52 protein-coding genes, 1 pseudogene and 1 riboswitch (1 of these 54 running past the window's edge) are annotated in these 57671 nt (G+C 42.5%); of the genes and pseudogenes, 35 read left to right on the top strand and 18 right to left on the bottom strand.

Annotated elements, in window-relative coordinates; translation table 11 throughout:
* The 5 genes from ACFX4H_RS18840 to ACFX4H_RS18860 all read left to right on the top strand — a co-directional run.
* Positions 1 to 1074 carry the 3' portion of a hydantoinase/oxoprolinase family protein gene (locus ACFX4H_RS18840; RefSeq protein ID WP_377436014.1) on the top strand. 972 nt of this gene lie to the left of the window's left edge, so the window shows 1074 of its 2046 coding nt (coding positions 973–2046); its start codon lies off the left edge, out of view; the stop codon is at positions 1072 to 1074.
* Positions 1074 to 2801, top strand: coding sequence for a hydantoinase B/oxoprolinase family protein (locus tag ACFX4H_RS18845; RefSeq protein ID WP_377436015.1), 1728 nt, complete (start codon positions 1074 to 1076; stop codon positions 2799 to 2801). Before ACFX4H_RS18840 ends, ACFX4H_RS18845 begins: the two co-directional genes overlap by 1 nt.
* A 15-nt stretch (positions 2802 to 2816) precedes the next feature.
* Positions 2817 to 3581 carry an IclR family transcriptional regulator gene (locus tag ACFX4H_RS18850; RefSeq protein ID WP_133351357.1) on the top strand — a complete coding sequence of 255 codons (765 nt, stop codon included), beginning with the start codon at positions 2817 to 2819 and terminating at the stop codon, positions 3579 to 3581.
* A gap of 12 nt (positions 3582 to 3593) precedes the next feature.
* Positions 3594 to 5180, top strand: coding sequence for an OPT/YSL family transporter (locus ACFX4H_RS18855; RefSeq protein WP_377436016.1), 1587 nt, complete (start codon positions 3594 to 3596; stop codon positions 5178 to 5180).
* Positions 5181 to 5537: 357 nt separating this feature from the next.
* On the top strand, positions 5538 to 9356 hold the full coding sequence (locus ACFX4H_RS18860; RefSeq protein ID WP_377436017.1) for a bifunctional 2',3'-cyclic-nucleotide 2'-phosphodiesterase/3'-nucleotidase: 3819 nt from the start codon (positions 5538 to 5540) through the stop codon (positions 9354 to 9356).
* Positions 9357 to 9536: 180 nt separating this feature from the next.
* Here the strand turns inward: ACFX4H_RS18860 and ACFX4H_RS18865 are convergent, their stop codons facing one another.
* Positions 9537 to 9959, bottom strand: a complete 423-nt coding sequence (locus ACFX4H_RS18865; RefSeq protein ID WP_377436018.1) for a TspO/MBR family protein — start codon at positions 9957 to 9959, stop codon at positions 9537 to 9539.
* Between the two features lie 134 nt (positions 9960 to 10093).
* Here ACFX4H_RS18865 and ACFX4H_RS18870 point away from each other — a divergent pair, with 134 nt between their 5' ends.
* Entirely contained in the window at positions 10094 to 10957 is an 864-nt protein-coding gene (locus tag ACFX4H_RS18870) for a DUF4349 domain-containing protein (RefSeq protein WP_377436019.1), read from the top strand.
* A gap of 45 nt (positions 10958 to 11002) precedes the next feature.
* On the opposite strand, the gene ACFX4H_RS18875 is transcribed toward ACFX4H_RS18870, so the two are convergent.
* The 7 genes and pseudogenes from ACFX4H_RS18875 to ACFX4H_RS18905 all read right to left on the bottom strand — a co-directional run bounded on the left by ACFX4H_RS18875 (position 11003) and on the right by ACFX4H_RS18905 (position 15856).
* Complete coding sequence (locus ACFX4H_RS18875) at positions 11003 to 12370, bottom strand: amino acid permease (protein WP_057278004.1); 1368 nt, start codon at positions 12368 to 12370, stop codon at positions 11003 to 11005.
* A gap of 317 nt (positions 12371 to 12687) precedes the next feature.
* A pseudogene (locus ACFX4H_RS18880) lies at positions 12688 to 13158 on the bottom strand (endonuclease I family protein); the annotation flags it as partial.
* Between the two features lie 144 nt (positions 13159 to 13302).
* Positions 13303 to 13650 (bottom strand): phage holin family protein, encoded by a 348-nt coding sequence (locus ACFX4H_RS18885; protein WP_048685276.1) that lies wholly within the window; start codon positions 13648 to 13650, stop codon positions 13303 to 13305.
* Between the two features lie 131 nt (positions 13651 to 13781).
* Positions 13782 to 13949 carry a hypothetical protein gene (locus ACFX4H_RS18890; protein WP_377436020.1) on the bottom strand — a complete coding sequence of 56 codons (168 nt, stop codon included), beginning with the start codon at positions 13947 to 13949 and terminating at the stop codon, positions 13782 to 13784.
* Between the two features lie 52 nt (positions 13950 to 14001).
* On the bottom strand, positions 14002 to 14166 hold the full coding sequence (locus tag ACFX4H_RS18895; RefSeq protein ID WP_377436021.1) for a hypothetical protein: 165 nt from the start codon (positions 14164 to 14166) through the stop codon (positions 14002 to 14004).
* A 52-nt stretch (positions 14167 to 14218) separates the two neighbouring features.
* Complete coding sequence (locus ACFX4H_RS18900; protein ID WP_377436022.1) at positions 14219 to 14368, bottom strand: hypothetical protein; 150 nt, start codon at positions 14366 to 14368, stop codon at positions 14219 to 14221.
* 597 nt (positions 14369 to 14965) lie between these two features.
* Entirely contained in the window at positions 14966 to 15856 is an 891-nt protein-coding gene (locus ACFX4H_RS18905; protein ID WP_034310372.1) for a TetR/AcrR family transcriptional regulator, read from the bottom strand.
* A gap of 613 nt (positions 15857 to 16469) precedes the next feature.
* On the opposite strand from ACFX4H_RS18905, the gene katA reads away from it, so the two are divergent.
* The 3 genes from katA (at position 16470) to ACFX4H_RS18920 (ending at position 20022) form a co-directional block, all read left to right on the top strand.
* Positions 16470 to 17924, top strand: coding sequence for a catalase KatA (katA, locus tag ACFX4H_RS18910; protein WP_249599060.1), 1455 nt, complete (start codon positions 16470 to 16472; stop codon positions 17922 to 17924).
* A 198-nt stretch (positions 17925 to 18122) separates the two neighbouring features.
* A complete protein-coding gene (locus ACFX4H_RS18915) occupies positions 18123 to 18590 on the top strand; it encodes a glycosyltransferase family protein (RefSeq protein WP_249599061.1) in 468 nt (155 codons plus the stop codon).
* 238 nt (positions 18591 to 18828) lie between these two features.
* Positions 18829 to 20022, top strand: coding sequence for a M14 family metallopeptidase (locus ACFX4H_RS18920; RefSeq protein ID WP_063589807.1), 1194 nt, complete (start codon positions 18829 to 18831; stop codon positions 20020 to 20022).
* 440 nt (positions 20023 to 20462) lie between these two features.
* Here ACFX4H_RS18920 and ACFX4H_RS18925 read toward each other — a convergent pair whose 3' ends face one another.
* Complete coding sequence (locus tag ACFX4H_RS18925) at positions 20463 to 20789, bottom strand: hypothetical protein (RefSeq protein WP_241636476.1); 327 nt, start codon at positions 20787 to 20789, stop codon at positions 20463 to 20465.
* Positions 20790 to 21065: 276 nt separating this feature from the next.
* On the opposite strand from ACFX4H_RS18925, the gene purT reads away from it, so the two are divergent.
* The 9 genes from purT (at position 21066) to rpsN (ending at position 29636) form a co-directional block, all read left to right on the top strand.
* A complete protein-coding gene (gene purT / locus ACFX4H_RS18930; protein ID WP_377436023.1) occupies positions 21066 to 22226 on the top strand; it encodes a phosphoribosylglycinamide formyltransferase 2 in 1161 nt (386 codons plus the stop codon).
* Between the two features lie 904 nt (positions 22227 to 23130).
* Complete coding sequence (locus ACFX4H_RS18935) at positions 23131 to 24498, top strand: alkaline phosphatase (protein ID WP_095395309.1); 1368 nt, start codon at positions 23131 to 23133, stop codon at positions 24496 to 24498.
* 20 nt (positions 24499 to 24518) lie between these two features.
* Positions 24519 to 25166 (top strand): DUF4352 domain-containing protein, encoded by a 648-nt coding sequence (locus ACFX4H_RS18940; RefSeq protein ID WP_034310384.1) that lies wholly within the window; start codon positions 24519 to 24521, stop codon positions 25164 to 25166.
* Positions 25167 to 25269: 103 nt separating this feature from the next.
* Positions 25270 to 25422 (top strand): YpzG family protein, encoded by a 153-nt coding sequence (locus ACFX4H_RS18945; RefSeq protein ID WP_072272311.1) that lies wholly within the window; start codon positions 25270 to 25272, stop codon positions 25420 to 25422.
* A gap of 194 nt (positions 25423 to 25616) precedes the next feature.
* On the top strand, positions 25617 to 25997 hold the full coding sequence (locus ACFX4H_RS18950; protein ID WP_170946990.1) for a nucleotide excision repair endonuclease: 381 nt from the start codon (positions 25617 to 25619) through the stop codon (positions 25995 to 25997).
* 733 nt (positions 25998 to 26730) lie between these two features.
* Positions 26731 to 27918 carry a GTP-binding protein gene (locus ACFX4H_RS18955; RefSeq protein WP_249599083.1) on the top strand — a complete coding sequence of 396 codons (1188 nt, stop codon included), beginning with the start codon at positions 26731 to 26733 and terminating at the stop codon, positions 27916 to 27918.
* A gap of 22 nt (positions 27919 to 27940) precedes the next feature.
* Positions 27941 to 28090, top strand: a complete 150-nt coding sequence (rpmG, locus tag ACFX4H_RS18960) for a 50S ribosomal protein L33 (RefSeq protein WP_377436024.1) — start codon at positions 27941 to 27943, stop codon at positions 28088 to 28090.
* Between the two features lie 66 nt (positions 28091 to 28156).
* The gene (locus ACFX4H_RS18965) at positions 28157 to 29326 is read left to right on the top strand and encodes an FAD/NAD(P)-binding protein (RefSeq protein WP_034310391.1); all 1170 of its coding nucleotides are present in this window, start codon (positions 28157 to 28159) and stop codon (positions 29324 to 29326) included.
* 40 nt (positions 29327 to 29366) lie between these two features.
* A complete protein-coding gene (rpsN, locus tag ACFX4H_RS18970) occupies positions 29367 to 29636 on the top strand; it encodes a 30S ribosomal protein S14 (RefSeq protein ID WP_034310392.1) in 270 nt (89 codons plus the stop codon).
* A gap of 77 nt (positions 29637 to 29713) precedes the next feature.
* On the opposite strand, the gene ACFX4H_RS18975 is transcribed toward rpsN, so the two are convergent.
* Both ACFX4H_RS18975 and ACFX4H_RS18980 read right to left on the bottom strand, forming a co-directional pair.
* On the bottom strand, positions 29714 to 31357 hold the full coding sequence (locus tag ACFX4H_RS18975; protein WP_082201233.1) for an alkaline phosphatase: 1644 nt from the start codon (positions 31355 to 31357) through the stop codon (positions 29714 to 29716).
* Between the two features lie 176 nt (positions 31358 to 31533).
* Complete coding sequence (locus ACFX4H_RS18980; RefSeq protein ID WP_048683234.1) at positions 31534 to 31938, bottom strand: VOC family protein; 405 nt, start codon at positions 31936 to 31938, stop codon at positions 31534 to 31536.
* 304 nt (positions 31939 to 32242) lie between these two features.
* Between ACFX4H_RS18980 and ACFX4H_RS18985 the strand changes: the two genes are divergently transcribed.
* From ACFX4H_RS18985 to ACFX4H_RS18995, 3 genes are all read left to right on the top strand, one after another.
* Complete coding sequence (locus ACFX4H_RS18985) at positions 32243 to 32512, top strand: DUF1292 domain-containing protein (RefSeq protein WP_034310405.1); 270 nt, start codon at positions 32243 to 32245, stop codon at positions 32510 to 32512.
* A 222-nt stretch (positions 32513 to 32734) separates the two neighbouring features.
* Positions 32735 to 33163: a cell wall hydrolase gene (locus ACFX4H_RS18990; protein ID WP_034310408.1), complete on the top strand. Its 429-nt coding sequence runs from the start codon at positions 32735 to 32737 to the stop codon at positions 33161 to 33163.
* Positions 33164 to 33309: 146 nt separating this feature from the next.
* Entirely contained in the window at positions 33310 to 34776 is a 1467-nt protein-coding gene (locus ACFX4H_RS18995; RefSeq protein ID WP_377436025.1) for a PAS domain-containing sensor histidine kinase, read from the top strand.
* Positions 34777 to 34813: 37 nt separating this feature from the next.
* Here the strand turns inward: ACFX4H_RS18995 and ACFX4H_RS19000 are convergent, their stop codons facing one another.
* The gene (locus ACFX4H_RS19000; RefSeq protein ID WP_377436026.1) at positions 34814 to 35806 is read right to left on the bottom strand and encodes an NADPH:quinone oxidoreductase family protein; all 993 of its coding nucleotides are present in this window, start codon (positions 35804 to 35806) and stop codon (positions 34814 to 34816) included.
* 167 nt (positions 35807 to 35973) lie between these two features.
* On the opposite strand from ACFX4H_RS19000, the gene ACFX4H_RS19005 reads away from it, so the two are divergent.
* A complete protein-coding gene (locus tag ACFX4H_RS19005) occupies positions 35974 to 36414 on the top strand; it encodes a peptidylprolyl isomerase (RefSeq protein WP_034310415.1) in 441 nt (146 codons plus the stop codon).
* A 77-nt stretch (positions 36415 to 36491) separates the two neighbouring features.
* Here ACFX4H_RS19005 and ACFX4H_RS19010 read toward each other — a convergent pair whose 3' ends face one another.
* Together ACFX4H_RS19010 and ACFX4H_RS19015 are read right to left on the bottom strand one after the other, a co-directional pair.
* Positions 36492 to 37430, bottom strand: a complete 939-nt coding sequence (locus ACFX4H_RS19010) for an oxidoreductase (RefSeq protein WP_241636469.1) — start codon at positions 37428 to 37430, stop codon at positions 36492 to 36494.
* A gap of 107 nt (positions 37431 to 37537) precedes the next feature.
* The gene (locus tag ACFX4H_RS19015; protein ID WP_034310419.1) at positions 37538 to 38308 is read right to left on the bottom strand and encodes a sulfite exporter TauE/SafE family protein; all 771 of its coding nucleotides are present in this window, start codon (positions 38306 to 38308) and stop codon (positions 37538 to 37540) included.
* 214 nt (positions 38309 to 38522) lie between these two features.
* Between ACFX4H_RS19015 and ACFX4H_RS19020 the strand changes: the two genes are divergently transcribed.
* Positions 38523 to 39305 carry a TrmB family transcriptional regulator gene (locus ACFX4H_RS19020; protein WP_034310422.1) on the top strand — a complete coding sequence of 261 codons (783 nt, stop codon included), beginning with the start codon at positions 38523 to 38525 and terminating at the stop codon, positions 39303 to 39305.
* Positions 39306 to 39588: 283 nt separating this feature from the next.
* Here the strand turns inward: ACFX4H_RS19020 and ACFX4H_RS19025 are convergent, their stop codons facing one another.
* Positions 39589 to 39942, bottom strand: coding sequence for a hypothetical protein (locus tag ACFX4H_RS19025; protein ID WP_063589812.1), 354 nt, complete (start codon positions 39940 to 39942; stop codon positions 39589 to 39591).
* A 165-nt stretch (positions 39943 to 40107) separates the two neighbouring features.
* Between ACFX4H_RS19025 and nagZ the strand changes: the two genes are divergently transcribed.
* Together nagZ and ACFX4H_RS19035 are read left to right on the top strand one after the other, a co-directional pair.
* The gene (nagZ, locus tag ACFX4H_RS19030; RefSeq protein ID WP_377436027.1) at positions 40108 to 41343 is read left to right on the top strand and encodes a beta-N-acetylhexosaminidase; all 1236 of its coding nucleotides are present in this window, start codon (positions 40108 to 40110) and stop codon (positions 41341 to 41343) included.
* A 90-nt stretch (positions 41344 to 41433) separates the two neighbouring features.
* Positions 41434 to 41622: a hypothetical protein gene (locus tag ACFX4H_RS19035; protein WP_034310424.1), complete on the top strand. Its 189-nt coding sequence runs from the start codon at positions 41434 to 41436 to the stop codon at positions 41620 to 41622.
* 148 nt (positions 41623 to 41770) lie between these two features.
* Here ACFX4H_RS19035 and ACFX4H_RS19040 read toward each other — a convergent pair whose 3' ends face one another.
* Both ACFX4H_RS19040 and ACFX4H_RS19045 read right to left on the bottom strand, forming a co-directional pair.
* Positions 41771 to 42172, bottom strand: coding sequence for an SET domain-containing protein (locus ACFX4H_RS19040; RefSeq protein WP_034310428.1), 402 nt, complete (start codon positions 42170 to 42172; stop codon positions 41771 to 41773).
* 266 nt (positions 42173 to 42438) lie between these two features.
* Positions 42439 to 44064, bottom strand: coding sequence for a M4 family metallopeptidase (locus ACFX4H_RS19045; protein WP_063589813.1), 1626 nt, complete (start codon positions 44062 to 44064; stop codon positions 42439 to 42441).
* A 442-nt stretch (positions 44065 to 44506) separates the two neighbouring features.
* Here ACFX4H_RS19045 and ACFX4H_RS19050 point away from each other — a divergent pair, with 442 nt between their 5' ends.
* The 3 genes from ACFX4H_RS19050 (at position 44507) to ACFX4H_RS19060 (ending at position 48120) form a co-directional block, all read left to right on the top strand.
* A complete protein-coding gene (locus ACFX4H_RS19050) occupies positions 44507 to 45988 on the top strand; it encodes an amino acid permease (protein WP_377436028.1) in 1482 nt (493 codons plus the stop codon).
* A gap of 241 nt (positions 45989 to 46229) precedes the next feature.
* Positions 46230 to 47330, top strand: coding sequence for a CaiB/BaiF CoA transferase family protein (locus tag ACFX4H_RS19055; protein ID WP_328139043.1), 1101 nt, complete (start codon positions 46230 to 46232; stop codon positions 47328 to 47330).
* 262 nt (positions 47331 to 47592) lie between these two features.
* Positions 47593 to 48120, top strand: a complete 528-nt coding sequence (locus tag ACFX4H_RS19060; RefSeq protein WP_134782509.1) for a hypothetical protein — start codon at positions 47593 to 47595, stop codon at positions 48118 to 48120.
* Positions 48121 to 48264: 144 nt separating this feature from the next.
* Here ACFX4H_RS19060 and ACFX4H_RS19065 read toward each other — a convergent pair whose 3' ends face one another.
* Positions 48265 to 49368 carry a 5-methyltetrahydropteroyltriglutamate--homocysteine S-methyltransferase gene (locus ACFX4H_RS19065; RefSeq protein WP_377436029.1) on the bottom strand — a complete coding sequence of 368 codons (1104 nt, stop codon included), beginning with the start codon at positions 49366 to 49368 and terminating at the stop codon, positions 48265 to 48267.
* A gap of 305 nt (positions 49369 to 49673) precedes the next feature.
* Positions 49674 to 49775, bottom strand: a riboswitch (SAM riboswitch).
* A 156-nt stretch (positions 49776 to 49931) separates the two neighbouring features.
* On the opposite strand from ACFX4H_RS19065, the gene ACFX4H_RS19070 reads away from it, so the two are divergent.
* The 7 genes from ACFX4H_RS19070 to ACFX4H_RS19100 all read left to right on the top strand — a co-directional run bounded on the left by ACFX4H_RS19070 (position 49932) and on the right by ACFX4H_RS19100 (position 57418).
* A complete protein-coding gene (locus ACFX4H_RS19070) occupies positions 49932 to 50351 on the top strand; it encodes a hypothetical protein (RefSeq protein ID WP_249599074.1) in 420 nt (139 codons plus the stop codon).
* A gap of 172 nt (positions 50352 to 50523) precedes the next feature.
* Complete coding sequence (locus ACFX4H_RS19075; protein ID WP_274605018.1) at positions 50524 to 51066, top strand: glycerol-3-phosphate responsive antiterminator; 543 nt, start codon at positions 50524 to 50526, stop codon at positions 51064 to 51066.
* Between the two features lie 227 nt (positions 51067 to 51293).
* Positions 51294 to 52118 (top strand): MIP/aquaporin family protein, encoded by an 825-nt coding sequence (locus ACFX4H_RS19080; RefSeq protein ID WP_377436030.1) that lies wholly within the window; start codon positions 51294 to 51296, stop codon positions 52116 to 52118.
* 21 nt (positions 52119 to 52139) lie between these two features.
* Positions 52140 to 53630, top strand: coding sequence for a glycerol kinase GlpK (glpK, locus tag ACFX4H_RS19085; protein WP_241636463.1), 1491 nt, complete (start codon positions 52140 to 52142; stop codon positions 53628 to 53630).
* Between the two features lie 189 nt (positions 53631 to 53819).
* Entirely contained in the window at positions 53820 to 53969 is a 150-nt protein-coding gene (locus ACFX4H_RS19090; RefSeq protein WP_377436031.1) for a hypothetical protein, read from the top strand.
* A gap of 134 nt (positions 53970 to 54103) precedes the next feature.
* Positions 54104 to 55756, top strand: coding sequence for a glycerol-3-phosphate dehydrogenase/oxidase (locus ACFX4H_RS19095; RefSeq protein WP_377436032.1), 1653 nt, complete (start codon positions 54104 to 54106; stop codon positions 55754 to 55756).
* 207 nt (positions 55757 to 55963) lie between these two features.
* Positions 55964 to 57418, top strand: coding sequence for an alanine/glycine:cation symporter family protein (locus ACFX4H_RS19100; RefSeq protein ID WP_249599075.1), 1455 nt, complete (start codon positions 55964 to 55966; stop codon positions 57416 to 57418).
* The last annotated feature ends 253 nt before the right edge of the window (positions 57419 to 57671 follow it).

Here is a 57671-nt window from a genome sequence, read left to right on the forward strand (position 1 = left end):
ATTGGAAATGGCGGAGGTTCCATTGCTTGGATTGATGAGATCGGCTCTTTGAAAGTGGGGCCACAATCGGCAGGCTCATTACCAGGCCCTGTGGCATATGGACAAGGCGGGACACTGCCTACTACGACTGATGCCAATTTGTTTGTTGGGAGGCTTTCAGGGAAAAACTTCGATTACGAAGTGGACATGGAAAGAGTAAAAGGGGCAATTGATGAAAATGTCGCTAAGCCATTCAAAACATCCACTGAAGAAGGGGCCCTCGGAATCATCGACATCGCGAATTCAAATATGCTTAACGCGTTAAAGCTTATATCAGTGAGAAAAGGGTATGATCCACAAGATTTTACATTGTTGGCATTCGGCGGCGGAGGCCCAATGCATGCGGCTGAACTTGCCAGGGACCTTGGAGTGAAAAAAGTGGTCATCCCATTGGCTTCATCCGTTTTCTCAGCTTGGGGCATGTTGATGACAGATTTAAGGCATGATTATATCCATACCTATATAAAATTGCTGAATACATTGGATTTAATGGAAATGAATCTGAAATGGGAAGACATGGAGTTTAATTCCAAAAGACAATTTGCTAAAGAGAATGTGGATGACGGGAAGATTGTATTCAGTCGATTCGCAGATTTACGGTATATCGGTCAAGAGCATACCGTGAAAGTTCCTGTTCCGAATGGTGAATGGAATGATCAGGTTAAAGCGGATATCATCAGCCGATTCCATCAAATGCATGAACAAGTTTATTCGTTCAACTTACCGGAAAGTGCAATTGAAATTGTTAATTTGCATCTCACCAGTTTCGGTATAGTGGACAAACCGGTCATTTCTGAAATGAAAGAAAGTGAATCGACCGTGGAGGATGCAAAAATTGAAGAGCGAAAAGTGTTTTTCAATCAAACCGGATGGTGTCTCACCCCTGTATACGAACGGACAAAATTGGCAAGAGGACATGAATTGATCGGTCCGGCAATTGTCGAGGAACAATCCGCTTCCACTGTCATTATGGAAGGACAAAAATTATCTGTTGATGCTTTTGGAAATTTAATCATTGAAACTGGGGTGAAATAATGATGAAAACTGCCAATCCGTTTGCTTTAGAAGTGATCAAAGATTCGCTGCTCTCCATCGGTGAAGAGATGTTCATCGCTTTAGCCAGGACTTCGATGAGTCCGATGTTTTACGAAGTATTGGATTATGCGTGTGGCCTGACTGATGCAAAAGGAAACTTAATCAGCCAAGGAAATGGTGTCACCAGTTTTATCGGCATGCTAAGTCCGATGGTTCAGCACATACTCGATAAATATGACGGTGGAAACAAATTGTCTGAAGGAGACATCATCATCATAAACGATCCATATGTAGGCGGGGGATCACATTTGTCGGATGTTGGTCTTGTGATGCCGATTTATTTTGAAGGCGAGCTTATTGCGTTCTCTGCCAATAAAGGACATTGGACAGAGGTGGGAGGAAAAGATCCAGGCTCCTTTACCAATAATTCAACAGAGATTTATCAAGAGGGCTTGCAGATGCCTGGAATCAAACTCTTTGAAGCAGGAAAAGTGAATGAAGGCATTGTAGAAATGATTGCTACGAATGTAAGATTGCCTCAACTATCTCTTGGGGATATGTGGGCGCAAGTAGCTGCGCTTAGAACTGGTGAAAAAAGAATGAAAGAACTTTGCACGAAATATGGGAAAGGTACCGTGTCCTCCACGATGGATAACCTGATTGAACAGGCGGAAAAATATTCAATGAAGGAGCTGGGGAAACTGCCGAAAGGAACTTTTGAAGCCCAAGATTTCATCGAGGGTGATCCTTCAAAAGGAGGGCCATATCCTATAAAAGTAAAAGTTACGATTACGGACGACGAATTCATCTGTGATTTCAGAGGCTCCCATCAACAAGTGATGAACCCAGTAAATTGTTCTTATTATGGCTTGTTATCCAGTGTCAGGGTGATGTTCTTGGCAATCATCAGACCGAAGTTCAATGTGAATGAGGGTCTATTCAAACCATTGAGAATTATCACTGATGATCATTCAATTGTTTCAGCAACAAGGCCATCGCCAGTATCGATGAACTTCGAAGCACGGATCGGCGGTGCGGAACTGATCTGGAAAGCTTTAGCCCCATTGCTTCCCGACCGCTTAACTTCCGGCCATCTTTTATCCGTCTGCTCCGTTTTATTGTCGGGAAAACATCCTGAGACGAAAGAGCCGTTCCTTATTGTTGAACCAACTTTAGGCGGGTGGGGAGCAGGTGAAGACCAAGATGGTCAAAGAGGCCAATTTTGCATGGGTAATGGTGAAACATACAATATGCCGATTGAAATCGCGGAAGCCAGGTATGGAGTGAGAGTTGAAAATTATGGACTTAGATGTGATGGAGAAGGAGCGGGGCAGCATATCGGTGGTTCAGGTGTAATACGTTCGTATAAAACTTTAAGTGATGGCCAAGAACTGACGGTTAGTTTTGGCAGACATCAATTTCAGCCTTGGGGAATGAATAAAGGAGAAAACGGGTCATCCAGCTATATAAAAATCCATAAGAAAAACGGTGAGGTCATCGGGCCATTTGGTGTCACGTCGAGATTGAAATTGGATAAAGGAGATACAGTCCATCTAGTCACTGCCACTGGCGGAGGGTATGGAGATCCTGCTGAAAGGGACGTACAGGCTGTGTTAGGAGATGTTAAAAACGGTTACATCACTGTTGAACAAGCAAAAGAAAAATTCGGGGTCATAGTAAATGATAAATGCGATAGCATAATCGGCTATACAGAATTACGCCAGTAGCCAGGGGGATGGGACATGACTTTAAAAACATTGGAAAATGCACTTGATGTGCTTTCTTATTTCACTGCGGAAACACCTGAATGGGGATTAAGAGATTTAGCCCGTAAAATGGAGATGAACCATACCGTCTTACACAGGATACTGAAGACATATGAAGAAAAAGGGTACCTCATCCAAAACGATAGTACAAAAAACTATGAGTTGGGTTTGAAGTTTTTAGAGTTTTCCAGTGTGATTAAACAAAAAATGAAACTCTCGGAATTTATCCAGCCTGTAATGAAGGAATTGGCAGACGTTGTGAATGAAACGGTCTTTCTAACGCTAAAAGATGGAGATGACGGGGTTACTGTTGAAATTGCGGAATATGAGCAGCAAATCAAATTTAATGTAATGGTGGGCACACGCACTCCCCTTTATGTGGGGGCTTCTTGTAAAACAATCATGGCCTTTCTGCCAGAGGAAGAACAATTGAAAATAATGAAGAAAGATATGAAAGTCTTTACCGAAAAAACGATGACCGACAAACAGGAATTGCTGGAAGATTTAAAAATCATCAAGGAAAAAGGTTGGAGTTTTACGAAAGGAGAGTTCTCGGATGCTGTCTTTGGGATGGGCACCCCGCTATTCAATGGCTCAGGCAAAGTAATTGGATCACTGACGATTGCGGGACCTTCCTACAGGATGCCGGAAGAGAGGTTTGCCGAGACTTTGGAAATCCTAAGAAAGAAAACAGATATCATCCAGCAATATTTTAATAAGTTCGGAAATTTATACAATTAGGGGAGATTTCAAATGGTGAATAAAAATCAAACAGAGAAAAACCATCCGACGATATTTAATCCTGCAATCTTTTTTGTAATTGTATTAATGGCTGTCATTGGAGCTATGATAGGTGTTCAACTTATTACTTCTTTAGGCATTTCCGCAAATACATCAATCGTTGGAGCTGTATTCGCCATGATTCTGGCTCGGATTCCTCTGAAATTTTTATTTAAATTCAAGTCAATCCATAGCCAGAATTTGGTGCAAACTTCTATCTCATCAGCAACTTTCGGAGCTGCCAGCAGTTTGATGTTACCAATTGGAATACCTTATGTGCTTGGGATGCATCATTTAATTATGCCATTGTTTATCGGTGTGACCCTTGCCATGATTGTTGATGCCCTTCTGCTTTATAAAATGTTCGACACGAAAGTATTCCCCGCAAAACAAGCCTGGCCACCGGGGATTGCAACCGCTGAAGCAATTAAAGCTGGAGATGAAGGCGGTAACCGGGCAAAGTATTTACTTACCGGAATTGGAATCGGAATAATTGGAGCAATTTTGAAAATTCCCATGTCGGCGTTCGGTGTTGCATTCATAGGGAATATTTGGGCGCTAACGATGTTCGGCATAGGGCTATTATTGAGAGGTTACTCGGTTCCGCTGTTTGGAATAGATATCAATGAATTGTATATTCCTCATGGATTTATGATAGGGGCGGGTCTTGTTGCACTCATTCAGGTGATCGTTTTAATTTTCAATAAAAAGAAAGAAGTCGCAGTACAAGATGAGGAATTCTCTAAACCTACCAAAGAGTTGGGTCAAGCGTTTGGATATGGATTCATTGCTTACACAGCCATATCAATCCTGCTGGCAGTTTTGGGCGGAATATACACGCAAATGTCAGTTGGTATGTTAATCGGCTTCGTCCTTTTTACAATGGTAGCGGCATTTGCCCATGAATTGATTGTTGGTATTGCAGCCATGCACGCAGGTTGGTTCCCTGCTTTTGCTGTAGCGCTCATTACATTGATTATTGGGATATTAATCGGATTTCCGAAAGAAGCATTGGCATTATTGGTCGGATTCAGTGCATGTACTGGTGTTGCATTTGCTGATATGGGATATGATTTGAAGACGGGTTATATCATTCGGGGAAATGGCGAAGATATGGAGTTTGAAAGAAAAGGGCGCCGGAATCAGTTGTATGCCGGCCTAGTTGGTTTTTTCGTAGCGGCAATTGTCGTGGTGGTGTCATTTGAATCCTATTTCTCCCAAGGGCTGATCCCGCCTGTTGACCTTGTGTATGCAACAACCATTGAATCTGGAATTTCCAATGGTATTGCTAGAGATTTAATGATTTGGGCTATCCCCGGTGCCATTCTTCAATTGATCGGTGGTTCAAAAAGGCAAATGGGAATTTTATTTGCTACTGGTCTACTTTTATTGACTCCAATTGCGGGATGGGCCGTTTTGACAGGTATTGTCTTACGAATCATCATTATGAAAAGAAGTAACGGTAAATATGAACAACAAATGACGATAATGGCCGCTGGTATCATTGCCGGTGATGCAATATACAGTTTCTGCAACTCCATTTTTAAAGCTGGAAAATGATCGGTTAAATCTATCTATCAATCTAGTGCTGCTTCTCACATCGCCTCTAGATAAATATGCAAAACATATGGAAAGCCGCAGGCCATGATAGGGCAGGTACTGCTTAATAAAGATGGGGAGCCGCGAGAGTGGTTTCCCTTCTTTTATGATGTCCTCCCAAAAAAAGGAGCTCCCTGGGGATTCTATGAAGATTTATATACATGATTGAAGGTATATCGAACTAGGCACTTTGGATGGGAATGGATAAAAAGTACCATTTATTCAAAATTCGTAATATTACGATAAATTTTGGCGATAATTCGACAAAATCATGATATATTATTCTAGCATTTTACTAAACTAGAAGGGTTGTGAAGTATGTCGTACAAGATGCATGTTAAGAAGATGCTCGCCCCGATTCTTGCTGTGAGTTTGATTACAGCGCCATTTACCGTACCGGGGGAGGCATCCGCCAAAGAGTCTAATAAGAAACCGGCCACGACTGAACCATTTATCATTTCAGCTCCTACTGTTCATTACTCAAAAGGCACCAAAGCGACTGTAACGGTCACACCGAAAAAGGGGAACAAAGGAAATGAAACCGTTGTCTTTCAATTAATGAATGGGACGAAGGTCATTTCACAATCAGCCGTTGAGGCGGATATTAAGTCGGCCCAAAAGTTCTCGGCGTACTTCAACTCATACAAATCGGGTTATTGGGTTAACGTATCGGTTGTCTCGAATTATAACGGCCATACGAGTGACTTCGGCAAAAGCCTGGCAGCTTCCGTTTCGGATGCACCATTTGAACTAAGGGTCATGGAAACGACTGATATACACACCAATCTGGTGAGCTATGATTATTATAAGGATGCCGTATCGGACTCCGTCGGCTTTTCCCGCACGGCATCTTTAATCAAACAGGCACGAAAAGAAGTGATAAATAGCGTTTTAGTGGATAACGGCGACCTTATTCAAGGGACCCCCCTAGGTACGTACAAAGCGAAAATAGCGCCTCTGAAAAAGGGTGAAGTCCATCCCGTTTATAAAGCGATGAACTTGCTTGACTATGATGTGGCCACATTTGGCAATCATGAATTCAATTATGGTTTATCTTATTTGGACGAGGCCATCAACGATGCGAACTTCCCTTACGTCAATGCCAATGTTTATAAAAAGGATAAAGACAATAATCCAAAGAATGATAAAAATAAATATGCTCCTTATAAAATCGTCACGAAGAAAGTGAAGGACATCAATGGAAAAGAAAAATCAGTAAAAATAGGATACATTGGATTTGCCCCTCCGCAAATCATGGATTGGGATAAAGCGAATCTAGACGGTAAGGTCATGACAAAGGAAATCGTCACGACTGCAAAAAAATATGTACCTGAAATGAAGAAAAAAGGCGCGGATGTCATCGTGGCCCTCACGCATTCCGGGTTTAATGGCGATACCAAGAATACCGAGGATGTCATCTATTCATTAAGCAAGGTATCCGGTATCGATGCCATCACGTTCTCCCACACGCATAAAGTCTTCCCGGCACAAGATGAGGCTTCTTTAGACAGCCTATTCAAAGATAGCCAAGGAAAAGTCCTTGAAGGCGTGGATAATAAAAAGGGTACCATCAATGGTGTACCAGCCGTTCAAGCAGGATATGGCGGCAGTAATCTCGGGATCATCGATCTTGATATCCAAAATATCAAGGGGAAATGGAAAGTCGTGAATTCCGAGTCATCAACACGGGCAATCAACGACAAAATAACAGGAAAAAAAGCGGCTGAAGATGCAGCTGTCGTCAAAGCCGTGAAGAAGGAACACGAAGGAACGATAAAGTATGTTAACACGCCAATCGGAACGACTACAGCTCCAATTCATAGTTATTTCGCCCTTGTGCAAGACGATCCTTCCGTACAGGTCGTGACGAGCGCACAAAAATGGTATGTAGAAAAATACATTCAAAGCAACCGCCCTGAATACAAAGACCTGCCCATCCTCTCTGTAGGAGCACCATTCAAAGCGGGGCGCAATGGCGTCGAGGAATTCACGGAAATCAAGGAAGGCGGACTGACCATCCGCAGCGCCGGTGATTTATATTTATACGATAATACCTTGAAGGCAATCAAGATCAAAGGGTCCGTGGTTAAAGAGTGGCTTGAGATGTCTGCCGGGAAATATAATACGATCGATCCTGCCAAGTCTGAGGAACAGGAGCTGCTTAATGGAAAGTTTGCCGTCTATAATTTTGATGTGATTGACGGTGTCACTTACCAAATCGATGTCACCAAGGCTCCGCGCTATGATGAAAAAGGGATAAAAGTGTCGGATTCAAGCAGGATTGCAGATTTGAAATATAATGGTGAACCAGTGGACCCGAATCAAGATTTCATCGTCGTGACGAATAATTACCGTGCTTCGGGCGGGGGGAACTTCCCGGGAGTCAAGGGCAGCGAATATGTGGTTGACTCTGCGGATGAAAATCGCCAGATCTTGATGGATTACATCACACAAGAGGGTAAGATCAATCCAACCGCTGATAATAACTGGTCGATAGCACCGATTTCAGGCAAGGTGAACGTTACTTTCACCTCATCGCCAAAAGGTGCGGAATATTTAAAGGAAGACAGCCCGATTTCCTATACAGGCAAAAAGGATGATAAAGGCTTTGGCATTTACAAATACAATTTAGGAAAAGAAAACGTTAAGGTGCAACTGCTCGGGATCAATGATCTTCACGGCCAGCTTGATACCACCTCCGATTTCGGCGGCATCAAACAAGGGCGTGCCGATTATTTAGCCGCGCACTTGAAGCAGCGTAAAGCTGAAAACCCTGAAAATACTCTTTTACTTTCGGCAGGGGATGCCGTTGGGGCAAGTGCACCCGTTTCTTCTTTGATCCAGGATAAACCGACGCTTCAGTTTTTGAATAATATGAAATTCGATGTCGGAACTGTCGGGAACCATGAGTTCGACAAAGGGGTAGAAACCTTGATGGCTCAGATCAATGGCGGAAAGTCGCCAACATCCGAAGTGGTATTCGATAAATTGAACTTTCCATATGTAGTGGCCAATGTCGTATATAAAGACACGAAAAAACCGATTTTGGACCCTTACGTCATAAAAAAGGTCGGCGGGGTTGATATTGGGTTCATAGGTGTAGTCACTAATGCAACACCTCAAAAAGTAAGTCCGGATGGCATTAAGAATGTGGAATTCATAGAACAGGCACCTGCCGTAAATAAGGCGGTTAGTGAGTTGAAAGGTAAAGGCGTCAAAGCGATCGTGATCATTTCACATGACCCGGGCACGGAAAAGGAAGGGGTCATCACAGGCGAAGTGGCTGATCTTGCCAATGCCGTGGATGATGAAGTGGATGTGATCTTAGCCGGAGATAATCATGCAAAGGTCAATAACTATGTCGATAATAAATTGATCGTACAAGCTTACTCTTATGGAACGGCTTTTGAAGATGTGGATTTGGAAATCGATCCAAGCACAAAGGATATTGTCAAAAAGTCAGCTGAGATTGTTACGGTTACACAAGATGGCATCACACCGGATGCCGGGACGACGAAATTCATCAACGACTACCTGGACATGTTCCCCGAGCTGAAAGCTCCGCTTGGGACAACGGACGAGAAAATTTTAAGAACCAACGCCTATACGCAGGAAACGAGCCTTGGAAATTTAATTGCCGATTCAATGAAGGCCGATTTGAACTCCGATTTTGCCTTCATGAATCCAGGCGGAATCCGTGCAGATATTCCAAAGGGGGAAGTCACTTTTTCCGATTTAGCGAAAATCCAGCCGTTCGGAAACGTATTGGTTAAGCTGGAACTGACTGGAGCGGAAGTGAAAACGCTGCTTCAACAGCAATGGATCGTGGAAGGATCTCCGAAAACTTTGCAAATTTCTGGACTGAGCTATACAGCCGACTTCAGTAAACCTGTCACGGAGCGTGTCACCTTATTGAAGAAAGCGGACGGAACACCGATCAAGGATACCGAAACATACACGGTGGCCGTCAATGATTTCATGGCAAGCGGCGGTGATAACTATACCGTCCTGAAAGGAAAAGAGCGCGTGTTTGGACATGCAGACCTGGAAGCATTCGTTAACTATGTGAAAGAGACCTTTAAAGGCGGAAAGATCACCGCAGGAATTGAAGGCAGAATTACGAATATAAATAATTAGTTGAGGTTTACTCGTAAAAATAGCACATTTACTCGTGGGTTTAGCGGGTTTACTCGTGAAAATTGAGCAATTACTCGTGAGTTTTCAACTTTTACTCGTGAAACTCTAAAGGGAGCGCTCCTTAATATAAGGGGCGCTCTTTTTTGTGATTAATAGTTTCTGAAAATGGAAAAGTTCAATCTAAATAGCAAGGTGACCCCATGCTATATAGGGAATCATTGCTAAACCTGATGTACGGTCTATTTTATAAAACTCGAATGCCGTCACTGTTATCAAGGTCAGCAGTGAAGCCATTTCAATAAAGGCTGTTCCGCGCAAGCCCCATTTGAAGAATAAAAAAGACCATAAGAAATTCAACCCTAGTTGAGTATCATGGAGGAGTTCAGCGGACTTCGATTCTTTTTCTTCAATGCGATATTTCGCTATTCCCATAATCGTATAAAGGCTGGTCCAAGCAACGGGGAAAGTCCGGGAAGGAGGAGCAAAAGCAGGTTTCTTGAGTTTGTCATAAATTTCTTTTGAATTCCTTGTGGCGAATATCCCCACAAGTGAACCTCCGACGACAGGTATCAACACACTTTTAGCCAATTTTCCGTAGTTCATAATGCAATCCTCTTCTTTCTTCATTTCTTATACCTTTACTTTCGCACCTGAAAATAAAACATCCCCTTTAATCAAGAAGTGTAACTTTCTTCCAAACTTTACGTCGGTAGTATTAAGAAAAGGGGGGAATACCGATGAACCGTAAAACAATGATGCTAATGTTCAGTTTGTTCCTTTTACTTGCTGGATGCAGCAGTTACGAAAAAGGTGATTCAGCATCGGAATCACAGGATGAAAAGGCGGAAAGTAAAATGGACGCTTCCATTTCCGGGAATAAGGTGCAGGAAGAAGCAGCGGAAAAGGAAGGGATGACGGATGAAAGAAAGGTCATCCATCAGGCCCAGCTTGAGTTGAAGGTGAAGAACCTTGAAAAGGCACTAATGAAGATTGAGAATAAGGCGGCTGGATATGGCGGATATGTTGTTGAGTCCAATGTATACAGGGAAGATGAAGAACTGGTGGAAGGAACGATCACTGTTCGGGTCCCTGAAGCCCATTTTCAGGATTTTCTAACCGATAGCGAGGGCGAGGCTTCAGAAGTGGTCGGAAGGAATGTGACAGGACAGGATGTAACGGAGCAATATGTGGATCTAAAAGCAAGATTGAAGTCAAAGAGGGCAGTGGAGGAAAGGTTACTTGCATTCATGAAGGATGCTGAGAAGACGGAAGATTTGCTGAAAATATCATCCGATCTTGCCGTGGTGCAAGAAGAAATAGAGCAGCTGACCGGGCAAATGAAGTATCTTGAAAACCAGACCTCATATTCGACGGTCACCATTACGTTATCACAGGACAGGATAGTTGTGCCGGGCATTGATAATAAGGAATTGAATACATGGGAGAGGACAAAGAAACAACTTGCAACGAGTGCGAATCTATTACTTAAAGCGGGTTCAGGAATCATTGTTTTTATAATCGGAAACTTGCCGATCCTCATTATTTTAGGCGGAGCTGGTGCGGTGGTCCATTGGGTGATCAAAAGAAGGGGTAAAAGGTGAAGGCAAGAAATAGAGGGTGCCAATTAGATTGGCACCCTCTGGCATTTATCTTTTCCGTTTATGCAAGCCGGTCACATAATACAGGACTACCAACAGTAAGATCCAAATCGGACCAACGATTAGAGCGATTCTTGTATCTGCTGAAAAACCGAGTACGATCATTACGAATACTAAAAAGGCTAAAGTGAAATAAGAAGTCAATGGGAAAAGAGGCATCTTGTAAGATAAGCCTTGTTTTTCTCCCTGACTCATTTTTCGTCTAGACATAATCTGTGTGACAAGTATCGTTCCCCATGTCCAGAGGGCGCCGAATGTAGCGACACTTGTGACGTAAGTGAAAACTTTATCGGCTTCCATGTAGTTAAGGTAAACGCCGAAAAGAAGTACGATAGCCGAAACGATAATGGCAACGCCAGGAACGCCTGACTTTGTTGTACGTTCGAAACTTTTTGGTGATTCACCTTGCTGTGCCAGGTTGAATAACATTCTTCCTGTACTGAAGATCCCGCTGTTACAAGATGAAAGGGCTGCTGTCAGTACGACAAACTGAATGATTCCTGCTGCGCCTGGTATACCGATTTTATCAAACATCATAACGAATGGGCTGTTTTCTCCATTCATTTCATCCCATGGAGTGATTGATAAAATGACCGTCAGAGCTAAAACGTAAAAAAGTAAAATCCGATAAAAAACGGTATCGATGGCTCTTTTTAAAGATTTTTCAGGGTTTTTAACTTCACCTGCGGTTACACCGAGCATTTCAATTCCCAAATAGGCGAACATGACCATTTGGAACGAGAGGATGACTCCAGAAATCCCATTAGGGAAAAATCCACCATTTTCAACAAGGTTGCCGAAACCGACCGCGATTCCGCCGTTCCCCAAACCAAAGATGATCATTCCGAAGCCAAGGACAATCATCAGGATGATCGTTACGATTTTAATGAGGGCGAACCAAAACTCCAATTCACCGTAAGCTTTTACAGCAAGAAAGTTAATCGTTGTCATGATGGCAAGTGCGGCTAACGCCCAAGCCCATTGCGGAGTATCAGGGAACCAAAATTGCATGTAGATTCCGACTGCCGTAATTTCGGCCATACAGGTGGCGATCCAAACGAACCAGTAATTCCATCCGGTAATATATCCGGCAAGAGGACCGACAAATTCGCTTGCGTAGCGGCTGAAGGAGCCTGCGACTGGATTTTTTATTGCCATTTCACCTAGTGCACGCATGATAAGATAGATCATAAGTCCGCCAATGGCATAAGAAATGATGATTGCTGGACCGGCTAATTTAATCGCAGATGCCGAGCCGAGAAATAAACCGACTCCAATGGCTGCGCCAAGAGACATTAATGCGATATGTCTTTCTTCCAAACCTCTATGTAGTTGAGATTCTTTGGAGTTTTGCATAATTTTCCCCTTTTCTATGTTGGAGTTTAATTTTCTCTATCTAGCATTTTATCACTAGTAGAGGAGAATACATATTATTTATTGATTTTTCACATAATATTACAACTAAATAATATATTTTAATAGGATGAATGTAAAGCAAAAAATGAAAACGCTTACTACAGGAGTGCTCCCGTGTTTTTTCTCGTATAATCATTTTTCGAAACTATTTATAATGCTATACAAACAAAATATAATTATGTGATTTTTCAAAAGATTTAGATATTTAAAAGTGGAAAAGCTGTCCCAAAGATAAGGAATAGCTTGGTTTAGTTTCATCATTGCCAGATGGCGGAGGCCCATTCAGGATGATCAATGAAAGGGTTGCGATTATGCTGATATTGATTATAAATGATCTCATTTCGGTTACGCTCGAATGCATCTACAGGATCCTGTTCATTCCACTCCAGCAAGACAGCCAATTTACCATGATAAGGGGCGGTGCCATTGTTCACTTGATTATTCAGCTCTAAATTGACTTCCCCTGCATCACCCTCGTAACGAACCGCCATATAAAACAGCATCCGGGCGACATCACCTTTGACGCTATCGCGAGGTTCCCACGAATCAGAATCATAGTAATTTCCTGTCGCTTCGGTATGTTCAGAGCCTCCATTATCAAAGTCCAGGTTGTTTCTTGTACTGTTGACGGAGGCATCAGTAGGGCGAAGGTGGTTCATTCTTTGTGAACATGTGATTCCTCCATAATTCGATTCATGACCATTTCCAGAGAAATTGGCATGTATATGTAAGGTTATGGATATTAGCCGCTTTTTCCTTTTGGATTGTCAAAAATGAGAGAAAACAGCTAGGGATGCTTAGCGGAATTTAGTGAAATAGCCCGGGAAATATCGAAGGCTGTCATGGAAATGACACGAAAAACCGTCAGCATGCTACTGACGGTTTTTTTTACTCTGTTTTATAAGAAGACTTTGAATGAAACTCAATAACAATGATCCGATTAAAGCCCCCCAAAAAGAATCGATTACAAAGCCACTGACAACATAGGAAGTGATTTGGAATGTGAAGGCATTGATAATGAAAGAAAACAACCCGAACGTCAGGATGGTGATCGGCAATGTGATAAGTTGGAGGATGGGTCTAACCAGCAAGTTCATGATCGATAATATAAAAACCGCCAGCAAGGCAGTTCCGTAAGATTTGATCGTGATGGAGTCGAGAAGCCAGTCAATAACGAGCAATACCAGCCCGTTGATAAGAAAACGCATGATTATGTTCATGAAAAACTCCTCCTGAAGTCACTTTCTACAAGTCATTATACTAAAATTTAATGAATTCAGTTATATGTTTGCAGAATTGTCACAAAAAAAAGAGGATACGATATGCATTCCCAGAATGGAATAGACGCTTTTTATTTAAAATGTCCTTCGATTTCAGAAATCCGCTCCCTTTCCGCCGACCGTCTGCCAAGCCTCCTCGGCGCAAGCGCCTGTGGGGTCTCGGCTAGCCAGTAATTCGGCAGGAGTTTCGCAAATTTCTTCAATCCAATATAGGTTTTATCAATATAAAAGTAAACCATGACGGTAAGCAAGTCCTGTTTTAAAAAGACGTTTCGACTACAGCCTTTTCATTTAAAAGGTCCAGTCGATTTCAGAAATCCGCTCCCTTTCCGCCGACCGTCTGCCAAGCCTCCTCGACGCAAGCGTCTGTGGGGTCTCGGCTAGCCAGTAATTCGGCAGGAGTGTCGCAAATTTCTTCAATCCAATATAGGTTTTATCAATATAAAAGTAAACCATAACGGTAAGCAAGTCCTGTTTTAAAAAGACGGTTCGACTACAGTCTTTTCATTTAAAAGGTCCAGTCGATTTCAGAAATCCGCTCCCTTTCCGCCGACTGTCTGCCAAGCCTCCTCGACGCAAGCGCCTGTGGGGTCTCGGCTAGCCAGTAATTCGGCAGGAGTGTCGCAAATTTCTTCAATCCAATATAGGGTTTCATCAATATAAAAGTAAACCATGAAGGTAAGCAAGCCTTGTTTTAAAAACACGGTTTGGCTACAGTCTTTTCATTAAAAGGTCCATCGATTTCAGAAATCCGCTCCCTTTCCACCGATCGTCTGCCAAGCCTCCTCGGCGCAAGCGCCTGTGGGGTCTCGGCTAGCCAGTTATTTGGCAGGAGTGTCGCAATTTTCTTCCATCCAATGAGGATTACAGGTGAAAAAAATTTAAAGGATAAACTAGTTTTAAACTTGGTTCCGAATAGATATCTGCCTGCAGTTTTTATTTTAAAAAACATTTCGGTTGATTGGAACGGAAGGTACGAGACTCCTGCGGGAAAAGCGTGGCCAAGGGAGACCCCGCAGGCGACGCCGAGGAGGCTCCCGGACCGCCCGCGGAAAGCGAGTGCCTGTAGTGGAAATCAACGTTTCTTATTACAAACCCTCAAAAAGGACGTTTCAGCTAGTTTTCTTCAATCCGTTGAGGATTTTATAAAACAGTAAAAAACCATGAAGGATAACTTGATTTTTGTAAAATTATGGTTGTGATAAGACCATTCCGAACCCCATTTGTCTACAAAATGGGATTCATTAGGTTCTCTTTAGTTGTTGGCAATGATCTTTTCGAATTCACTTAATTCCAAAGTGTTTTTTAATTTGGGATTGGTGTTTAAGGAAAGCAGGGCACTTTCAATAAGAAAGGTTCGCGGTTCAACGTTTTGTAATAATTCCTCTTGGATAAAGTGAATCAATTTTAAGTTTTTAACCCGTTCCGCTTCATCATCTTGGCAAAGCCTCAAGATCATCTTTTTTAGGTCATTTGCAGAGTGCAGGAGTGCTGTATGAAAATCCTGCTGGTTATGGAAGCACTCAGGCAGCCATTGCTTGATGAGATCGGGTTCCAAAAGCTGTGCATTTGACTTGCTGACATCTTCGAAAATCGATTTAATCCTATCGACACAATAACGGATAATTTCAGTAGGGTTGAACTCGGGCTCTTTAGCCAAGGCATTAAAATGAATCGTTTGATGCATCATTCCCGAGTAAAGAATGGCACAGTCCAAAATATAAGGTTTTTTATCAGCACCGAAAATATCCAGAAACCGTTTTGATAACCAATGGATATGCTGGAATTTAGCGTGTGTTATGAAGTTCTTAAGTTCTTTATCATTTGAAATCATTACTTCTTCATATAAGAAAAAGATTTTGTTGTTTTTGTTTGAGTGCATTTGTAATTCTGATTGTTTGATGAATATTTCAATATCTGCAAGGTTTTGCCCAATCAGCAATTCATTCCGCTCTTTTTCGAATTTTTCTTGAGAAGTTAGGAAGACTGCCTTAAGCAATTCGCTTTTAGAAGAAAAATAGTTGTAAAATGTTCCTTTTGAAATGCCGCTATAATCTAAAATATCCTGAATGGAAGTTGCTTGGTAACCCTTTTCAATAAATAATTGGTGCGCATATTTAACTACCATTTGTTTGCGCTCATTCATATATATCACCCTTACTCTTATTGGACGGTCATTTTAACGTAATAGTATCTTATTTTCTATATGAACACAAACCTGTACAAATTCTCTAGCAAAATAAGGGGGATGGCCTTTTGTTTCAGCTGATTCAGGAAGGGCTCTGTTGAAAGATAGGATTCACAAAAGCAATGAAAAATTCAGTTTCTGTGCATCAGGCTATTCGTCATTCTGTAAATAAAGTCTGACGAAGTGAACAAAGTCACAGGAGAACAATTCGGTTTGTTATAAGATGAATAGAAGGAATGAGGTAAAGTAGTTCAAAGTATCTATGATTATTCGTTAACCATTCTCGATTGCTGTCCCATTGGTAGGGGAAATGATAAAATCACTCGTCATGAAGGAAAATCGCCTATAAGGGTCGTATACCATTATTAGGAATGGAATTATGTGAATAGGCTGTTCCATCAGCATTTATACCTTTTGCACTATCCATATTATGGGTGTGTTTGGTGTTATATCATCAACGAACGAATAATGAATTGATTATTATATTAAAATTATTATAAATAAGTATTGATTTTTTTCTGAGAAGCTTTATCATTATATACATAAATAATAATGAAAAGGTGGTTCAATTATGTCGAATAAGAAAAACCTTACTACAAGCTGGGGAGCACCAGTTGGAGACAATCAAAACTCTATCACTGCCGGCGAACGCGGCCCTGTGCTCATTCAAGATGTACACTTATTGGAAAAGCTAGCCCACTTCAACCGTGAACGTGTCCCTGAACGTGTGGTTCATGCGAAGGGTGCCGGTGCATACGGCACTTTCGAAGTAACGAACGACCTTTCTCAATACACGAAAGCTAAACTTTTCAATGGTGTGGGCAAGAAGACAGATCTGTTTATCCGTTTCTCCACAGTTGCAGGTGAATTGGGTTCTGCAGATACAGTCCGTGATCCGCGTGGATTTGCCGTTAAATTCTACACCGAAGAAGGAAATTACGATATTGTCGGTAATAATACGCCAGTATTCTTTATTCGCGATGCGATTAAATTCCCCGACTTCATTCATACACAAAAGAGAGATCCTAAAACACATTTGAAAAATCCTACGGCTGTTTGGGATTTCTGGTCACATTCACCGGAATCCCTGCACCAAGTGACGATCCTGATGTCCGATCGGGGCATTCCTGCTACACTTCGCCATACACATGGTTTCGGTAGCCACACATTTAAATGGGTGAATGCAGAAGGAAAAGGCGTTTGGGTGAAATACCACTTCAAAACAGAACAGGGCATCAAAAACCTAGATGTGGACCTTGCTGCAAAACTAGCAGGGGAAAACCCTGATTACCATACGGAAGATCTTTTCAATGCCATTGAAAAAGGGGACTTCCCTGCCTGGAAATTATATGTTCAAATCATGCCTCTGGAAGATGCGGATACATACCGTTTCGATCCATTCGATGTGACGAAGGTATGGTCTCAAAAGGATTATCCGCTGATTGAGCTTGGCCGTATGGAATTGAACAGAAATCCTGAAAACTACTTTGCTGAAGTAGAGCAAGCCACATTCTCACCGGGAACATTCGTACCGGGAATTGAGGCTTCCCCGGACAAGATGCTTCAAGGGCGTCTATTCGCATACGGAGATGCACACCGTTACCGTGTGGGCTCGAACCATAACCAGCTTCCGGTTAACCGTCCGAAAGTGGAAGCGAACAACTATCAGCGTGATGGCTTCATGCGTTCAGATGACAATGGCAAGGGATCTGTTTATTATGAGCCGAATAGTTTTGGCGGCCCTGCCGAATCAACGGAAAATAAATTCACTCCTTTCGAGGTAACCGGGAAAGCTGCACAAGTTGGTCATAATAGTGATGATCACTACACTCAAGCAGGTGACTTATACCGTCTATTGAGTGCCGAAGAGAAAACGCGCCTTGTTGACACGATCGTGGGCGCAATGAAACCTGTGGAATTAGAGGAAATCAAGCTTCGTCAAATCGGTCATTTTTATAAAGCCGATCCGGAATACGGAACGCGCATAGCCGAAGGTTTAGGTTTATCAGTACCGCAGGAAGTGTAATATATGGTACTCCCAATCTAGTAAATGCAAACAGGCATCCATTCATGAATGGATGCCTGTTTTGTTTATGCAGGGCGCCGTTTTTAAATGACATCCGACAAGTTCGTTAAGAATATATAGTTATAAATGTCTTCAGGGAAAGTTTTGCAATCAGATTAATTGGGGGCCAGTTAAGATTTACAGTAAAGGGTGGTATTAATGACCAGTAAAAAGGTTCGGGTGTTAGTGGGCAGTCCAATTTACCAAAAACCACATATTTTACAAAAGTTCCTGCTTTCACTCAAACGGTTGGATGCGGAGGGGAAGGAACTTGCCTATTTTTTCATTGACGACAATGAAGATGAGCGATCAAGCAAGATGCTCGAAGATTTCAGTCAGGAGCAGAACAATGTCAAATTACTGGCATCCAATCAAAGCGATGTTTATGTGTGTAATGGCACTACCCATTACTGGAATGAAAATTTGGTATGGAAGGTCGCGGATTTCAAAAATATGATAATCGAACATGCGATTAAAGAACAATATGATTATTTATTTCTAATCGATTCAGACCTCCTGCTATATCCTCAGACCATCAACCAGCTTATTTCTGCAAATAAGGATATCACCTCTAATATCTTCTGGACAAAATGGCAGCCTGATGCCGAAGAGCGTCCTCAAATTTGAATTGCCTCACAAGTTATCCGACATACGATTGAAGCATCTGGGCTGGGCCAAAAAAGAAGATCGGATGGCGAAATTCAAAAGATATCGGGAATTGGACCCTGATGGTACGTATGGAAGTACTGAGCAATATCAAAGCATTCTGGATGAAAACCCCAATTTGGTTCGTTTTGAGGAGTGACTTTTGCTTTGGCAATAATTAAATCGAATCAGCATACATTTGGTTAAGAGGAGGTGCAGTATGGATGTTTTTGTGCGGCAAAATGATTCCTTGTGGTATTATAGCCAGTTATTCAAGGTGAATTACCAACTTATCATTGATTCCAATAGTGGGATAGATCCACTTGCACTTATGATTGGCCAACAAATCAAAATACCTGGCTTTACGACAACCGGCTATAGTATAAAGCAAGGTGATTCGTTATGGGCAATTGCCAGGTCACGCAATCTTTCATTGGATGCCCTATTTTTAGTTAATCCCAATCTCAACCCGAATGCCTTGCAAGTCGGTCAGACAATTTCTGTACCATTAAGGATTACGTGGAGGCTCATTCAAGGAAATCGGGAATATGCTTATGAGACGATGATGACCGATGTTAGACGTTTGAAAACAATCTATCCATTTATAAAAACCTCGCCCATCGGGGACTCCGTGCTTGAAAGGGATATCCCCGAAGTTCTGATTGGAAATGGCAACAAACGAGTTCACTATAATGGTTCCTTTCATGCGAATGAGTGGATAACGACGCCTGTGATCATGACCTTTTTAAATGATTATTTACTTGCAATCACGAATCAGGCTGACATTCGCGGTCTAGATATGTTTCCCTTTTATCAACAGACGATGCTGTCGATCGTCCCAATGGTGAATCCGGACGGAGTGGAGTTGGTTTTGAAAGGACCGCCTGCAGATGAGCCTTTGAGAGGACGGCTCATCGAATGGAATAATGGCAGCGAAGACTTCTCTGGCTGGAAAGCCAATATTAATGGGGTAGATTTGAATGATCAATTTCCCGCCGAATGGGAACTGGAACAAGCCCGTAATAATGTAACGGAGCCAGGTCCGGCTAATTATCCAGGGGAAGGGCCGCTTACACAGCCAGAGGCCATTGCAATGTCTGAGTTGACAAAAAAACGTGATTTTGGCAAAGTCCTTGCGTTCCACACCCAAGGAGAGGTGATTTTTTGGGGGTTTGAAGGTTTGGAACCACCCGAGTCGGAAACGATAGTCAATGAGTTTGCGAGGGTCAGTGGATATGAGCCTGTTAAATCCGCCAATAGTTATGCAGGGTATAAGGATTGGTTCATTCAGGATTGGCGCAGGCCGGGATTTACCGTGGAGCTGGGCAAAGGAACGAATCCCCTTCCCATATCTCAGTTCGATGAGATTTATCAGAAGTCGCTTGGGATTTTCTTGGCAGGGTTATATATGTGAAATTTGACCAAATGAAAAAGCTCAACTCCGTTTCCATGGGGTAGAGCTTTTTAGTCTTATAAACTATTAGACTTGAAACGATGAGGGCTGCTGCAAAAAATAAGTAAAGTTATGCTTTACTTATCGATTGCATGATTAAATTGCTTTTTAGCTTGAAATGAACGGACATTTTCCATGCCTCGGTTATATTGCAGCCCCTACCAAAAGGAAATCTAATAGTTTTACGGTAAAGAAGTTAACCTTCCTTAGCGCTAGTATTGGCCCCACCTACGCCATATACTGTGACGGCCACGCATGCCATCCAACCTAATTTCATTATAATAGAAAGCGCTTACATTTTCAAAAATAATCGTACTGCAAATTTCGACATTCGTATAAGCGTCCCTTACCAGTAGGTGGAGAATGAGCATATTACTGATAAGGGCCCTATAAGATTCAGGTTAATTTGCAATGAATTCCTGTAGCTTTTGCCTTAGGCCACCATTGCCGAATTTAATGAACTTTGTCTTTCCGGCTTCCTGTTCCGAGGTAGAAGCGAAATCCAAAAAGGCTAAAAGGTTGATCCGGCGGTGAAGGATATGGACAATGCCGTATTCATAGAACCAATGATCGATCGTGTTGTAAACCCCTTTATTCAGTCGATATTTCTGCTGGCACCAGTGGAAAAATAGTCTGTCAGGAAGATTAAGGTACTCCATATCTTCTAAGCCCCCATTTTTCTTCTCATTCATGACAGGGGAAATGGTCCTAAGCAATTCCTTTTGCATAGTAAACTCCTCCCTCATTGATAAAAACGAAAAAACCCCCTATTCCTGTTGAATAGAGAGCCTCCAGTAGACTAGTCAGCTTATATATATTCCTTATATAAAAGCAGTATAAAGTTTATTAATCCTATTTGTCAAGTTGGTATTTGATAACGGGAAATAAATATATTCATTTCCTGTTTTCAGTATGAATTTAAATGAAAATACGAATAAATATTTATGTTTATTCGTTTATAGTTCGTATATAATGTTTTTGAGGAATTAAGGAGGAGAGACTGAATGTATAAATCGAAAAAGATTTTATTATTGGGCTCGGGTGAATTGGGGAAAGAGGTCATACTTGAAGCTCAGCGATTTGGTGTGGAGACCGTTGCTGTAGACCGCTATGAACATGCCCCTGCCATGCAAGTCGCTCATCGCAGTTATGTGATCGATATGCTGGATGCGGAACAACTAAGGGGAGTTGTAGAGAAAGAACAACCCGATTTGATTGTACCGGAAATAGAAGCCATCGCCACATCCGAATTAGTCAAGTTGGAAGAGGAAGGCTTTCAAGTCATTCCGACAGCAAGAGCCGCTAAATTGACGATGGATCGTGAAGGGATCAGGAGGCTGGCTTCTGAAACTCTGGAGATTCCGACAGCAGCCTACAAATTCGCAAACACTTATGAAGAATTTGTCCAAGCTGCCAAGGAAGTTGGGTTTCCCAATGTCGTCAAACCGCTGATGAGTTCTTCAGGTAAAGGGCAAAGTGTGTGCCGCACGGAAGGTGACCTGGAGGATTGCTGGAAAATCGCGATGGAAGGCGGCCGGGTTCAAAATGGACGGGTGATCATTGAAGAATTTATCCGTTTTGATTCGGAAATCACGCTGCTTACTGTCCGGACCGTAAATGGTACCATGTTTTGTGCTCCAATCGGTCACATTCAGCAGGGCGGGGATTATATTGAATCCTGGCAGCCGCATAACATGACAGAAGCACAAATAATAGAAGCGAAAAGAATTGCCCATGCCATTACGGATGAACTTGGCGGGTACGGATTATTCGGGGTAGAGCTGTTCCTCTCAGGGGATAAAGTCTATTTCAGTGAAGTTTCCCCACGTCCGCACGATACGGGGCTAGTGACATTGGTGACTCAGAATTTGTCCGAGTTTGCCCTTCATATTCGGGCGATTCTAGGATTCCCCATCCCGGAAATCAAGTTGATCAGTCCGGGTGCCAGCCGTCCATTAAAAGCGCAAGATGAGTTATCGGAATATTCAATAGTCGGTGTTGAACAGGCTTTGGCTTTACCTAATACACAAGTGCGTCTTTTTGGTAAACCTGTTACAAAGGCAGGTAGAAGGGTTGCGGTCGCCCTGTCGTCTGCCGATTCCATAGAGGTGGCGAGAGTGAATGCGGCCCGTGCTTTGGAATGTTTAGTTGTAGAGAAAGAATAGTGAAAAAAGCGCTCTTTGAATGGAGCGCTTCAGCTTGTCGACAAGAGGGAGCAGATTTCTTAAATCAAATGGAACATGATCTTCACTCCAGGTACTCGCTTTCCGCGGGCGGTCCTGAAGCCTCCTCGGCGCCATTTGCGCCTGTGGGGTCTCCCTTGGACACGTTTTTCCCCGCAGAAGTCTCGTACCTTCCATTCCAATCAACTGGAATGGTTTTTAAAGTAAAACGTAGGCTGGTCTCATCCCGAACGGTTTAAGAATAGTTTGTACTTCATGATTTTCCTGCCGAATAACTGGCTAGCCGAGACTCAGCTAGATGCTTGCGACAGGAGGTTTGACAGTCAGTCGGCGAAAAAAAGCAGATTTTCAAAAAAATGTAACGTTTCTCAAAGATGACTTTGTCTGCTGTCTTACTCTAAAGCATCCTTATTCGGATGCTTTATTTTTTTTGCTCTTTTCGTAAGGAGTGTTGTTTTTAAAACGAAACTATTTAAGGTTGATTGGAGCGGAAGTGCGAGACTCCTGCGGGAGCAGCGGGACAGGTGAGACCCCACAGGCGTATTCGCCGAGGAGGCTCACCGCCCGCCCGCGGAAAGCGAGCATCTGGAGGGGAAATCAACCACAACTCACTACCTGGTAAATAGCAACAAAGTATGTGAAAACAGCCATTTTTTTCTCCATTAATAGCACATTAAACTCCTAACAATCATCCGATTTGAAGATGTTCAATGACCTGTAAATATACCCTAGCTACTGATAATTTCCCTGAATAACCAATTCCACATGCTGTCTTTACTTTGTCTTAACAATTATCCTGTCATCTTTTTACATAGCCTTGACATTGAGTTCATTTTCTTCACCTATAGTTAAATTAAATAGAAAACATTAACGGGAGGTCATTCATTTGAATCGCACTTGGAGTAAAAAGGTTTTACCCATCACGCTCGTTTCTGCATTGGCATTTGGAAGTTTATCATGGTCCGGTGCGGATCGTGTTTCGGCAAAGGGGAACCCAAATAAAGAACCGGAAATCAAGAACGTCATTTTCCTTATCGGTGACGGCATGGGTGTTTCCTATACCTCCGCTTACCGGTATTTAAAAGATAATCCTGGTACGAAGGTGGCAGAACGGACAGAGTTTGATAAATACTTGGTTGGCCAGCAGATGACTTACCCAGAAGACTCTGCACAAAATATAACGGATTCAGCTTCAGCCGCTACGGCAATGTCTGCAGGAGTGAAGACTTATAACGCTGCCATTGCAGTGGATAATGATAAATCCGAAGTCAAAACAGTATTGGAAGCAGCAAAGGAAAAAGGAAAAGCGACGGGATTGGTTGCCACTTCGGAAATCACTCATGCTACGCCTGCATCTTTTGGCGCCCATGATGAAAATCGGAAAAACATGAATTCAATCGCAGACGATTATTATAACGAATTAATCAAAGGCAAACATAAAATTGACGTCCTATTGGGTGGAGGGAAGTCCAATTTTGTCCGGCCTGATGTCAATTTGGCGAAAGCTTTCGAAAAAGACGGTTACAGTTATGTGACGGATAAAAATCAAATGCTAAAGGACAAAAATGAGCAGGTTCTTGGTTTATTCGCTTCTGAAGGACTTCCGAAAATGATTGACCGCCCAAGTGAAACGCCTTCTTTGGCAGACATGACAAGTTCGGCGATCCAGCGCTTGAATAAAGATAAAGATGGATTCTTCCTTATGGTCGAGGGAAGCCAGGTCGATTGGGCAGGGCATGATAATGATATCGTAGGTGCAATGAGTGAAATGGAAGACTTTGAAAAAGCATACAAAGCGGCCATGGAATTTGCGAAGAAAGACAAACATACCTTAGTGGTGGCTACGGCGGATCACTCTACAGGAGGATTCTCGATCGGAGCAAAAGGAATATATAACTGGTACGGTGAGCCAATCAAGGCAGCCAAACGCACTCCTGACTTCATGGCGGATGCCATCGTCAAAGGCGCTGATGTCGAAAAGACGCTAAAGCAATATATTAACCAAAATGTAGTGAAGCTAACTGACGGTGAAATCAAAACGGTAACTGAAGCTGCCAAATCAAAAAATGTGACGAATGTCGATAATGCCATCGAAGCCATATTCGATAACCGGACCAATACTGCCTGGACTACTGGGGGACATACGGGTGAAGATGTTCCAGTCTATGCATACGGGCCTTATAAAGAACGTTTTGCCGGGCAGGTCGATAACACGGATCAAGCCAAAATCATTTTTGAGCTATTAAAGAAATAATGACTTCAGGGAGGGATTCAATGAACAGACTGATGATCGGTGCCCTGTTATTAACGGCATTTGGTGCTCTTAATACCCAACCAGCTTACGAAGAAGAAACGACAGCTAAAGAAAAAACAGAGGAAATTGCACGACCACTGGAAAAAAAGGATGTCTATGTTCCGAATCCGCAGCTTCCTGATGATATAAACTTGAACCAGATCGGACAGAACGTTTCCGATGCCAAAGGCGAATTAACTTTGAAGGCCTATAAAAAAGTGAATGAAACGTTGAATGTTGGCCCGATCGAGGTTAACATCAAAGAAATGAAAGTGATGCATGCCACTCCGGATTACAGCATGATCGATTTCTTCCACGGCTATACGCATGATGAAGATTTCGATATCGTAAAAGTGAACGTGGAAATCAAAAACAATTCGGATAAAAAAATTAAGTTTTCGCCAGTTGCTTTCCTTGAAACGGACAGAGGAGAACATCTGACATGGGAAGATGAGATCTATTTGGAAGAACTTACTGGTGAAATAGAAGGAAACGGTTCAAAAAGCGGAAACATTGGTTTCATTCTAAATGATGGAAACATAAAAGGCATATCCGTCATGTCAAGTGATGCGGTGGATGACGAAGGGAAAGTCCTTGCAAAAGGCAAGTCAGCTGAATTCGCTTTTTAAAGAATATGTATAAATGGCTTGGAAAAATAAAATACTAGAACAAGTGATGGGGATTACTATCACTGAACGGAATATCCAAATCCTAATGATGAGGTGACACAGAATGAGCTATAAAGATCAATTAGATCCACATTCTCAAAAGTTTCACCATAATTGGACAAGACCTAAGCGTTCAAAATCTCAAGTTAATGGCCACACGCAAGAATCACAAACAAACATTATACTAAGAAGCAATGCAAAGGCTCACAGGTGGTAACGGATATTTCCTACAAAGAAGGAGGCTCCCAGCGAGTCTTCTTCTTTATATTTAGAATCATCTTAATCCAAGCAAGGCATTCATGGCTTTTCAATCATAATTATGATACCATTTACCTTTAAGATTGAAGTGATGAGCTTGGCGTGAAACTGGAGTCGATTGAAAGTTTCACCTTATACGAATAGAGGACGTGAATTGTAATGATTAAAATTGAAATCCCTGCAGCGGATATAAGCATCAAACAAAGAAAGCAAGTTATAGAAGGAGACGAAGCTGTCATTCCTGAAATTTACGGGTTTATCGATTTTCATTTGATTCCCCGTGATAAAGGCGGCATCATCTTGTTTTACAATGAGAATGATGAACTGATTTTTGTCGGTAAAGCCCGTAAATTAAGACCAAGGGTCAAGAAGCATTTCGAGGATAACGTATCTCCGATTAAAGAGCATCGTAATGAAGTCAAGAAAATTGACATTCTTTTAGTCGAAGACGCTATGGAACGTGAAATCTATGAAACGTACATGATCAATAAGCTTCATGCTAAATACAACGTCGATAAAGTGTTTTATAAATAAGAAACACCTATGAAAAGCTGATTGCATATGCACTCAGCTTTTTTGTGTTTATATATGTACAGAAATAATTTCGTACATTTACAGCAGCTACATGTTAGGTTAACAATGTTGGTTTATATTTAGAGTATTCCAATACATTCTCAGGAGGAAGCTATTGAGAAAATACTTTGTAAAAAGGTGTTGGTTATCTCGATCGGGACAGTGATTGCCTTTGGGAATTTAACGTGGTCCGTATCACAAGCTTCTAAACTGGCGAAACAGAGAGAGATTGAAACTTTTGAACAAAAGACAGTAACATCTTCAGGGTGGGAAATGGCGGAATAAGCACAATGGCCAATAATTTTTTTCTCGATTTGCAACAAAGAAAAAGAAAAATGTATTGGATAATGAAACGTTGTTAATGATCAGCTGCTTGTAAATATTGAAGTACATTAAAATGATTAAATGCAATGGAGGTTTCTTACACATGATGTAATGTGTGATGGGGCTTCCATTTAATTTTTATTGTTTTAATGTAAGCCCCTTTCATTTATCCATGTGTCGGAGCAAGCGTGATTACATGGGTTCAAGAGAAGTATTCGGAGGCAATTTTGAAAAAAACTTGCAAATAGTAATGATTACGTTTTATTATTAGAGAGTGTTTTTATATGGAGATTGCTTTGGTGTTTAAATCGTAATGATTTTGATTTACTTTAAGCAAAGAAATTAGGTAAAGGAGTGGTACGGGTTGGAGATGAAGAAAATTCCGGTTACGGTATTGAGTGGATACCTTGGTGCAGGAAAGACGACGCTTTTGAATCATATTCTTGAGAATCGGGATGATCTGAAGGTTGCCGTCATCGTTAATGATATGAGTGAAATCAATATTGACGCTTCGCTGGTCAAACAAGGAGGGTTTACCCGGACGGATGAAAAACTGGTGGAAATGCAGAATGGCTGCATTTGCTGTACGCTTCGTGAGGATTTGATGATTGAAGTGGAGAAATTGGCGAAACAAGGGGACATTGATTACATCGTGATTGAATCGACTGGGATAAGCGAACCGGTCCCTGTAGCCCAAACCTTCTGTTATGTTGATGAAAGCATGGGAATTGATTTATCGAAATCTTGCCGGCTTGATACGATGGTTACCGTTGTTGACGGGTATAATTTTTGGCAAGACTTCACTTCCGGAGAAACGCTTATTGATAGGATGCAGGCAACTGATGCTGCGGATGGCAGGGAAGTGGTCGATCTATTAATAGATCAGATAGAGTTCGCCAATGTCATCCTGTTAAATAAAATCGATCTGATGGATGCTGATACCGTCGCGGAATTGAAGGCGGTTCTTCATAAAATGAATGCCGATGCGAGAATTATCGAAACAAACCATTCCAAGGTGCCGCTAAAGGATGTATTGAATACACATTTATTTGATTTTGAAGAGGCAAGCCAAGGAGCCGGCTGGATAAAGGAATTGAATGAAGAGCATATCCCGGAGACCTTGGAGTATGGGATTTCTTCCTTCGTTTACAGGAGGGGAATACCCTTTCATCCCGAACGGCTGATGGAGTGGTTGGAAAACTGGCCCGTACAAGTGGTGAGGTCGAAGGGATTCCTTTGGCTGGCATCGAGAAATGATACGGCAGGCTTGCTTTCGCAGGCAGGACCGTCATTGACTTTACAAGCAGCCGGTAAATGGATTGCAGCTTACCCTGAGGAAGAACAGCGCCAAATTTTAAAGGAAGCACCTGAATTATTGGAACGGTGGAATGCAGTATACGGTGACAGGATGACGGAGCTTGTGCTGATTGGCATTCAAATGAATCAACAGGAACTCGAAAATGAATTAGATCAATGCTTATTGACGGAAATGGAGATGCAGCAGGATTGGTCTCTTTATGAAGATCGATTGCCTGCATTTACGGAAATCGTTCATTAAAAAACTTTAGGAGGAAATAGAAATGAGAGTAAACATTACGTTAGCATGCATAGAATCAGGGGACCGAAATTATATTACGACGAAAAACAAGCGGAATAATCCGGACAGGATCGAATTGAAAAAGTACTGCCCGCGATTGAAGAAACACACGCTTCACCGTGAAACGAAGTAATTTTAAGGTTTAAATCGTAATGATTATGTTTTATCGAAGAGAATGGATGTGAAAGGAGGGAAGTTCATGTTGGAATGGATCATTGTTGGCGGAGGCATTCAAGGTATGACGATGGCTGCATTTTTACTTAAGTCAGGAAAAACGACGGTGGACCAGCTGGCGATTGTCGATAGAAATGAAGAACCATTGGCAAGATGGAAGCAGTGTACGGAAGTCATTTCAATGCCATATTTACGTTCTCCATCCGTACACCATCTGGATGTGAATCCCTTCAGCCTGCAGAAATATGTGGAGAAGGCAGACTGGAAAAATAACTTTTACGGCCAATATAAGCGGCCATCCCTACAATCCTTCAATGAACATTGTGTTCACTTGGCTGATGATTTAACCATTAAGCAGGCATGGGTGCAAGGGGAAGTCATCTCTGCCTGCAAAACGGGACAGGGCTGGGAAATCCAATTGCAAAACAAGCGACGGCTTGAGGGGCAAAAACTTGTGATTTCAATTGGCATTGGCGAACAGCCTTATTGGCCTGAATGGGCACGGCAATTCAAACAAGAGCATGGGGGTCCCGTTTACCACATATTCGATGAAAATATTCCGGAGCTGACACAATTACAGGGACCCATTACGATCATTGGGGGCGGCATATCTTCTGTCCATCTCGCTTTAAAGCTGAGTAATATCTATCCACATGATGTGACGGTTCTGAAGAGGCATCCTTTTAGAATTCATGATTTCGACAGTGATCCTGGTTGGTTGGGGCCGAAAAAACAGCGACCTTTCCGTGCTATATCCAGCTTTCAAAAAAGACGCGAGACCATTATCCAGGCCCGTAATAAGGGATCCATCCCACCTGACTTACATAAAGCTCTGATGAATCAGGTTAAACAGGGATTATTGCGTGTCATGGATGTTGAGGTGAAAAGCGCTGTGTGGAGGGACGGGCATATCAGCCTCAGGGATAAAAACGAAAAGGTCATTCAACAAACAGGGACGATCCTTTTAGCGACCGGCTTTAAGTCATCATTGCCAGGGAAGGATTGGCTGACGCCAGTCATCCGGTCGCATGATTTACGTTGCGCGGAATGTGGTTATCCAATTGTATCGCAGTCGTTGCAATGGGGACCTGGTTTATATGTCACGGGTGCATTGGCTGAACTTGAAATGGGACCGATATCCAGGAATATATCGGGAGCAAGACAGGCAGCGGAACGAATTGTGAATAGTTTATAGATTTTTCATACATTCAAGATTTAAAAAAAGGAGAATATAAATGGCGAAAAAATCCAAGGTGATAAAAGCGCAAAAACAGTTGGCAATGGTCGAAAAGTATGCAGAACTTAGAAAGGAATTGAAGGAGAAAGGGGATTATGCCGCATTGGCCAAACTCCCTCGTGATTCCTCGCCGACAAGGGTCCACAATCGTTGTGGAGTAACGGGGAGGCCCCGTGGATATATGCGGAAATTCAACATGTCGCGTATCGTTTTTAGGGAACTTGCTCATAAAGGGCAACTGCCGGGTGTCAAAAAGTCAAGCTGGTGAAGCGGGGAGTTCTAAATCATTCATAAGAAAAGGAGCCCTTGTTAAACAAGGGCTCCTTCCCATTCAAAAGTGTTTGCTTACTTGACTGCCTTTAATGCTTGTTCGGATATATAGAAGTCTTTTCCGTTGTAAACGGTGATCGCATTAATTTCTTTTTGTTTAGTGGATTTAGGAGTCTTGCTGATAACGATATTCTTATTTGCAGGCAACTCCACTTTTTGCTGCCCCTTTTTCGCTACGAAAACCGGGTTATTCGGGTCTGTAACATCAATGCGGGTTGAATATCCTTTTTTCTCAAAGGAATCTTTAGCATTCATGTATAGTTTGTTCGATAATTTTTGTAAATCAAAGCCCATGAATTCGGCCATTTTTTTAGCGAGGTCTGTATTCTCCACTAATCCAGTCGGTTTTGAAGGGCCATAAGAATACAGGAATACGTCTTCACCTGTATGACCGCCAGTTGTAAAGCCAATGTTGGCACGGTTAGCAAGCAGCTTTGTCATTTCAGCACCTACGTTTTTAGAAGAGGTAAGTTTTGCTGTTTCTTCAGAAGTCAGATTATCCAGTCCATACAGTGCCGCAACTTCTTTCAGATTGGAATGATCTGGTTTTAGCTTACTTAAGGCCCCTTCAACAGTCATTTTCGCTTTCTTTAATGGATCGATATAAGCTGATACGGGTGTTTCAGGGTAGGAGGAGTTCGTGTTTACGTTACCCATTGTAATTCCGCTGTTCCCATGGTCCGTTACAGCAATGACCATCGTGTTTCCGTCATTTTTTGCAAACGTAAGGGCTTCGTTCACGGCATCATCAAAAGCTAAAGTATCACTAATCATTCCGATCGTGTCGTTTCCGTGAGCAGCCCAGTCAATCTTGCTTCCTTCAACAAATAAGAAGAAGCCATCTTTATCTTTTTTCAAGGTTTTAAGGGCTTTATTGGTCATTTCAGCTAAAGTGGGTTCACTTGGCTTTGTTGTTTTACGATCTAAATCATATGCCAGGGCGCTTGGTGCAAAGCTTCCCCAAATTTTATTCGATTTGGATTTTAACAGCTCGTCACGGGTTTCAACAAAATCATATTTGTCTTCATCGAGCACTTCCAAAAGGTTTTCTCCATCAATTCTTGCATTTTTTGTTTTACCTGGTAAAAGGGATTCTTTGCCCCCTCCCAAAACGACGTCAATCCCCTGATAAACCTGCTGTTCCGCAATATCACCATAATTGCTTCGATGTGTCACGTGAGCGGAGAAGCCTGCGGGTGTAGCATGCTGGATTTCAGATGTAGAAATGATGCCCGTAGCCTTTCCGGCTTGTTTCGCACCCTCCAAAACGTTAGCGACTGGTTTATGGACATTTTTCGGATTAACTGGATCGAGCCCTGGAGAATTAACGATGGTTGGTAGGACACCGACAAATTTATCATTTGATTTATTTCCTGTCGCAAGCGCTGTTGCTGCAGGAGCTGAGTCGGTAATCGCCGATTCAGCCGAGTATGTACGCATGCCGCCAGACAGCATTTCGTCCATGGCTAGATTATCGCCTTTATACCACCTTGAAAGGGTTGTTGCTCCTGTGCTTGTTCCATCCATCACCATCATGATGACGTTGGTTGGTTCTTTTTTCTTGTCTTTAGCCTGGACATCTTCCTTCATTGTTGAAATACCAAGTGATGATATGGCCACCGCGCCCGCTAAAGTAATTCCTGCTACCTTTTTGCTCATTTTCCCCAAAATGCATACCTCCAAAAATATGATTACTTTTAGGATAAATGCAGTATATTAAGAAATTACTTCAAGTAAGTTAAGAAAGGTTTTTTATCTGTAAATTTTGTTTGAAGAATAGAGTGAACGTTAAAAAAAGCAGTAGTCTATAAGACTCTGCCTTTTTAGGATGGTTTTTACCTTTGGAAAAATTCAATCCACTCTTTTTCCGGTCCATATACGTAGAAATAGCGATAACCATTCGGAAGGGTGACGATCTCTTCATCAATCAGTTCGGTGTTATCCAAGCTTTTGATCCGGTCATATTCTTCTTCGATATCATCCACGGTAATGGCAAAATGGTGGATCGTTGCTTCGGAGGGAAGTGTGTCGCTATATCCCTGAATCAGTTCTATTTCTGTTTCGTCCGACTCTTCGTAACCGAGGAATGCCAGTTCGATCACTCCATTAGTATGAGTCATGCGTGCCTTTAATTTTAAATCCAGCACATCTTGATAAAAGGCGATGGATTTTTCAAGATCTTTTACAACAACGCCAATGTGATCGACCCTTTTTACAGCCAAGAAATCTTCCTCCTTCATTAAATCCGTAAGCAACTTGCTAATAGTAGTATATATAAGATTATTCGGAATTAAATTACTTTTTTATAGCCGTTTTTAGATAATTTTTAAAATGATGTTAATAAAGGGAAAGTATTGGTGAATAATGAAAAATGATAAATGGCTTATGGGATAATACTTTTCTTCCATAGTATCTCTTGATAGATTCTTTTCTTGGAAAGAAATGTATTCATCATTTTCCAGGGCAAAAATTTGTTTCTAAATGGAATAGTCGATATACTATGGAAACAACTCCATTATTAATGGATAGGAGAGGAGAGGTAGTATGGGAAAAATTCGTGAAGGTGAAGTTTTCACTCTAACTGATGACAGTGATGAAGGCCATGAAGTTGAGGTTTTAGGTTCATTGGATGTAGAAGGAACGGAATATGTTGCAGTAGGCTTGCTTGAAGATATTGAAGAGGATACGGATGAAGATATCGATATTTTCTTTTTCAGGGTCGAAGGCGAAGGTGAACTGCTCGATATCGAATCGGATGAAGAATTCGAAAAGGTATCATTGGCGTTTGAAGCGGCATTTGAAGCGAAAGAATGACAAGATAAAAGACGGCACAATGTGTGCCGCCTTTTTTATATGTATAAGGAAAGTATCGGCCCCGCCTTCGCCAAATACCATGATAGCCACGCGTGCTATCCAGCCTTACTTAAGTATAGGGTTGTATTATTGATAGGACGTGTACTCCATATGAAGGTTTTGTTAATAAACGGAGTATTTTTCCATATCAAAGGCATAGGATAAAAAAGCGGAGGTGATGGGATGGCCGTTGTAAAGCACACTGATGCCGATATTGCCTTATTGGCAAGATTGCTTAGGGCGGAAGGCGAGGGTGAAGGTGATCAAGGCATGCTGATGATCGGTAATGTAGGGGTCAATCGGATTAGGTCGAATTGTTCCGATTTCAAGGGGTTGAGGACGATTCCAGACATGATTTATCAGGAGCATGCCTTTGAGGCTGTACAGAAGGGGTATTTTTATCAGCGGGCAAGAGACAGGGAAAAGAGGCTTGCACGCCGTAGCGTAAGCGGCGAAAGGCTATGGCCTTCGAAATTTAGCCTATGGTACTTCAGGCCACCGGGAGATTGCCCGGCAACCTGGTATAATCAGCCCCTTGTTGGGCGTTTCAAGCTCCATTGCTTTTATGAACCAACAGGTACAGAATGTCCCAACATTTATAATACATTTTAAGGAAATGGCTGAACCTAATGGGGGGTTGGCCTCTTTGTGCATCAATCCTTAACTTGGAAAAAACATATGATAAAACTGGCAAATGATTTACTGATACTGTAAAATTGAGACTGTAAATTTCCGGATAAGAAAGGAATAAAAAATTGATGAGTAAAAGGCTTATTGATTATGGACAAGGGCAAATGGGAGAACAGCCGGAGGATAGTACCGAGAAATTCAAGTCTTTCATGGAGAACAACCCGGACGCCATTTCCATTGTTGATCTGGAAGGAAAGACCCTTCAGGTGAATGCAGCATTTGAAGAGTTTTTCGGATGGACGAATGATGAGCTCATTGGCATGCCGTTTCCAATTATTCCTGATTTCTTGAAGGAGTCAGTCAATGAATTGCATGACCAAATTAAGGCTGGGGTACAAAAGAAAGGCTTTGAAACGGTCAGGTTAAGGAAGGATGGCCAGTTAATCGATGTAAGCATCTCCCTGTTCAATATCCGCGATAATGAAAATGAGCCGTGCGCTTTGGTTTTCGTTTATCGGGATATTACGAATCAAAAACTTGCTGAAGCTGCCTTGAAGGAAAGTGAACAAAGGTATCGCAGTTTAGTGGAGGTGTCACCTGAAGCGATTTTCGTACATCGCAATGGGATCATCGAGTATATGAATCCCATGGGGGCAAAAATGCTTGGGATGGATAGTGTGGAAGATATTATCGGTAAATCGGTTTTTCAGTTCGTCCACCTGGAGTCCCGGGAAAGTGTACAAAAAAGAATCGAAATCATGAGGGACGATCATCAGGCGGTTGGTTTACTGGAACAAAAGTTCATTCGGCTTGACGGACAAGAATTTTATGGAGAAACACTCGGTCTTCCGATTATTTATAAAGGGCAACCAGCCATACAGGTATTCTGTAGGGATATTACGGAGCGTAAAAAGACCGAAGAGCTGCTCTGTAAATCCAATATGTTATCGGCAGTGGGACAGATGGCTGCAGGCATCGCACATGAAATAAGAAATCCATTAACTACGGTCAAAGGGTTTTTGCAATTATTAAGGGAAGACCCTGAGCAAAAGGACTATCTTGAAATGACGGTCAGTGAAGTTGAAAAAATCGAAGTCCTGGCCAATGAGTTTTTAAGTTTAGCAGGGCCTGAAGCGAAGGTTTGTGAACTCATTCAGCTTAACGAGATATTGGACAGTGTGATTACGTTAGCCGAATTTCAAGCGATATTGAATGATGTCGAAATCATCAAGGAATATACTACGGATACGGCATCTGTCTTTGGCGAACCGAATCAGTTAAAACAAGTATTCACGAATGTCGCCAATAATGCGATAGAAGCCATGCCGAATGGGGGTAAACTTCATATACAGTTAAACCATGAAGGTGACTCTGCGATGATCCGGTTCATTGATGAAGGCTGCGGAATCTCAAATGAACGAATGAAGCATCTAGGGCAGCCTTTTTATAGTACATCTGAAAAAGGAACAGGGTTTGGGCTCATGGTCAGCACCAAAATCATCCATGAACATAATGGGGAAATTCATTTCACTAGCGAAGTGGGAGAAGGGACGATTGTGGATATCAGTCTCCCTATCTATGAAAGTTCACAATGAAAAGTGACGAGAAGCCATGCTCTCGTCACTTTTTGGTTCAAAGTTTAACGATCGTCCTGCCTCTTGCTTCCCCTTTTAATAGGGTAGGAAGGACGTCAGGCAATTCTTTAAGTGTAATTTCCTGTTGAACGAGCTGTTCCAAATCCTCCAGTTTAAAGTCGGTGGCAAGGCGTTGCCAAACTTTCAATCTTGTATCCATCGGGCAATTGACCGAATCGATCCCAAGTAGATTAACACCTCTTAGGATGAATGGAAAGACGGTGGCAGGAAGGCTTGTCCCAGCTGTCAATCCGCTGACCGCCACAGCTCCGCCATACTTGATTTGGCTAAGGACCGAAGCTAACGGTTCACCGCCGACGGGATCTACCGCCCCGCTCCACTTCTGTTTGCCCAGAGCCCGCAGCTTGCCATCATATACATCTTCACGCGATACAATGGTCGACGCACCGATTGCCTTCAAATATCCATGTTCCGATTCCTTTCCTGTACTAGCCTCAACGGAATAGCCAAGTTTGGAAAGGATCGAGACGGCAAAACTGCCGACCCCGCCAGTTGCACCAGTGACAAGAACGTTCCCTTGCTCAGGTGTGAGGTTATTTTCTTCCAGCCGCAGAACCGATAGTGCTGCAGTGAAACCGGCCGTTCCGATGATCATCGCCTCTTTCATTGTTAGGCCATCAGGAAGCGGGACGATCCACTCTGCAGGAACACGGGCAAATTGACTATAGCCCCCTGATTGGGAAACGCCAATTCCGTAGGAGGTCGCAATGACTTCGTCTCCTTCTTTAAAGCGGGAATCCTCAGATGAAACGACAACACCAGCCATATCAATTCCCGGAACGATCGGATAGCCGCTGACAATGTTTCCATTTGGAATGGCTGCAAGGCTATCTTTATAGTTCACACCGGAATAATGAACACGGATGAGCACTTCGCCTTGAGGTAGATCATCAAGTGATAAATGCTGAATGTTAACGGTGAATTGATCATCTTGCTTATTCACGACTAATGCATCAAATTGCTGTATCATGGTTCGTTCCCCCTTATAATAATGAATCTACCCCATTATAAAAGAAAAAATAGAGGAATGTATAATGATACAATTCGAAATAAGTAGCGCTTCCTTTTCTTTCTGCTTCTAAAAATGGTACTATTAGATTTGATTCAGTTCAGTTCATATTAAAGGAGATGTTTAACATGGCTAAAAAAGGATACATACTTATGGAAAATGGAGAAAAAATCGAATTCGATCTTTTCCCGAACGAAGCACCTAACACAGTGGCTAACTTCGAAAACTTGGCAAACACAGGATTTTATAATGGCGTAGTCTTTCACCGTGTAATCCCTGGTTTCGTAAGCCAAGGCGGAGATCCAACAGGTACAGGCGCAGGCGGAAGCGGCACACAAATCAAATGTGAAACAGAAGGAAACCCTCATAAACATGAGGCAGGAAGCCTATCTATGGCACATGCTGGAAAAGACACAGGCTCAAGCCAATTCTTTATCGTGCATGAACCACAACCGCATCTTAACGGTGTTCACACAGTATTCGGTAAAGTGACTTCTGGACTTGAAACAGCCAAAGCTATGAAAAATGGCGACAAAATGGAAAAAGTCGAAGTTTTTGACGCTGAATGATGGAAGCGAAAAGAGGGGGCAATATGCCCCCTCTTTCTTTTTGCTCTGTTCATGAGCGAAGACAGGGAAATATAGAGTCATTTTGGAGTCATGCTTTCAATGAAACGATATTTGACCCCTGTCAAGGTTTCTGAAATATCCCATAACCTTTTCGACGTTTCTTCATTATATAAGGTATGGATGACCTCGTCTTTTCTGGGAAAGCCTTTTCTGCCCTTCTTTCCATCGGGTCCGATATACTCCCCGCCTGTCAATGAAGGTTCCGTTGCGGCATAAAGGGTAGGCAATGCTCCCATACTTGCCGGCTGGGTGATGGTTTTGGAAAGAAAGTGCACGAATCTATTTATGGGTTTGCCGGAACCGCGGGACATGAGATTAGTATGGGAAAGGCCCGGATGACAGGCAACACTGATCGGGGTTGCGCCATGCTGGTTGAATTTATTCTGTAATTCGCAAGCGAAGAGTAGATTGGCCAGCTTGCTTTGCCCATAGTATTTCATTGGTTTATAACCGTTTTCACCATTTAGATTTTCGAAGTCTATATATCCATTGATGGCGGCCAAGCTGCTCAATGTGACCACACGCGATTTTGGCGTAGAAAGGATACGCGGAAGAAGGAGGCCTGTCAAAGCAAAATGACCGAGGTGATTGCTGCCGAATTGCAGCTCGAAGCCATCCTTTGTCCTACTGTAGGGCGGAATCATCACACCTGCGTTATTGATGAGGACGGAGAGAGATTCATAGTTTTCCTGAAAGGAAGCGGCAAAATGCCGAATGCTGCTCAAATCACTTAAATCCAGCTCCATCACACGTACATTTGCCTTTGGATGGACCGATAAGATTCTATCGACCGCCTTTTCACCCTTTGAAGCATTCCGGACCGCAAGGATGATCTCTGCCCCCTTACCGGCCAATGCAAAAGCCGTTTCGAAGCCAAGCCCGCTATTTGCACCAGTAATCACAATGGTTTGCCCCGATACATCTGCCATTTCTTCGCCATTCCACTTTTCAATCATCCAATCACACCTTTCCACACAGTCTTTACCTATCATATACCCAAATAATCCCTATATGTCACATTCTGTGCGGGGAACAGTGTGCTGTCGTCTATTTTTTTAAAAGATTAGCCGCCCATTAAGTAATCCATTATATTTTTCACGATCAAAATGACGGTCACGATGATAAATAATACTCTTACATATGCCACTCCTTTCTTAATGGCAAATTTAGAACCGGCCAACGCTCCTGCTATCATGGAGATCCCCATTGGAATTCCGTAGGAAAAGTTGACGGTATCAAGGAAAATGAACATGATCAGTGCCGCCAAATTACTTCCGAAGTTCAAAAATTTGGCATTTCCTGCAGAGTGCAAAAAATCAAAACCAATCATTAAAAAGGCAAACAAAATGAAGGATCCCGTTCCAGCGCCTAAAAAGCCATCATAAAAACCAATGGCAAATATAGCGAACGCAAATAGTGCAGCCTTTTGCCATGTGAGTGTATGGTAAGTCGATTTCTGGCCCCAGTCCTTTTTAAAAAAGGTATAGATGGCAATAGCTATTAGTAGAACCAAGATCATTGGCTTTAATAATTCAGGCGAGACGAAATTGACAACCCAAGCTCCTAGCAGGGAACCTATGAAAATCAATGGGAAAAGTTTTGAAACCAATTTGAAATCAACCTTACCTGAGCGAATGAAGGCAATGGTGCTTGTTAAAGACCCCATGGAACTTGCTAACTTATTCGTAGCGATCGCTGCTGACGGGGAAAGTCCTGAAAATAATAAAGCGGGTATCGAAATCAGGCCGCCGCCGCCGACCACGGAATCAATGAATGCTGCCAAAAATCCGAAAAACATCAGCAGCAATAGTGTCGAAATTTGTATATCTTCCATCCAAGAAGCCTCCGTATCGATGGCATTATGGCTGAAATGCTTGTTTTGCTGGAGCCATAATCCACGCGTTCATATTAGTCACTATTTAGATAGTAACTAATATGAACCGTTCTGTAAATAAGAATATTTGAGCCATACTGTTTGAAATCGAATAGATTTCGATAAGAGATTTGGTATGATAGGCATATAACTTACCAAAGCACTAGGAGGTACTATGCAAGATATCATTCAAAAACTACAGTCTCTCGGGTTTAGTCAATATGAAGCAAAGGCTTATGTTTCTTTGGTTCGCCAAGGCCCAACCAGTGCCTATCAAGTAAGCAAGGAGTCAGGAATTCCAAGGGCCCGCATCTATGAAATATTAAATGGACTGCAAGAAGAAGGAATCGTCTTAAAAGAGGAAATCAATGACTCGATAAAATATTCACCGCTGCCAGTCGATGTTTTTTTGGAATCGGTTCAATCAAAATGGAACAATACCTATCAATCCATCAGCCATACATTAAAGCAATTCGAGAAAAACGAACCGATGTCCGACAATCGTGTAATGACGCTTAAAGGTGAAGGGCACATCCTATCCTTCTGCCGTACCTTGATTCAAAAAGCCGAGAAGAGGGTGGTGGTTTCCCTATGGGACGAGATGTATGGAAAACTTGAACAAGAGCTAATAGGGGCCGCTGCGCATTGCACGCTGAAGGGGATTGCATTTCAGGTTGAAAACCCATTATCGGGTATAGATATTCATCGTCAAACAAGCTATGTGGAAAATATCGGGGAAAACAAATGGTTCATCTTATCCATTGATGGCAAGGAGACGATTTACGGCCCTTCGCCCGAAACGAGAGAAACGGCGTTTTACACAGATGATCCCATTCATATCAATTTTCTCGAAAATTACATTTGGCATGATATCCTCGTTAACCGCTTGGTTAAAAAGGATGAAGAAGATGCCGAGAAATGGATTTCAAGTGAGAGAGACCGTTTTTTCTCCCTATAAGATTTGAAAAAAAGAGCTGATAACCCCATATGCAGGGGATATCAGCTTTTTTATTTTGGCTCTTTTCGAAAAGATTGTTGTTTTTAAAACGACACTATTTAAGGTTGATTGGAGCGGAAGTGCGAGACTCCTGCGGGATTAGCAGGACAGGTGAGACCCCACAGGCGTTTACGCCGAGGAGGCTCACCGCCCGCCCCGCGGAAAGCGAGCATCTGGAGGGGAAATCAACCACACCGCACTACTTGTTAATAGCAACAAAGTATGCGAAAACAGCCTTTATTTTTCATTCGGATAAAAGGGTTTTAGGAAATTTAATGGCCGTGGGCAAGCTGGATTTATCTCGATAAGACCTGTAAGACACAATCGTATGATTATGCGCTTGAACGTCCAACTGAAGAACCTGTGAGCTTTTCATTTCCAAATAGTACGTAACGTCTTCTATTTGTAAATGATAAAAGGAAAAAGGTATCCCTAAAAGGTCTTTCCTGATTAGTTTTGTTTCGGGCTGATTGATGATGTGCTCACTCAATTCCGCTATCGTAACAGAAGTTGTTCCTGTAATGGCTGTTATTTTTTCTTTTGCATAATCGACTGCATGACTGAAAGTGCCGGCAATGTTCTTCAAGATTCCGTTCATGGGTGCATCTCCTTTGAATTAGGCTATGTATGTAGTATTAGACGCGGCTAATGGTTTATGCAAAAAAAACGGCAATGATGATATAGAATCGTCACTTTATGAACATGATTAAGAAGTGTGCAACAAATATAAAAGGGCAATCAAGAAAGGACAGAAGGTCAAAGCATGAGGAATAAAAAAATATTTATGGGCCTGCTTTTCATCGCAATCCTCGCTTTTTCAGCCGTGTTCATTCAGTTGAATATGGATGACAATTCCAGAGCGGAAAAAGGGGAGGACGACGATGCGGATAATCATGAGAGAATAGAGAAATTGCTGAATAAAATGACGCTTGAAGAAAAAATCGGACAGCTTATGATGGTCGGTTTCAAGGGGACTGAAAAGAGCGATGAAATTACGGAGCTCATCGAACAAAAACATATAGGAGGCGTCATCTATTTTGACCGCAATATGAAATCACCTAAACAAGTGGCCCGGTTATCCAACTCGCTTCAGCAAACGGCCAATCAAAGTGCACATTCGCTTCCGTTGATGGTGGCCATCGATCAGGAAGGGGGGGACATCATCAGGATGAAGGAAAGGGTATCGCCCCTCCCTGCGCAACAGGATCTTGGGAAAAATGCCTCTATTGAAGACATGTACAAGGTGGCCAGATTGAATGGGACAGAACTGGGATCCATGGGGATTAACATTAATTTTGCCCCTGTACTTGATCTATCAAAAACGGATAAACGTTCATTGGGGCAAGATCCGGAAAAGGTCTATCAATACGGAAAGAAAGCCATTCAAGGCTTGAATGAGGTATCGATAACGGGTGCATTGAAGCACTTTCCCGGCAACGGACGCAGCGAAATCGATCCGCATGTCGAAACTTCATCCGTGGAGGCCAACCAACTGGATCTGGAAAATTCGGATATCTATCCCTTCAAGCAAATCATAAGTGAAATGGATAACCAAAAGTTTTTCGTGATGGTGACCCACATTAAATATCCAGCCTATGATAAAGAAAAACCAGCAAGCCTTTCTAAAATCATCATAGAAGACCTGCTTCGGGGGAAACTCAAATATGAAGGACTTGTCGTTACCGACGATTTGGAAATGGGAGCCGTGAACAAGTACTTCTCCTATGATGAGATGGGGAAGCAGGCAATCCTTGCAGGAGCGGACTTATTACTTGTCTGTCATGAATATTCCCATGAGCTTGAGGTATATAACGGATTACTGCGAGCAGTAAAAGCAGGGGAAGTTCCAATGGATAGAATTAACGAGTCAGTGAAAAGAGTGCTGACATATAAACTTAACAACATGAAGCAAACGAAAGCTGACCCTGATCAAGCGGAAAAAGTCGTGAAAAATCCCGAAAGCATAAAATTCATCGAAAACCTGAGCGAGGATGAATAAAGCGAAACCGCTCTCTCAAAAAGGTGCTTTTGTTTAAATCAGCTGATAGAGGGAATACTATATAGGACTAACTTGAAGGAGGAAACTAACATGCCATCAAACAAAATGCTTGGAACCGTCCTGATAGGAGCAGCCGCATTTTTAATGCGCAATAAGAAAACCCGTGAAAAAACCATGAGTCAAATAAGATCTCTAGCCACACCAGAAACCATTGATAAGGTGAAGAGCCAATTCCAATCAATAACCAAAACAAAATCAAGTAACCCATCCGTACGTTAAGGTGAAATGATCCCATTAAGTTAATCTTAATGGGGCTTTTTTATGGTTTAATGAATTCATCATGCCGGTAAAAGGAAAAGCACTCGTTTCTTTCGAAGGCCATGGACAGGCATTCAAAAGTACAAGTGCTTTCATGAAGGATCAATGATCATTCAGCTTCATCTTCGCCGTCATTTTCTTTATTGAACCAAAGCGGATCCTCATTATCGACTTCACCATTATAATTAATCAGGATTTCCTCTCCTGCTTTTATGTCGGTGTAAGCAAAGAAATCAAACGTATGATTCTTGAAGTTTATGTCATACGTAGCGTTGGGTGTATAAGAATGATTAAACAGCATGCCATAGCCTAAAAGCATGGCAGTATGGTTAATTCCATATTCAAACGCATAATCAGCCAGCAATGTCTTCTCAATGAAAACATGCTCCTCGTTCGGATATGCAATGACAGGTGCCTCATGCAAAAGCTCACCTTTTTTAATATCTCGTGTTGCGAATACGCCTCTATTGAACTCGCCATCACTGAGTGTGGAAGTTTTAACTTCAATCATGTTCGTCACCTACTTGTTCTATTCAATATAGTCCAGATCATCTAAGCTTGACAGTTAATAAGAAGAAAAGCAACTATTTTACGGAATTAATCATTTTTAGTAAAAGAATCAGTTTGTTTTTAATGAGGCCCCGCCTGTACCGTAGGACGGAATTCCTCACATGAAGGGCGGCCGAAATGATCCTCGGAAGGTAGACCAATAAATAAGATGAAAACACCTCCGCTAGCAGGGAAGCTAGGGAGGTGTTTGATATATAGGTAAATCTGTTAATTCACACCGACAGCAGTAAAGGCATTTTTGACAGCCGTGACTTCTGAACTGCTTGAACCGTATAAATCAGAGGCCGATTGTATGACGGCCGCTCTGGCTTGTGAAAAAGTAGACGACGAAGTTAAATATGTTGTGTTTGCCCGATAAAAGATGGTTCCTAGTTTATCGATGCCGATTCCGGATACACTCACGCCATGGTGGGTTCCGCCTGCAGAGATTAAATAAGCTGCCTTATTAATGATTCCGCTGTTCGTGTGGACTCCGCCATTATCACCCGTTCCTGTATAACGGTTCGAATAATGGTCAGGGTCCCCATTCAATGTTGGATTAGCCATCGAGCGGAGTGCATCACCGGAAATGTTAGGTGTGTAAATATCTTCCCCGACCAAATAATCGGCTTTGGCACTTTGATTCTTAAATTCTACGACAGTGCCAAAAATATCAGATATCGCTTCATTCAAAGCACCGGATTCATATTGATAGGTAAGGTTCGATTCCGAGGAAGTGACGGCATGCGTCAATTCATGCGCAACGACATCGAGCCCGCCGGACAATGGGATGAACGTCGTGCCATCTCCATCACCGTAAACCATTTGGGTGCCATCCCAAAAAGCATTATTGTATCTTGAGCCATAATGGACGGTTGATTTCAGGATGGTTCCATTACCATCATAGGAGTTCCGGCCAAATGTGGATTTGTAATAATCATAGGTTTTACCCGCATAATAATGGGCATCCACCGCAGCTTTATCGGCAGAAGCAGTAAAAGCATTTGTTGTGTTGGAAAAGAGTGTACCAGGCAATCTTGAACGGTTATTGGCGTTATACGTGTAGATGCCTTTACCGCGTGTATTGTCTTGTAAGTAGTATTGACCGTTGGATAAGGTAGTGTTCAGCGACACCGTATTGTTTAAGACGCCAGTGCCCGTTCCGACGGAGTTGGTCCCCGTCACTTCATCCAATGTATTATATTTATTCAGGATTTTACCCGTTTTGACTGAAATGAAATAATTATGATTTCCTGGTTCCGGACTTAAGAATTTCAAATTGACTTTATATACATAATCGGCCTTGCCTTCATTTGCGTATACATACAGGTCAGATTCAGGTGATTGCTCGTAGGCAGGTGTGAACCCCAGATCCGCTTCAGCTATTTTGATAGCTTCGGATTCACTGATGCCTTTTTTAGCCTTTTTCCCTAATTTCGTGTTTAGATTGGCTTCAACCGTACCGGACACGACGGTCAATACACCTTTAGCGTCAATCAATACGGCTTGTGTGGAATTCCATACTGGTACGCCTTTATAGGTTTGTTGCAATTTAAGGACGGTATTGCCCAGTTCATCCTTGCTTTCTTTCTCGATCGTGAAGGAGTCCTTCGCCTTTTGCTTTTCTAGCTTGTAAGACTTTTTGTTCTCATCAAAAAAGGTAAGAATGATATCTTCTGCCGTTTGCTTTGAGGGGTCCGTAAGCTTCCCAGACTTGTATTCTAGCGAATCCCTATGCTTATTGTACTTTTCAACACTTAACACATTTTTTGCCGCTAAAGCTTCTTGATGGGGAATAGCAGAAAATAATAGACCGATTGATAGTGCAGTTCCTAAAAATACCTTACCTTTCATAACACTCAACTCCTTCATGAGAATACCTCATTTTTACATCGTTTCATAATTATTATCAAATGGAGAAAACTCGCAAAAAATATGACATTTAAAGGAATAAAATGGAGAAAAATGGATTTTGATAGAAGTATTCTTTGAATATATTCTTTTAGTAATATTTGGAATGTATTTAAATTAAACCAAATGAATAAATGTGCAAAAAACCATGGCATAATGTGCAAAAAACCATGGCGTAAAGTGCAAAGAAATTTGTCTATTGAAGGCATTTTTTTGGATAATCTGTTGAATATTGCGCTTTGTAAATTTGGCATGAAAATTGCATATATTCAGAAAAGGAATTCGAATTGTAAATTAGATCTATTTGAGAGTCTATGAAATAGGAAAATTTATTAAATGATTTCCCCATATATGAAAGCGCTTATATAGAAAGGGATGAAAAATTATGATACCAAAACAAGAAAATGACATCTTGCATCCTCCAAAGCAAGAAGAACAAGGGTTAAAGCGCGGTTTGAAATCCCGCCATTTAACGATGATTTCCATTGGCGGGGCTATTGGTACCGGGCTGTTCCTCAGCAGCGGTGCAGCCATTCATACAGCTGGGCCAGGCGGGGCATTACTTGCTTATGCCTTAGTTGGGGCAATGGTGTACTTCGTGATGACGAGCTTAGGGGAATTGGCAGCCTTTATGCCGACAAGCGGCTCTTTCAGTACCTATGGATCGAAATTCGTCGATCCGGCATTTGGTTTTGCCTTGGGATGGACGTATTGGTTCAATTGGTCGATGACGATAGCCGCAGAGTTGGCAGCCTCGACAATGATCATGAAATTCTGGTTTCCGAATAGTCCATCATTGTTATGGAGTTCATCATTCTTGGTGCTCATTTTCCTATTGAACTATTTATCCGTTAAAGGATATGGTGAAGGGGAATACTGGTTTTCCTTCATAAAAGTAACCGCCATCGTTATTTTTATTATCGTCGGGCTGCTAATGATCGTCGGCATTATGGGCGGCGAAGCGGTAGGCTTTAAAAACTTCACCGTCGATGACGCTCCTTTCCCGGGCGGGTTCATGGGTGTCTTCATCGTTTTCATAGCAGCTGGCTTTTCTTTTCAAGGTACCGAAATCGTCGGTGTGGCTGCCGGGGAAAGTGAAGATCCTGCACGGAATATACCGAAGGCCATTAAAAGTGTCTTCTGGAGAATCTTGCTCTTTTACGTATTGGCAATCTTCGTAATAGGACTGATTATCCCTTATACGAACTCAAGTTTGCAGGGTGATAACGTCATGGTAAGTCCATTCACGCTCATTTTTGAAAAAGCTGGAGTCGCCTTTGCCGCTTCGCTTATGAATGCCGTCATTTTAACAGCGGTATTATCTGCAGGTAACTCAAGTCTATATGCATCAACGCGTATGTTATACTCAATGGCAAAAGATGGGCAAGCACCGCGTATTTTTGCAAAACTTAATAAACGCGGCGTACCGGTTGCAGGCATGATTTTGACATGCTCCATCGGCATGCTGGCCTTTTTAGCCTCCATATTCGGCGATGGTAAAGTGTATATTTGGTTAATGAATGCCATCGGAATTACAGGATTCATCTTTTGGCTCGGCATTTCCATAAGCCATTACCGTTTCCGGAAAGCGTTCATCGCTCAAGGCCATTCATTGGAGAAGCTGCCATATAAGGCATTATGGTTCCCGATCGGACCGATCTTTGCCATTTTAATCGGCATGATCGTCATCCTGTCCCAAAATATCCAAGCCTTTTTCTCAGACCATATCGATTGGGGCAATGTTGTAGCTGCATACTTGGGGATTCCGCTTTTCCTTGGTCTATGGCTTGGCTATAAATTTATAAGAAAAACTAAATTCGTTAAACTTGATGAAGTCGAATTTGACTTTGACAAAAAATATGAATGAACAAGCTTAAAGTAAAAGCAGCCGGACAATATGTTTTAAATTGTCCGGCTTTTACTTGTTTTCTATAGGCTCTTATCAAAAGCCAGGAAGCTGATTCCTGGTTTTTTATTTTTATTAAATGGAAATTTATACAAATGTTATGGGGGGTGTTATATGATAATCGTAAACTCGGCTAAATTGCATGTACGGAACGACTGGAAGGCTTTTACTATTTTCAAGGGAAAGGGAAGGTGCACGGCTGATGACCTTATTGACTCATTTAAAAGTATTGGACTTTTCAACGTTACTGCCAGGTCCATTTGCCACTTTGATGCTAGCGGATTTAGGAGCGGATGTTTTGAAGGTGGAGAGGCCGGGGGCAAAGGATTCATGGGGTGTGAACCAATATCTTAACAGATCGAAGAAGTCGATCACACTGGATTTAAAACAATCCGAGTCTATCGAATCCGTAAGAAACCTAGTGACGGAATACGATATCGTCATTGAACAATTCCGTCCAGGTGTCATGGAACGTCTGGGTCTGGGGTATGAGACATTAAAATCGATCAACCCGAAGCTGATTTACTGTTCGATTACGGGCTACGGCCAGACTGGTCCCTATAAAGACCGACCGGGACATGATATCAATTATATTTCGATAGCAGGCTTATCAGGCTATTCCGGTACGAAAAAGGACGGCCCGGCAAAAAACGGAACCCAAATAGCAGATCTTGCCGGAGGCTCATTGCATGCTGTCATCGGAATATTATCTGCAGTCATTCACAGGGAAAGAACAGGATTCGGCCAAGCCATCGACATCAGCATGACCGACTGCAGTTTTACCTTGAATGCCATATCCGCACCTCTGAATTTACAAGGTGGCCTTGAACTTGAACCAGAAAAATTGATGCTGAACGGAGGGTCTTTTTATGACTTTTACGAAACGAAAGATGGACGCTATTTTTCGGTAGGCAGCCTTGAGCCCCCTTTTCGAAAAGCATTATGTGAAGCGATTGGTGCACCCGGATTATATGAGCTGAGCATGAAAAGCGATGAAGAAAGCGGAATCAGGTTTAAAACGGCCGTCCGGCTGGCTTTCCTCGAGAGAGATTTTCATGAATGGCAGGAGATATTCGCTGAATTCGAGGCTTGCGCAGAACCAGTGCTGACTTTCACCGAAGCGGCCGAGCATCCCCAATTGAAGGAGAGGGGAATGATCGTCGAGGTACCTGACGGAAAAGGGAATGTCCAGAGGCAAATCGCCTGCCCGATCAAAACATCGGTTTTCACCCCTGGATATAAACATGCAGGCTTGGAGCCAGGACAAAACAACGCAGAAATCCTTCGCACCCCCAATCGCTAAATAAAGATGTAAAGGCTATCGCTTTTCCGGGTTTTTTGGAAGGTGATAGCCTGTTTTTTTGAATGACGGAAAAAGCAGGGGAAGGGTCGATATAGTCGTTCGAAGGTCGAAGTGAAGCGGAAGGAGAACAATTATCATCTTATCATTTTTGGAAAGCAACATATTACCACTGTGAAAATTTACTAGTTATAACTAGTGTGGGCAGGGTATCAGAGTAGCATCCTGGTAAGGAAATCGCTGGTAAGGAGGGGGTTAGTTAAATATGTTTGGTCTCTCTGATATCATTAAATTTCTATTTTCCTTTTTTTTGATCATGCCGATCGTTACACTGATACATTTGAGCGGGCATATTTTCTTCGTTACGATCTTTGGGGGATCGGAAAAGAAAATCTTGATCGGGTGTGGTAATAAGCTTTTCGCCTTTCGGAACATAGAGGTGAGGAAATATTATTTTTGGAATGGGACTTGCGAGTTCAAGGGTTTGAAACATGATAATCGATTGACGAATACCCTGATCTATTTAGGGGGGGCTATCTTTAATTTAATCAGCATGCTGATCATATACAGCTTAGTGTATCAGAATATCCTGGACAGCTCGGTAATCTGGTATCAATTTATCTATTTTTCTTTCTACATTATGTTTTTCTCCCTGTTTCCGATGTATTTCTCGGACGGATCGCCTAGTGATGGGAAGGCTGCGGAATTGGCCTTGAGGAACAAGCTGGAAGATAGGGTGACGGATGATATATTCGTGAAGAAAATGGAGGATGATGACGATAGCTGCAAGTAAAAAGGGAACGTCCAGATGGCCGTTCTTTTTTTTGTTTGCTTTCAGTTTTAGGGTTTTAAGTATAAACCTAATCGGCACGCTTATATTGAAGCCGATTAGGTTGTTCGAATCCTGTAAATAAGTTTTAAAGTCTCCGTAAAATAATCATTCCCATACTTCTTTCGCTACATCAACGACGAATTTCAGCTTTTCCCATTGCTGTGCTTCGGTTAGCTTGTTGCCGTGATGTGTGGAGGCGAAGCCGCATTGAGGGCTTAAGCATAATTGTTCGAGCGGAACGAAGTGCGATGCTTCTTTAATGCGTGCCTTAACAGCTTCCTTGTCCTCGATTTCTCCATTTTTTGAAGTGACGGCACCAAGTACGACCCGTGCACCGCCATTTGGAATGTATTCCAATGGTTTGAAATCCCCTGAGCGTTGATCATCATATTCCAAGAAGAATCCATCCACTTTTTCTTTTGCCAATAAAGTTGGGGCGATACGGGCATAGCTTCCTTCAAACGCCCATGTCGACTGGTAGTTTCCGCGACATAGATGGGTAGTGACGATAAGGTCTTCTGGTTTGCCTTCCAATGCGCCATTAATGACCCGAAGTGCAAGATCGATTAATTGTTCCCTCGTATATTTTCCATCTTTGAACTGGAAATCCGGGGCTGAAAGTCTGGCAATATATACATCATCCAATTGAAGGTAACGCACACCTGCTTCATAAAAGGCTTTCAAAGCATGCTGATAGGCTTTGATGATATCATTTGCATAGTCTTCAATATCAGGGTAGACGTCTTCATTATGAATGCCTGCAGCAAATAATTGATTCGGACTGGGAATGGTTTGCTTGGCAACGGCACGTCCGTTCACGACTTTATTCAATTCAATGAAATCACGAATGAAGGGATGTTCAGGGTTGAATGAAACCTTCCCGGTATTGCGAACATTATATCTCTCTGTTTCGACACCATCGAATGTAAGGCCTTTTTCAGTTACATAACCCTCGATGCCATTTAAATGTTCGAGGAAGTCAAAGTGCCACCATGTCCGTCTGAACTCACCGTCCGTAACGGCCTCTAAACCAACTTCGATTTGTTTATCGACGATCCGATTGATTTCTTCAGTTTCAATTTCACGAAGCCGCTCAGCTGAAATGGTACCTTCCTTAAAGTCCTTTCTGGCAATATGTAAACGTTCCGGTCTTAATAAACTTCCGACGTGGTCCGCCCTGAATGGTGCTTTCGTTAATGTGATTGACATGTTGATTCCTTCTTTCCTTTTAAAAATAAAAGCTCTTTTCGTAAAGATTGTTGTTTTTAAACGAAACTATTTAAGGTTGATTGGAGCGGAAGTGCGAGACTCCTGCGGGAGCAGCGGGAGAGGTGAGACCCCACAGGCGTTTACGCCGAGGAGGCTCACCGCCCGCCCCGCGGAAAGCGAGCATCTTGAGGGGAAATCAACCACAACCCATTACCTGGTAAATAGCAACAAAGTATGTGAAAACAGCCAAAATAAAACCTCTTCTTAAAAATAAGAAGAGGTGTTGGCAACAAAGCTATATACTCTTCTTATCTTCAAGTTTTTACACTTCTGGAATTAGCACAGTACAAGATCAGTCTGTTGCTGAGGCATCAAAGGGCCAGTCCCTCCACCTCTCTGGATAAGAGTTGTCTATTAAATTAACTATGACTATACAGGTAGTTTTTATGAAGGTCAAGGGGTGGAACCGGAATATTTCGAATATACCGTTTATTAATCCGGGCTGGAATGTTAACGGCATCAGGGAATCCGGCATATGCTTTGAGTGGGGAGGGAATGCAAGGATGAGTCCATTCAAAAATGGCATACCGATTACGGTAACTGAAGCCATGATAGAGAGAATCATAAAAATGAAATCATCTGGTCAGGATATTAAAGTCGAAATTACGCCAAAGCATATTGAGCTTTCCGGAACGATGGAAGTGAAAAAAATGATGTTTAAGAAAAATGTGGCTTTCCGGATTACATTAAAACCGGTTCATGTGGACAAAAGAACGATTTCATTTGAATTAGTAGAAATGGAACCCATTGACAGGAATTTCATCAACCAAAGGATATTTAACAGACCGCCATTTTTTGAATATGAAAAAAGAGCGATCAAAATGAATGTTAATGCTTGGAGCATCGTGAGAAAAATTCCCATTGGCACAATTAAATCGTATGAACTCGTCGAAGGTGCATTGAAAATGAAACTTTCTTTATGATTCAAGGGGATATTTTACATATATCCTTAGCCGCAAACTATAAAGGGTGTGAAAGGTATGATAGTGTTAAGGTTACATGGCTCATGAAAAAATGTGTTTGATAAATCAAGTTCTTTAAAATATACTAAATGACTTGAAGTTTTGAGTTTTTCTGGGAATGAGGAGGATAATGATGGATCAGAAGATTTTGCCTGCTTCAGCAAGCATGAAGGATTTTGAAAGATTTCTAGAAAGTTCCTATGAAATAGGTGTGTTTCTTGATTTGCATATCTCACAATTGAAAAATGTAAGTATGATGGCAAAGCAGCATAATAAGAAAATGATTTATCATGTCGATTTGATCCATGGCATAAGAAGTGATGAGTACGCGACAGAATTCATTTGTCAGGAATATAACCCCTATGGGCTGATTTCGACTAAATCAAGCGTTATATTGAAGGCGAAGCAAAAGGGGGTCATTGCCATCCAGCGAATCTTTTTAATTGACTCACATGCACTTGAGAAAAGTTATAAGCTGGTGCAGAAAACCAAGCCGGATTATATCGAAGTATTGCCGGGCGCCATGCCATGGATGATAAAAGAAGTGAAGGAACGATTGCAGACACCGATTTTTGCAGGCGGCCTCATACGAACTTCGGATGAAGTCCTGAATGCCCTTGATGCCGGCGCCTCGTCAATCACCACTTCAAAAACTGAATTATGGGATATCATCTAATAGGGAAAAATTGAAAAAAATTACAGAATAATAGATTAATTTTTCACAAATTATTGACAGCGTTTTCATAACCTAGTATATTTTACAGTACAAGTTAATATATGTGACGGAGACTAGGAGATTCACAACAGATCTATTCATAATTTTTTTTATGAAGATGGTTCTGCTGTGGATCTCCTTTTATTTGTTGGCAAGGTTTAAAAAATTATCAGGGGAGGGGTTTTATCATGACTCCATTTTGGGGAGAAGTGTTAGGCACGATGATTTTAGTTTTATTCGGAGCAGGTATTGGGGCAGGTTCATCCTTAAAGGGTTCCTATGCAAAAGATGCCGGCTGGATCGTTATCACGATTGCGTGGGGATTGGCTGTTACCATGGGTGTATTTGCAGTGGGTTCCATAAGCGGGGCGCATTTAAACCCGGCGGTCACGGTAGGGTTTGCCATTATTGGAGAATTTCCATGGAGTGATGTGCCCGTTTACATCGTTGCCCAGATGATTGGCGCGATACTCGGCGCAACTCTAGTATTCCTGCACTATTTGCCACACTGGAAAGCTACGGATGATCCAGGGGCGAAGCTTGGTGTATTCGCGACTTCACCTGCAATCCCGCACACATTTTCAAATCTATTAAGTGAAATGATTGGAACTTTCATCCTTATTCTTGGTCTATTATTTATAGGGGCCAATAATTTTACAGAGGGTCTAAACCCATTCGCAGTCGGGTTATTGATTGTCGTGATCGGGATGTCACTTGGGGGAACGACAGGATACGCCATTAACCCGGCCCGCGACCTGGGGCCGCGCATCGCTCACTTTTTGCTGCCGATACCCGGTAAAGGAAATTCAAACTGGGGCTATTCATGGATTCCGGTCGTTGGACCGATTGTAGGGGGTTCACTTGGTGCCGTTTGTTATAAAGCATTTTTCATGGGGGAAATAACGGCAGGATTTTGGTCTGTTATGGGTGCAAGCCTGGTACTATTGATAGTAGCCTATGCTTTTGGTAAAAAACAGTCACATGAATTGGATAGCAGAAATATCGCTAGTTAATTAAAAGGAGGGGCATGCACAATGGAAAAATACATTTTATCATTAGATCAAGGAACAACAAGTTCGAGGGCGATTTTATTTAATGAAAAGGGGGAAATCGTCCATTCCTCCCAAAAGGAATTCACACAGCATTTCCCTAAACCAGGCTGGGTCGAGCATAATGCCAATGAGATTTGGGGATCGATCCTGGCGGTGATCGCCGGTGTACTATCTGAATCCAGTGTAAAGCCAGAGCAAATTGCCGGTATCGGGATCACCAACCAGCGTGAAACGGCAGTCGTTTGGGATAAGGAAACAGGTACGCCTGTCTATAATGCGATTGTATGGCAGTCCAGGCAAACAAGTGGAATCTGTGATGAGTTGAAGGAAAAGGGACTTAATGATCTATTCCGGGATAAAACGGGATTGTTGATAGATGCCTATTTTTCCGGAACGAAAGTGAAGTGGATCCTCGATAATGTGGAAGGGGCACGGCAAAAGGCGGATGAAGGCAAGCTGTTATTCGGTACCATCGATACTTGGCTGATCTGGAAGCTATCAGGAGGCAAGGCTCATGTAACGGACTATTCCAATGCATCCCGGACATTGATGTACAATATCCATGAACTGAAATGGGATGAAGAACTGCTTGAGATATTGACTGTACCAAAGTCGATGCTGCCGGAAGTGAGGCCTTCCTCTGAGGAATATGCACGTACGATCGAATATCATTTCTTCGGTCAATCGATTCCGATCGCCGGGGCAGCCGGTGATCAGCAGGCAGCATTATTCGGCCAAGCCTGCTTTAAGGAAGGAATGGCTAAAAATACGTATGGAACAGGCTGTTTCATGCTCATGAATACAGGAACCAAGGCTGTCAGCTCCGAACACGGACTATTGACGACCCTTGCTTGGGGCTTGAATGGGAAGGTCGAATATGCACTTGAAGGCAGTATATTCGTAGCTGGCTCCGCCATCCAATGGCTCCGCGATGGCCTGCGGATGCTGCATGATGCCAAGGACAGCGAGGACTATGCAAAACGGGTGGAAAGTACGGATGGAGTATATGTGGTACCAGCTTTCGTAGGACTTGGAACTCCATATTGGGACAGCGAAGTGCGGGGAGCCGTTTTTGGTTTGACGCGCGGCACATCAAAAGAACATTTCATTCGCGCCACACTTGAATCACTTGCGTATCAAACGAAGGATGTCCTTGATGCAATGGAGGCGGATTCAGGAATCGAGCTGCAAACATTAAGAGTGGATGGCGGGGCAGTCAAGAATGACTTCTTGATGCAATTCCAGGGCGACTTATTACGTGTGCCCGTCGAGAGGCCGACCATAAATGAAACTACAGCATTAGGTGCTGCATACTTAGCAGGCCTTGCTGTCGGGTATTGGAAGGATCAAGAAGAAATCTCCCGGCAATGGGCGGTGGACAAAACCTTTGAACCATCCATGGAAGAGCAAGAAAGTGAAAAGTTATATGAAGGCTGGAAGAAAGCCGTACATGCCGCTATGGCGTTTAAATAAAAAACAACATGAATTCTTTCTCAAATGAGCTGGAGTATGCTATAATGAAATCAAGTTAATAACTCGGCCGGAGAACAGGAGAGACCATGAATGCGTTATCGTTAATTCGATAATGTGCATTTATGGTCTCTTTTTTTGTTTTTAATGGCAGATTAGGGATATTAATATCTATATAACTTATGCGAACAAATGAACCAATTGAATATAATGACCGAATTCACGAGTAAATCGTGTGAATTCACGAGTAAAAGTGCAGAATTCACGAGTAAATGGCGCGAATTCACGAGTAAAGGTGCAGAACTCACGAGTAAATGGCGCGAATTCACGAGTAAACCGTGAGAATTCATGAGTAAACCGTGAGAATTCATGAGTAAATCGTGAGAATTCACGAGTAAACAGAACGAATTCACGAGCGATCAGCGCCCATTCATACAAAAAACAATAGAATGCAATACTTAAAGGAGGAGTCAGGCATGAGGTTTTCAAATATATATCGGGAAGAAACGGTCGAAACTCTGAGAAAAGAGAAATTTGATGTGGTTGTCATTGGTGGGGGAATTACCGGTGCAGGGATCGCTCTGGATGCAACGACACGTGGGATGAAAGTGGCTTTGGTTGAAATGCAGGATTTTGCTGCAGGTACTTCAAGCCGCTCGACAAAACTTGTTCATGGCGGATTGCGGTATTTGAAGCAATTTGAAATAAAAATGGTTGCCGAGGTTGGTAAAGAGCGAGAAATCGTATATGAGAATGGACCGCATGTGACCACGCCGGAATGGATGCTGTTACCGATGCATAAAGGAGGCACCTTCGGGAAATTCAGTACTTCGATTGGGCTTCGGGTCTATGATTTCCTTGCAGGGGTTAAAAAATCTGAACGCAGGAAAATGCTTTCGGCGGATGAAACACTAAAACGGGAGCCTCTCGTTAAGAAAGAGGGACTGAAGGGCGGAGGCTACTATGTTGAATATCGGACAGATGATGCACGTCTTACGATTGAAGTCATGAAGGCGGCTGTCGATAAAGGTGCAACACCGATAAATTATACAAAAGTTGATAAATTGTTATATGAAAACGGTAAGGTGAACGGAGTCCAAGTGGCCGATTTGCTTTCAGGTGATGCTTATGAAATATACGCAGACAAAGTTATTAATGCAGCAGGTCCGTGGGTGGATTCCATTCGTGAGAAGGACCAATCGAAACAAGGGAAGACGCTGAAGTTATCCAAGGGTGTTCACGTGGTCATCGACCAATCGAAATTCCCGTTGAAGCAGGCGCTTTATTTTGATACGCCTGATGGCCGGATGATTTTTGCCATCCCGAGAGCCGGTAAAGCTTATGTAGGGACTACGGATACTTTTTATGATGGTGATCCTGCAGTGCCGACCGTTACTTCCGAAGACCGTGCCTATCTATTAAAGTCCATACATTATATGTTTCCAGAAGTGAACATTACGGATGATGATATCGAATCCAGCTGGGCTGGGGTAAGGCCGTTGATTCTTGAAGAAGGGAAAGATCCTTCTGAGATATCAAGGAAAGATGAAATTTGGGAGTCCGATTCTGGCCTTATCACGATTGCTGGTGGGAAATTGACCGGTTATCGCAAAATGGCCAAAACGATGGTCGACCTTTTGGCAGGGAAGCTTGCCCAGCAGTCCAATAAAACTTACCCAGCAAGGAGCACGAAAGGAATGCCGATTTCCGGAGGGGATGTCGGGGGATCAAGCAACTTCTCCGATTATATCAAGCAACATGTTCAAATGGGAGTTGACTCAGGGCTCGCTGTAAAGGACGCCAAAGAGATATTGGCCATGTACGGGTCCAACGCTCCTGTGTTATTCGATATCGCCAAAAACGAAGGAGACGGAGGAGTGAACAGCGGCCTTCCAAAGAAATTGTTCGTACAGCTGAAATACGCAGTGGATCATGAAATGGCCGCAACTCCAGTGGATTTCTTCTTCCGCAGGACGGGGACATTGTTATTCGATATCGATTTAGTCCAAACGAATAAACATGCAGTGATCGATTATATGGCTGGATATTTTGGATGGACGGAATCAACAAAAATGGAGAGAACCAATCAATTGGAACAGGAAATATTGCGCGCGATTAAAGTATCTTGACCAATATGCAAAAAATCTGACGCCGGCGGAATCGCTGGCGTTTTTTTGTATTCGGAATTGATTATCGGGGGATTTGCAAGTGGAAAAATAAAAATGTTCATGTAAGATTTCCTGACGCGAAAAACTATTGTTTAATCTATTAAGATGAAATATAATCGATAAAAGATAAGTTTGAATTTTCTAAATTTAATTTAAGGGGGAAATTGATTGTCTGATTTTATTACGGCTTTAAATGGGGTTTTATGGAGTACGCCAGTCATTTATATATTATTGGGAGTAGGTTTAGTATTCTCTATTTTAACCCGGTTTCTGCAAGTGAGGCATATTAAGGAAATGGTCATTTTGATGTTCCAAGGGAAAAGTTCGGAAGCGGGGGTTTCCTCATTCCAGGCTTTATCCATAGCCCTTTCAGGTCGGGTCGGTACAGGTAACATTGCAGGAGTGGCCACGGCTATCGCCTTTGGCGGTCCCGGTGCCGTTTTCTGGATGTGGGCCATAGCATTCATAGGAGCGGCCAGTGCATTTGTGGAATCAACTTTAGCTCAAATTTATAAAGTCAAACAAGACGGTCAATATCGAGGGGGACCAGCCTATTATATTGAAAAAGGAATGGGCGTGAAGTGGTTTGCTGTCCTTTTTGCATTCGCTGCACTTATAGCCATGGCTGTGCTGATGCCTGGTGTTCAATCCAATTCGATTGCTGCCGGGGTGGAAAATGCATTCGGCATCAAACCGGTGTTCACTGGTTTGGCCATTGTCCTTTTACTTGGCTTCATTATATTCGGCGGTGTAAAACGGATAGCCAATGCTGCAACCTTAATCGTCCCTTTTATGGCCCTTGGTTATATATTGCTATCTGTTGTCATCGTTCTGATGAATATCACAGAATTACCAGGAGTCATCTCTTTGATATTCAGAAGTGCCTTCGGGTTGGATTCCGCATTTGGGGGGATCATTGGCATGGCGATAGCTTGGGGAGTAAAACGCGGCGTTTATTCGAATGAGGCCGGGCAAGGGACAGGAGCTCATCCTGCGGCTGCAGCGGAAGTATCACATCCGGCAAAGCAGGGTCTTGTTCAAGCATTCTCGGTTTATATCGACACATTGTTCGTTTGTTCCGCTACGGCCTTCATGATTTTATTTACAGGCATGTATAATACACAAGCGGAAAATGGTTCATTTATCGTCAATAATTTGGGAGATGTAACACCTGGTCCAGGGTATACACAAGCGGCAATTGATAGCGTAATCCCAGGTTTTGGTGCTGGCTTTGTCGCAATCGCCCTTTTCTTTTTCGCCTTTACGACGATCATGGCCTACTATTATATCGCTGAAACCAATATCGCCTATTTAATGCGCAACCGAAATGGTAAATCGGCCATGTTCGCCTTGAAGCTCATCATCCTGGCGGCCAGTTTTTACGGATCCGTGCGTACGGCAGAGCTGGCTTGGGCATTAGGGGATGCAGGTTTAGGCATTATGGTATGGCTCAATGTCATTGCCATCTTAATCCTTGCTAAACCGGCGCTCATTACGTTAAAGGATTACGAAAAGCAAAAGAAAGCAGGAATCGATCCGGTTTTCAATCCAAAAGCTTTAGGCATAAAAAACGCCGATTTTTGGGAGCGTGAGTACACCGGCGACAAGGAAAATGTTTCTTAAGGGAAAATGCTATTAAATTAATTTAATAGAAGAAGATACATGAAAAACCAGCTCAAGTTATTTACGAGCTGGTTTTTCATGGTTTTGCGATAACCAGGGGGGATAATATGTTAGCCAAATTAGCTCAAGAAATTGTGAACATAACAAGTGAAGTAATCGTCCATGATGTACTTATCACGGATAAAGACCGGAATGTTTCTTGGTTCAAGCGATAAGCCGGGAAATTCTTGTTGGGGGCACTTCGCAAAGTGTA

Source organism: Peribacillus sp. YIM B13477 (genome assembly GCF_042787955.1).
Lineage (GTDB): Bacteria > Bacillota > Bacilli > Bacillales > DSM-1321 > Peribacillus > Peribacillus frigoritolerans.

Bases quoted from the DNA above. Each gene is read 5' to 3' on its own strand.
- ACFX4H_RS18845 (WP_377436015.1), top strand. From the start codon at position 1,074: ATGATGAAAACTGCCAATCCGTTTGCTTTAGAAGTGATCAAAGATTCG.
- ACFX4H_RS18850 (WP_133351357.1), top strand. From the start codon at position 2,817: ATGACTTTAAAAACATTGGAAAATGCACTTGATGTGCTTTCTTATTTC.
- ACFX4H_RS18855 (WP_377436016.1), top strand. From the start codon at position 3,594: ATGGTGAATAAAAATCAAACAGAGAAAAACCATCCGACGATATTTAAT.
- ACFX4H_RS18860 (WP_377436017.1), top strand. From the start codon at position 5,538: ATGTCGTACAAGATGCATGTTAAGAAGATGCTCGCCCCGATTCTTGCT.
- ACFX4H_RS18865 (WP_377436018.1), bottom strand. From the start codon at position 9,959: ATGAACTACGGAAAATTGGCTAAAAGTGTGTTGATACCTGTCGTCGGA.
- ACFX4H_RS18870 (WP_377436019.1), top strand. From the start codon at position 10,094: ATGAACCGTAAAACAATGATGCTAATGTTCAGTTTGTTCCTTTTACTT.
- ACFX4H_RS18875 (WP_057278004.1), bottom strand. From the start codon at position 12,370: ATGCAAAACTCCAAAGAATCTCAACTACATAGAGGTTTGGAAGAAAGA.
- ACFX4H_RS18885 (WP_048685276.1), bottom strand. From the start codon at position 13,650: ATGAACATAATCATGCGTTTTCTTATCAACGGGCTGGTATTGCTCGTT.
- ACFX4H_RS18890 (WP_377436020.1), bottom strand. From the start codon at position 13,949: ATGGTTTACTTTTATATTGATAAAACCTATATTGGATTGAAGAAATTT.
- ACFX4H_RS18895 (WP_377436021.1), bottom strand. From the start codon at position 14,166: ATGGTTTACTTTTATATTGATAAAACCTATATTGGATTGAAGAAATTT.
- ACFX4H_RS18905 (WP_034310372.1), bottom strand. From the start codon at position 15,856: ATGAATGAGCGCAAACAAATGGTAGTTAAATATGCGCACCAATTATTT.
- katA (WP_249599060.1), top strand. From the start codon at position 16,470: ATGTCGAATAAGAAAAACCTTACTACAAGCTGGGGAGCACCAGTTGGA.
- ACFX4H_RS18915 (WP_249599061.1), top strand. From the start codon at position 18,123: ATGACCAGTAAAAAGGTTCGGGTGTTAGTGGGCAGTCCAATTTACCAA.
- ACFX4H_RS18920 (WP_063589807.1), top strand. From the start codon at position 18,829: ATGGATGTTTTTGTGCGGCAAAATGATTCCTTGTGGTATTATAGCCAG.
- ACFX4H_RS18925 (WP_241636476.1), bottom strand. From the start codon at position 20,789: ATGCAAAAGGAATTGCTTAGGACCATTTCCCCTGTCATGAATGAGAAG.
- purT (WP_377436023.1), top strand. From the start codon at position 21,066: ATGTATAAATCGAAAAAGATTTTATTATTGGGCTCGGGTGAATTGGGG.
- ACFX4H_RS18940 (WP_034310384.1), top strand. From the start codon at position 24,519: ATGAACAGACTGATGATCGGTGCCCTGTTATTAACGGCATTTGGTGCT.
- ACFX4H_RS18945 (WP_072272311.1), top strand. From the start codon at position 25,270: ATGAGCTATAAAGATCAATTAGATCCACATTCTCAAAAGTTTCACCAT.
- ACFX4H_RS18955 (WP_249599083.1), top strand. From the start codon at position 26,731: ATGAAGAAAATTCCGGTTACGGTATTGAGTGGATACCTTGGTGCAGGA.
- rpmG (WP_377436024.1), top strand. From the start codon at position 27,941: ATGAGAGTAAACATTACGTTAGCATGCATAGAATCAGGGGACCGAAAT.
- ACFX4H_RS18965 (WP_034310391.1), top strand. From the start codon at position 28,157: ATGTTGGAATGGATCATTGTTGGCGGAGGCATTCAAGGTATGACGATG.
- rpsN (WP_034310392.1), top strand. From the start codon at position 29,367: ATGGCGAAAAAATCCAAGGTGATAAAAGCGCAAAAACAGTTGGCAATG.
- ACFX4H_RS18975 (WP_082201233.1), bottom strand. From the start codon at position 31,357: ATGAGCAAAAAGGTAGCAGGAATTACTTTAGCGGGCGCGGTGGCCATA.
- ACFX4H_RS18980 (WP_048683234.1), bottom strand. From the start codon at position 31,938: ATGAAGGAGGAAGATTTCTTGGCTGTAAAAAGGGTCGATCACATTGGC.
- ACFX4H_RS18985 (WP_034310405.1), top strand. From the start codon at position 32,243: ATGGGAAAAATTCGTGAAGGTGAAGTTTTCACTCTAACTGATGACAGT.
- ACFX4H_RS18990 (WP_034310408.1), top strand. From the start codon at position 32,735: ATGGCCGTTGTAAAGCACACTGATGCCGATATTGCCTTATTGGCAAGA.
- ACFX4H_RS18995 (WP_377436025.1), top strand. From the start codon at position 33,310: ATGAGTAAAAGGCTTATTGATTATGGACAAGGGCAAATGGGAGAACAG.
- ACFX4H_RS19000 (WP_377436026.1), bottom strand. From the start codon at position 35,806: ATGATACAGCAATTTGATGCATTAGTCGTGAATAAGCAAGATGATCAA.
- ACFX4H_RS19005 (WP_034310415.1), top strand. From the start codon at position 35,974: ATGGCTAAAAAAGGATACATACTTATGGAAAATGGAGAAAAAATCGAA.
- ACFX4H_RS19010 (WP_241636469.1), bottom strand. From the start codon at position 37,430: ATGATTGAAAAGTGGAATGGCGAAGAAATGGCAGATGTATCGGGGCAA.
- ACFX4H_RS19015 (WP_034310419.1), bottom strand. From the start codon at position 38,308: ATGGAAGATATACAAATTTCGACACTATTGCTGCTGATGTTTTTCGGA.
- ACFX4H_RS19020 (WP_034310422.1), top strand. From the start codon at position 38,523: ATGCAAGATATCATTCAAAAACTACAGTCTCTCGGGTTTAGTCAATAT.
- ACFX4H_RS19025 (WP_063589812.1), bottom strand. From the start codon at position 39,942: ATGAACGGAATCTTGAAGAACATTGCCGGCACTTTCAGTCATGCAGTC.
- nagZ (WP_377436027.1), top strand. From the start codon at position 40,108: ATGAGGAATAAAAAAATATTTATGGGCCTGCTTTTCATCGCAATCCTC.
- ACFX4H_RS19035 (WP_034310424.1), top strand. From the start codon at position 41,434: ATGCCATCAAACAAAATGCTTGGAACCGTCCTGATAGGAGCAGCCGCA.
- ACFX4H_RS19040 (WP_034310428.1), bottom strand. From the start codon at position 42,172: ATGATTGAAGTTAAAACTTCCACACTCAGTGATGGCGAGTTCAATAGA.
- ACFX4H_RS19045 (WP_063589813.1), bottom strand. From the start codon at position 44,064: ATGAAAGGTAAGGTATTTTTAGGAACTGCACTATCAATCGGTCTATTA.
- ACFX4H_RS19050 (WP_377436028.1), top strand. From the start codon at position 44,507: ATGATACCAAAACAAGAAAATGACATCTTGCATCCTCCAAAGCAAGAA.
- ACFX4H_RS19055 (WP_328139043.1), top strand. From the start codon at position 46,230: ATGACCTTATTGACTCATTTAAAAGTATTGGACTTTTCAACGTTACTG.
- ACFX4H_RS19060 (WP_134782509.1), top strand. From the start codon at position 47,593: ATGTTTGGTCTCTCTGATATCATTAAATTTCTATTTTCCTTTTTTTTG.
- ACFX4H_RS19065 (WP_377436029.1), bottom strand. From the start codon at position 49,368: ATGTCAATCACATTAACGAAAGCACCATTCAGGGCGGACCACGTCGGA.
- ACFX4H_RS19070 (WP_249599074.1), top strand. From the start codon at position 49,932: ATGAGTCCATTCAAAAATGGCATACCGATTACGGTAACTGAAGCCATG.
- ACFX4H_RS19075 (WP_274605018.1), top strand. From the start codon at position 50,524: ATGGATCAGAAGATTTTGCCTGCTTCAGCAAGCATGAAGGATTTTGAA.
- ACFX4H_RS19080 (WP_377436030.1), top strand. From the start codon at position 51,294: ATGACTCCATTTTGGGGAGAAGTGTTAGGCACGATGATTTTAGTTTTA.
- glpK (WP_241636463.1), top strand. From the start codon at position 52,140: ATGGAAAAATACATTTTATCATTAGATCAAGGAACAACAAGTTCGAGG.
- ACFX4H_RS19090 (WP_377436031.1), top strand. From the start codon at position 53,820: ATGAACCAATTGAATATAATGACCGAATTCACGAGTAAATCGTGTGAA.
- ACFX4H_RS19095 (WP_377436032.1), top strand. From the start codon at position 54,104: ATGAGGTTTTCAAATATATATCGGGAAGAAACGGTCGAAACTCTGAGA.